Raw genomic sequence first — 57671 nt, forward strand, 5'->3', positions numbered from 1 at the left:
CCGGCCCGGCGACCGGCTCGCGGGGCGCCGCGCGGTCCGCGACCCGCAGGTCGTGGGAGGCGTCGGGCAGGCGGGCGATGGCGGCGCTGTTGATCGCCAGCACGGTCGCGGTGCCCCACGGCAGCCAGCGCACGACCTCGGTCGAGCCGAACGCCAGCGCGATGCCGCCCAGGAGAGCGCCGATCGTGAAGCCGAGGTTGATCGCGGAGTAGATGTGCGCCTGGGTCTGCACCCGCTCGGCAGGTGGCAGCACGTCGAGGGTGTAGGCGCGGTTGGCACTCTCGCCGGCAGCGCCCACGACCTCGAACACGACGGCGAAGACGACGTAGGTGAGGAAGCTGTCGACCCACGGCATGGTCACGAACGCGACGGCGAGGAGCGCTTCGGCCAGCCACCACACCCGCTTCGGCCCGGCCAGGTCGACGAGGCGGCCGGCCGGGTAGGCGCCGATGCTCCGCGCAACGAGGGCGATCGTGATCGCGAGCCCGACGCTGCCCGGCGAGATGCCGACCACCTTGAGCAGGAAGACGGCGCTGACGGTGTCGAACGCGCCCTGGCCGGTGCGGCTCAGCAGCGACTGGAGGGCGAGTCGCCGGGACATCGGCGTGGGTGGGACGAGCTCGGCGAGCACACGCGGGAGGCGGGGCCGGGACGAGCGCCGAGACGAGGTGGAGGGCATCGGAGGCATCCGACCACGGCGGGCTACGGTGAGTCACGTGGATAACGCCGGCCCCAGCGCGATCGAGGTCGTCGCGCGGGTCGCGGACTGGCTGGCGGCTCCGGGCGAGCCCGCGCCGTGGGTCGTGGAGACGTCGGGCTCGACCGGAGCGCCGAAGCAGGTGCTGCTCTCGCGGCGCGCCGTGCTGGCGTCGGCGGAGCGGTCGGCGCGCCGGCTCGGCGGTGCGGGCCGGTGGCTGCTGGCGCTGCCGCCGTCGTACGTCGCCGGGCTCAACGTCGTCGTGCGCTCCCTCGTCGCGGGGCGGCCGCCGGTGGTGGTCGGGGACCGGCCGTTCGCCGAGGCGGTGGAGGAGGCGGAGCCCGGCGCGTTCGCCTCGCTCGTGCCGACCCAGCTCGCCCGGCTCCTGGGATCGGCCGCGGACGCCGCCGCGCTCGCGACGCTGCACACGGTCCTGCTCGGTGGGGGGCCGATCGACCAGCGGCTGCGCCGGAGGGCGGCCGAGGCCGGGGTCCGCGTCGTCGCGACCTACGGATCGGCCGAGACCTGCGGCGGCTGCGTCTACGACGGCGTGCCGCTCGACGGGGTCGGCCTCGCGCTGGGGGAGCGGGGCCGCGTCCGGATCGCCGGTCCCACCCTCGCGGACGGCTACGGGGATCCGCTGCTCACGGCCGAGAGCTTCGTCGACGGGTGGTTCCTCACCTCCGACGCCGGGCGGATCGACGAGGACGGGCGCCTGCAGCTGCTCGGTCGTCTCGACGACGTGGTCGTCACCGGCGGCGTCAACGTCCCCGCCCCGGCCGTCGCCGCCCGCCTCCGCGAGCACCCGTCGGTCGGGGCCGCCGAGGTGCTCGGCGTCCCCGACGAGGAGTGGGGCAACCGCCTCGTCGCCTTCATCACCCCGAGTGGGGCCTCGGGTTCGCCGAGTGGGGCCTCGGGTTCGCCGAGTGGGGCCTCCGGTTCGCCGAGTGGGGCCTTGGTCGCCGAGCTCCGCGACTGGGTGAGCGCCGAGCGTCCTCGGTCGTGGGCGCCGAGGCAGGTCGTGCTCGTGGACGAGATCCCCCTGCTGGCCAACGGCAAGACCGACCGACTCGCTCTCAAGGCCCTACTCGATCACGCGCAAGGCCCCACTCGGCGCGGGGGAGGCCCGATTCGGCGATGAGAGTCTTCTCGATCCCGATGCGGACGCGGTTCCGGGGGATCACCGTGCGCGAGGGGGTGCTCCTCCGTGGACCGGCGGGGTGGGGCGAGTGGAGCCCGTTCCTCGACTACGACTCGCCCGCGGAGGTGGCGCCGTGGCTGGCGGCGGCGCGCGAGGCGGCCGACCTGGGCTGGCCCACGCCGCTGCGCGACAGCGTCCCCGTCAACGTGACCGTCCCCGTGGTCGCGCCCGAGCGGGCGCACGCGATCGTGCTCGCCGGGGGCTGCCGGACCGCCAAGGTCAAGGTCGGCGAGTCGTCCCTGGCCGAGGACGCGGCCCGGCTCGAGGCGGTCCGCGACGCGCTCGGCCCGGGCGGGCGGATCCGGATCGACGTCAACGGGCTGTGGGACGTCGACACGGCGGTCGCCGCGATCAAGGAGCTGGACCGAGCGGCCGGAGGACTGGAGTACGTCGAGCAGCCGGTCGCCGCGGTCGAGGACCTCGCCGCCGTACGACGTCGCGTGGACGTGCCGATCGCGGCGGACGAGTCGATCCGCCGAGCCGAGGATCCCCTGCGGGTGAAGGCCCTGGAGGCGGCGGACGTCGCGGTGCTCAAGGTGCAGCCGCTCGGGGGCGTGCGGGCGTGCCTGCGGATCGCCGAGCGGATCGGGCTGCCGGCGGTGGTGTCCAGCGCTCTGGAGACCAGCATCGGCATCGCGGCGGGCGTCGCACTGGCGGCGGCCCTGCCGGAGCTGCCCTACGCGTGCGGGCTGGCGACGGTGCAGCTCCTCGCCGACGACATCGCCGCCGCCTCGCTGGTGCCCGTCGACGGTGCCCTCCCCGTGATCCGGCCGGCACCCGACGAGCTCGCGCTGGAGCGCCTCGCCGCCACTCCCGAGCGCACCGGGTATTGGGAATCCCGGCTGCGCTCGGTGCAGGATCGGCCTCTGTGAACGCGTCGACCGAGCTCGCCCGTGCCGCGGTCGCCGCCCTCATCGAGGCCGGCGTCCGCGAGGTCGTGCTGGCGCCCGGATCGCGCAACGCCCCCCTGGCGCTGGCCGCCTACGACGCCGAGCGCGCGGGCGCCCTCCGGCTGCACGTCCGGATCGACGAGCGCAGCGCGGGCTTCCTGGCGCTGGGGCTCACGAAGGCGGGCCGCCGCGCGGCGGTGGTGTGCACCAGCGGCACGGCCGCGGCCAACCTGCACCCCGCGATGCTCGAGGCGGCTCATGCCGGGCTCCGGCTGGTGGCCGTCACCGCCGACCGGCCGGCACGGCTGTGGGGCACCAGCGCCAACCAGGCCACCGATCAGGTCGGTCTCTTCACTCCGCTCACGCCGACGCACGACGTCAGCGCGCCGGGTGACCACGACCTGCGGGAGGCCGCCAGGACGACCGGCGGCCCGCTGCACTGGAACCTCCGGTTCGACGAGCCGCTGCTGCCCGACGCCCCCGAGGAGCGCTGGGTGCCGGACCTTGGCCCCCACTCGGCTGAGGGGAGGCCCCACTCGGCTGAGGGGAGGCCCCACTCGGTGGTCATCGACGCCGGCCCGTCGGCCCCGCGGACCGTCGTCGTCGCGGGCGACGACGCCGGACCGCAGGCCCGACGGCTCGCCGAGAGGGCCGGCTGGCCGCTGCTCGCGGAGCCCTCGAGCGGATCGCGCACCGGCGACAACGCCCTCCGGTCCTACCGCCTGCTGCTCGCCGACGACGGCCCCCTCCGCGACGAGATCGAGCGCGTCGTCGTCTTCGGCCGGCCCACGCTCTCCCGCCCCGTGAGCCGCCTCCTCGCCGATCCCAAGGTGGAGGTCTGGGCCGCGACGACCGCCGGTCGATGGGGTGAGCGGCCCTTCACCGTCGCCCGCGCCTTCGACCCGGCCGACACCGCCCTGCGCCCCGATCGCGAGGGCTCGACCGACGAGGACGCCACGCGATGGCTGACGACCTGGCGCGAGGCGGACGCGTCGGTGTCGCGCCAGCTCGACCGCCTGGTCGCGACCGAGCCGGGCCTCACCGCCCACGAGGTCGCCGCCGTCGTTGCCGCCGCCCTCCCGGCGGGCGGCCAGCTGGTCGTCGGGGCCTCCAACCCGATCCGCGACCTCGACGTGATGCACCGCCCGACCGGGGTCGGCGAGCGCCGCAAGATCATCGCCAACCGCGGCCTGTCGGGGATCGACGGCGTCGTGTCGACCGCCGTCGGCGCCGCCATCGCCCGCGCGCACGGACCGACCATCGCCCTGCTGGGCGACCTGACCTTCCTCCACGACGCCAACGGCCTCGTCATCGGGCCCGGCGAGCCGCGCCCCGAGCAGCTCACGCTGGTCGTCGTCAACGACGACGGCGGCTCGATCTTCGCGAGCCTCGAGCAGGGCGCCACGGCCTACGCGGACCGGTTCGAGCGGCTCTTCGCGACGCCCCACCACGTGAGCATCGAGCAGCTGTGTGCGGCCACGCGCACGCCGTACCTGCGAGCGGAGAGCCGGGTCGAGCTCGAGCACGCCCTCGCCAGCGCCGGCGGCGGCATCGAGGTGATCGAGGCCGTCGTCGACCGCGCCGGCCGTCGCGTCCTCGACGCCCGCATCCGGGACCTGCGGCCATGAGCACGACGACGAGCCCCGCGCAGCGGCTCCTCCTCGGCGTCGGAGGCATGGTCATCGTCCTCATCGCCGCGATCCTCATCGCGACGCGCATCCCCGCGGACTCGGTCGGACGCGACGACGCGCCGACCATCACCGTCGGCGACCTCACCGCCGCACGCGTCAGGATCCGCGTCAACGGCGTGCGCAGCGCGGCGGTCACGCCGCTGCACCCCGGCGACCTGATCACCCTGCACGCCCGGATCACCAACGCCGGCAAGGCATCGCTGTGGACCCGCACCGCGCTCGACTTCGCCGGCACCGATCCCGAGCTGGCCGAGCACCTCTACGTCTACGACGGCGTCGTGCCGACCGGGATGGCGCTCACGGCGGCGATCGACCTGACCGACCCGATCACCTTCCCCGGGTACGTCGGAACCGCGGCCGACACCGGCCTCGCCAACCAGCCGTTCGTCCTCGACGGCACCGAGCAGGCCGAGACGGCCGGGATCGGCGAGTATCCCCTCGCCGTCGCGATCTACCTCGACCCGTCGACGCCCCAGGAGCTGCTGGGGCGTGCGCTCACCCTCGTCGCGACGGTCGAGTCGGCGGGCTACCGCGACAACGCCGACGGTCCCGACGAGGGCGACTGGACGGACGGCCCGTCGGTCTCGCTGGGCTGATCCCGAGGCTGATCCCGGGGCTCGGCCGCGTCGCGCACCAGCCACATCGCGCCCGTGACGGCCGCCAGCCCGGCCCAGCTCCACTGCGGCTGGGCGGCAAGGGTGTCGAAGACCGGCGTGAAGACCGGCGTGGTCTGCCGCCAGATGGCCTGGACCCAGTCCGCGACGGCCAGGAGCGCGAGCCCGCACACCACCCAGACCAGCAGGCGGTAGTCCCGGCTCGCGCTGGCCACGTAGAGCAGCGGCGCGACGGCCACGATCGCGACGAGCTGCGCCGCCTCGATCCCGAGGTCGAAGCCCAGCACCGCCCGCAGCGTGTCGTCCAGACCGAGGTGCATCTCGAGGATCGTGGTCGCGAACGCGCTGCCGTGGACCAGGCCGAAGGCCGCCGCGATGAGCGCCTCGCCGCGATCGACCAGGGGCCGTACGGCGTGGACCGCGGCGACCGCGATCGACAGCGCCACCAGCGTCTCCACCGGCCGCTCGGGCACCGAGAGCACCTTGAGCGAGATCAGCAGCAGGGTGAGCGAGTGGCCGACGGTGAAGGCGGTCGCCACGATCAGCACGTTGCCGGCGGTCGCGAGGGCGCCGCGGACGCCGCGCCGCCCGCGCCGGCGTACCCGCCTCGGGACCGGGATCAGGAGCATCGTGAGGAAGAGCAGGTGGTCGTAGCCGGTCGCGATGTGGGTCATGCCGAGGCCGATCATGTGGCCGAGGTCGACGCTGCTCCTCTCCGCGTACGCCGACGGCCGCATCGCCACGTCCAGCGTCGGGTCCTGCGCCATGATCACGCCCACCAGATGGGTGGTGCCTGCCACGACGGCGGAGACGACGATCTTGTGACTCGGGACCGCACCCGTGAGCAGCGTCCAGGTCAGCGAGACCGTGCTCGGGTCGGTGGCGGCGGCGGTGAGCGTGACGTCGATCGACGGGTAGCCGTTGAGCGTGCCCAGCGCCACCTGCCTCACCTCGAGGGTCGTCGGCGCCCCGTCGGCCAGCAGCGTCGCGCCGTCGAGCACCCCGGCCGTCACGTCGTCGGCGATGCCGGCGACTCCGGCCGTCGTCGCGTTGACGCTCTCGCCGGTGCCGAGCTCGTACTCGCTGACCGGGATCTGCGCGGCGAGGGTCACCTCGGTCGCCGAGCTGCTCACCGTCACGGTGGTCCACGGGGCGGGATGCGCCTCGGCCCGCGACGGTGCCAGCAGGGAGGCGAGCGCCAGCGCGACGACGGCGACCGGCAGGCGCGCGAGGAGGGGCATGCGCCCATCGTGTGGCCTCGGCGGCGGGCGGATCCACCCTCACACCATTCCCTCAGGAAAGCCTCAGAGCACTGACCGTCACGCGCCGCCGATTCCGGGACACGATGAGCGCCATGAGCAGAGCCCTGAAGCGCATGACGCCCCTTCTCGTGGCCGGGCTGCTGGCGACCGGCGTGGCGGTCGCCAGCTCCGAGGCCGACGACACCACCGCCACCTCCAGCGGCGGGCAAGAGGTCACGAACGCGGTGGTGGTCGCGGCCAACGCGTTCCTCGACTCGTTGAGCAGCTCGCAGAAGTCGGCGGTGCAGTACGGCTACAGCGCGACCCGGACGATCTCGGGCACGACCTACCCGGCGAAGTACATCTGGTCCAACCTGCCCGTCGACACCAGCGGCAGCAGCACGAGTGCCACCGCGCGCAACGGGCTCAGCCTCTCCTCGCTCACCTCCGCGCAGCAGGCGCTGGCACTCAAGGTGATCGAGGCCGAGCTGAGCGACCAGGGCTACGCGAAGGAGGAGGCGCTCCGGCTCGCCGACGACAACCTCAAGAGCAACGGCGGCGGCTCGGCCTACGGCTCGGGGCTCTACTACATCTCCTTCTTCGGCACGCCGTCGACGACCGACGAGTTCTTCGTGCAGTTCAGCGGACACCACATGGCGATCAACGCCGACTTCCACGGCGACACGATCGCGATCAGCCCGGAGTTCGTCGGGGTGGAGCCGCAGACCTTCACCTCCGGCTCCACGACCTACACCCCGCTCGCCGGGGAGCGGGACGCCGTCTTCGCGGTGCTCGACAGCCTCAGCAGCACGCAGAAGACCAGCGCCAAGCTGTCGGGCTCGTTCTCCGACGTGGTGATGGGGCCGAGGACCGAGAGCAACTCCTTCCCGACGGCCAACGGCAGCCTCCTGGTCGGCAGCCTGAGCAGCACCCAGCAGGCGCTGGTCACCGCGGCGATCAAGGCCTGGGTGGGCGACTTCGCGGATGAGGCGGCGGACGACTACCTGAGCGCCTACACCAGCTCCTCGGCGTACGCGCAGACCTACATCAGCTGGGCCAACAACATGGACACCACGCTCTCGGCCGGCACCAAGGCGACCACGGGCAGTGCCTACTTCCGCATCTCCGGTCCCCGGGTGTGGATCGAGTACATCCACCAGTCCGGCGTCGTCTACCAGAGCCAGATGCACATCCACTCGGTCTTCCGCGACAAGTCGTGGGACTACAAGGCGGGCACGGCGGCGAGCACGAGTACGACGACCGCGACCGCGACGGGCTCCGCCACGGCTACGGCGTCCGCGACGACCGCGACCTCCAGCGCCGCGGCCACGACGAGCGCGGCTGGGACGACGAGCGCGGCTGCGACGACCAGTGCCGCGGCGACGACCAGCGCCGCGGCGACCACGACGGCGACCACGACGGCGACCGCGACGGCGACCACGACGGCGACCACGACGGCGAAGCAGGCCAGCGCCATCGCGCTCAAGGTCACCAAGAAGAGGATCAAGCGCGGCAAGCGCGAGGTGGTCAGGATCCGGCTCGCGCCGGGCGCGGCGTCGGGCGTGGTCAAGATCCTCGTGGACGGCGCGGTGGCGCGCTACGTGAGCGTGCCGGCGGGCAGGGCGGGCACCTGGATCTCGGTGACGCTCCCGCGCAAGGGCAAGGGCACCCACGTCGTCCGCGCGGTCTTCATGGGCTCCTCGACCTACGCGGCCTCCACCTCCGTGCGCCGCACCTTCAAGGTCACCTGAGGACGGAGCCGGGCCGACCCCACGCCGTCTCAGGGTCGTCTCACCACCCCTCGCTAGGCTGCTCGGCATGCGGATCACGAAGTTCGGCCACGCCTGCGTGCGCCTCGAGGTCGTGACGCCGGCCGGCACCTCGGTCGTCGTGATCGACCCGGGCATGTTCACCTCCCCCGAGGCGCTCGAGGGGGCCGACGCCGTACTCGTCACGCACGAGCACCCCGATCACTACACCCCGGAGCTGCTCGCGTCGACCGACGCCCCGATCTTCACGATCGACGCTGTCGCAACGAAGGTCCGCGGCGAGGCCCCCGAGGTCGCCGAGCGGATCACCCTGGTCGCGCCGGGCGAGGCGTTCACCGCTGCCGGGGTCGCCGTCACCACGGTCGGAGAGCTGCACGCGGTGATCCACCCCGAGTTCCCGCGGTTCCACAACTCCGGCTACCTGCTGACCGAGGAGGGCGGCGCGACCGCCTTCCACCCGGGCGACGCCCTCACCGCCCCCGACGGGATCGTCCCCGACGTGCTCTTCGCCCCCGTCTCCGCGCCGTGGGCCAAGGCGAGCGAGCTGATCGACTTCGCCCGCTCCGTGGGCGCGCCGCACAGCGTCGCCATCCACGACCGGATCTACTCCGACGCCGGCTCGGCGATTTTCGACAACCAGATCAAGCAGCTCCTCGCGGAGCACCAGACCTACACCCGGCTCGCCGACGGCGCCGACCTCTGACCACGTACTGAGGGGACACCCATGACCATCTACGCCGTCACCTACGTCTACCACCCCTCCGAGGACGACGCCCGGGCACAGCTGCGCCCCGAGCACCGCGAGTGGCTCGCCGCGCAGGAGGGCCTGCTGCTCTCCGGCCCGACCGACGACGGCGCCCTGCTCATCTGGGAGGGCGCGTCTGTGGCCGAGGTCGAGGAGAGCCTCGACGGCGACCCGTTCTGGGCCGAGGACCTCGTCGCCGAGCGGGCCGTCGTCGAGTGGAAGCCGGTCACCGGCCCCTGGCGCGAGCCCCTCGGCCTCGACTGAGACGCCCTCGGTACGCTGACGGTGTGCCGCCCACCCTGATCGCGACCTCGGTTCCGATCGGGCTGGACGAGGCCGAGGATCTCATCGCCCAGCTGCCGGAGGACGGGCCGCTCTCCTGGGTGCGGCGCGGCGAGGGGCTGGTCGGCTGGGGCGTGGCCGCGCAGGTGCGTACGTCGGGCCCGACCCGCTTCGCCGACGCCGCGAAGTGGTGGGCCGAGCTGGTTGCCCAGTCCCAGGTCGACGACCGCGTCAACGAGCCCGGATCCGGTCTGGTCTCCTTCGGCTCCTTCGCCTTCGCCGACATCGGCACGGACGCCGAGTCGATCCTGACCGTCCCCGAGGTGGTCATCGGCCGGCGTGGCGGGCAGGCGTGGAGGACGAGGGTGAGGAGGAGCGGGTCGGGCGGAGACCTTGCCCCGGCCGTTGGCTCGCTGCACGACAGCGGCGAAGCCGCGGGCGTGCAGCGAGGGCAGGCGCAGGGAAGGCCGGGGCAAGGTCTCCGCCCGAGCCGCGGCAGCCTCACCGAGGGCCCCGGCTCACTGACCCCCGAGGCATGGAGGCACGCCGTCGCGGAGGCCACCCGGCGGATCAACGACGGCGAATTGGAGAAGGTCGTCCTCGCCCGCGACGTGACCGCGGTCGCCGGCCCGGACGATGCGCCGCTCGACGTACGCACTCCGCTGGCGCACCTCGCCGAGCACTACCCGATGTGCTGGACCTTCCACGTCGACGGGCTCTTCGGCGCCACCCCCGAGCTGCTGGTCCGCCGCGAGCGCGGCCTGGTGACCAGCCGCGTCCTCGCCGGCACGCTCAGCCCGGCCCAGGGCGAGGCCGCCGAGCTGTCGAGCTCCTCGAAGGACCGCGAGGAGCACGAGTACGCCGTCCGGTCGGTGGCCGACGCGCTCGAGCCCCACTGCTCGAGCATGAACGTCCCGGAGGCGCCGTACGTCCTCCACCTGCCCAACGTCATGCACCTCGCCACCGACGTCACCGGTGTGGTGCGCGATGGGATCACCAGCCTCGAGCTGGCCGCCGCCCTGCACCCGAGCGCGGCGGTCGGAGGCACGCCCCGAGCGGCGGCGGTCGCGCTGATCGCCGAGCTGGAGGGCATGGACCGCGGCCGCTACGCCGCGCCGGTCGGCTGGATGGACGCCGGCGGCGACGGGGAGTGGGGGATCGCGCTGCGCTCAGCCCAGATCGACCCGGGCGACCCTCGCCGCGTGCGGCTCTTCGCCGGCTGCGGCGTCGTAGGCTCCTCCGACCCGGCGGCCGAGCTCGCCGAGTCCGACGCCAAGCTCGTCCCGGTGCGATCGGCGCTCGGACTCTGAGGTAGCGTCGGCCAGCGTGAAGAGCCCTCGCGTGGTCCTGCCCGGCGTCGTCGCCGGCGTCCTGCTGCTGGCGGTCGCGGTCGCGTTCGCCGTCTTCCTGCCGAAGGCGCACGGCGAGACCACGCTGGTGCTGCCCGACAAGCTGCCCGGCGGCTACGTCGCCGCCGACCTCCGCGCGGCCTACGAGGGCATCGACGGCGCCACCGACGAGGACAAGGCGACCTACGCGACCGCGCAGGTGAACGCGAGGAAGTACTCCGCGAAGGCCTTCAAGGCGGCCGGCGTCGAGGGCGTCGCCCGCAACTACCTCACCAAGGACGGCTCGGAGTTCATCGCCGTCCAGCTCATCCGGGCCGACGGCGGGGCGCTCTCGCCCTACCTCTTCACCGACCCCGCCACCGCCTCGTCGGGCACCTCGCTCGACCACTACGTCAAGGCCGGCCACGCCCTCTGCATCGAGACCGGCACCGCCGACGGGTCGGGCAACGTGCAGCAGTCGGTCATCGAGTGCCAGCGCAGCGAGGACGGCCTCACCCTCCAGGTCACCACGCAGTCCAGTGCCGACGACGTGGCCAAGGCGGTCGGCAAGATCGTCGACTCGGTGTGGGACGAAGTCGCCTGAGCCGACCTCGCGACCGACACCCGCTGACATGGCCCGCGCCGACCTGGACAAGCAGCCCACCGACGTCCGCCGCATGTTCGACGCCGTCGCGCGTCGCTACGACCTGACCAACGACGTCCTCTCCCTCGGCCAGGACCGCCGCTGGCGCGGCGCCGTGGTCGAGGCCGTCGCTCCGTTGCCCGGCGAGCTGATCCTCGACCTCGCGGCCGGCACCGGGACCAGCTCCCAGCCCTTCGCGGACGCCGGGGCCGTCGTCGTACCCGCCGACTTCTCCCTCGGCATGCTCGCCGTCGGCAAGAAGGCCAAGCCCGCGCTGCCCTTCACCGCCGGGGACGGCACCAGACTGCCGTTCCGCGACGCGACCTTCGACGCCGTCACGATCAGCTTCGGGCTGCGCAACATCGTCGACCCCGCCGCCGGCCTCGCCGAGCTGCGCCGGGTGACCAGGCCGGGCGGGCGGATCGTGGTGTGCGAGTTCAGCCACCCGACCAACCGCCGCTTCCGCACGGTCTACATGGAGTACCTCATGAAGGCCCTCCCGCGGGTCGCGCGCGCGGTCTCCTCCTCACCCGACGCCTACGTCTACCTCGCCGAGTCGATCCGCGCGTGGCCCGACCAGGAGGGCCTGGCCCGCCTCCTCCGTACGGCGGGGTGGGCCCACCCGCAGTGGCGCAACCTCTCCGGCGGCATCGTCGCCCTCCACCGCGCCACCGCCTGAGGTCTGGCGCCCGGCCCCGGCTTGTGGATGAGCGGCCGCAAGGCCCGGCCGTCGGTGCTTGGGTGGGGAGGTGCCGCCGCGCTCCCGCATCCCCAAGGGAGCTCATGTCTTTGTCGATGAGACGAAGGCGCGTGAGTTCATCATGGTCGCCACCTGGGTAGGCCCGAACGAGCTGGTGAGGGCGCGACGAGCATTGCGCGCGCTCGTCCCGGGCGGTCGAGCGCGCTTGCACTTCAAGAAGCTGAGCGATTCGCAACGGCTCACAGCACTGGGAGCCATCCGAAGCCTGGGCATCACCGTGACGGTGAGTCGGGCATCCGGCCGGGACGAGGCGGCCAAGCGCGCGGAGGCGCTGAGGGCGGTTCTTGCCGCCGCCGATCGTCACGTGGCGGCCCGTGTGGTGCTTGAGACAGACGAGCCGATGGTCTGGCGCGACCTGACGCTTGCCCACGAGGTCAATTGTCCGTGTCCTGTCGTGCACCATCGAAGCGTGGAAGAGCCACTTCTGTGGGTGAGCGACGCTGTGGCGTGGTGCCTCCAGCGAGGAGGGGCATGGCCTGGACGAGTGGACGATCTTGTGGTCGCGGAATGACGCAAGCCCGGCCAAACGTCCAAGAGGGACGGCTTCCGGGCTCGCGCGCTCAGTCTGCGCCAGTTCGGTACGCCTTTCAACCAGCAATCCACTGCCGTTCTGCTCGGCGCGTCGAGAGATCCTCTTTACTCACGCTGGTGACGCGGATCACAAACGGGTGTAGAACTGAGGCAGGACGTGTTTGTGATCTGAATCACAAACTCACAATCCCTCTGAGGGAGGCCGAGGATGCATCCGTACGTGCCGATCCTGGTGCTCGTGGCGCTGGCGACGGCTTTCGCCGTGGGCTCGGTGATCATGAGTTCGCTCGTGGGTCCGAGGCGGCGCAACCGGGCGAAGCTCGATGCCTACGAGTGCGGCATCGACCCGACGCCGCAGCCGCTCGGCGGCGGTCGCTTCCCGGTGAAGTACTACGTGATCGCGATGCTCTTCATCCTCTTCGACGTCGAGATCATCTTCCTCGTCCCGTGGGCCGTGCACTTCGACGCGATGGGCACCTTCGGCCTGGTCGAGATGGTGCTGTTCGTGGGGACGGTCTTCGTCGCGTACGCCTATGTGTGGCGCCGCGGCGGCCTGGAGTGGGACTGAGGCGGCCGGCATGGGACTCGAGGAGAAGCTCCCCAGCGGGGTGCTGCTGACGACCGTCGAGGGGCTCGCCGGCTACATGCGCAAGGCCAGCTTCTGGCCGGCGACGTTCGGCCTGGCGTGCTGCGCGATCGAGATGATGACCAGCGGCGGCCCGAAGTACGACCTCGCCCGCTTCGGCATGGAGGTCTTCCGTGCCAGCCCGCGCCAGGCCGACCTGATGATCGTCGCCGGCCGGGTCAGCCAGAAGATGGCGCCGGTCCTGCGCCAGATCTACGACCAGATGCCCGAGCCGAAGTGGGTGCTCGCGATGGGCGTCTGCGCCTCGTCGGGAGGGATGTTCAACAACTACGCGATCGTCCAGGGCGTCGACCACGTCGTGCCCGTCGACATGTACCTCCCCGGCTGCCCGCCACGCCCCGAGATGCTCATCGACGCGATCCTCAAGCTGCACGAGAAGGTCCAGCACGCCAAGCTCGGCGCGCACCGCGAGGCGGAGATCGAGGAGCTCGAGACCACCCAGCGCCGGATGCTCCCGCTGATCGAGGAGCGAGGCCTCCTCCGATGAGCGACACCGCCACCACGACGGTCGAGTCGCTCGCCGTCGACATCGAGGCCCTGGACGCCATCGCCGTACGCCGGGAGGACCTGCCTCAGATCGCGCTGGCGCTCCGCGACCGTTGGGCGTTCGAGCTCTGCCTCGGCGTGACCGGCGTGCACTATCCCGACGACCCCGGCAACGAGCTGCACGCGGTCTATCACCTGCTCTCCATCAGCCGGAACCACCGGCTCCGCGTCGAGACCAGCGCGCCCGACGCGGACCCGCACCTGCCGAGCCTCGTCGGCGTGTGGCCGACGCTCGACTGGCACGAGCGCGAGGCGTGGGACATGTTCGGCCTCGTCTTCGACGGCCACCCGGCGCTGACCCGGATCCTCATGCCGGACGACTGGCCGGGCCACCCCCAGCGCAAGGACTACCCGCTCGGTGGGGTCGCCGTCGACTACAAGGGCGCGACCATCCCGCCGCCCGACGAGCGGCGGCACGAGAGGTGATAACGCCATGACCACCGATCAGCAGCACGCCCACCACCGCGAGCAGGTCTTCACCGTCACCGGCCAGGACTGGGACGAGCTCGTCGACGCGATCGACCACGGGGACGAGGAGGGATCGGAGCGGCTCGTCGTCAACATGGGCCCGCAGCACCCCTCCACCCACGGCGTGCTGCGACTCATCCTCGAGCTCGAGGGTGAGACGGTCACCCAGGCCCGCTGCGGCATCGGCTACCTCCACACCGGCATCGAGAAGTCGATGGAGTACCGCACGTGGACGCAGGGCGTCACGTTCTGCACGCGGATGGACTACCTCTCGCCGATCTTCAACGAGACGGCGTACTGCCTCTCGGTCGAGCGGCTGCTCGGCATCGAGGACCAGATCCCGGAGCGCGCGAGCGTCATCCGGGTCCTCATGATGGAGCTCAACCGGATCTCCTCGCACCTCGTCTGCATCGCCACCGGCGGCATGGAGATCGGCGCGCTGACCGTGATGACGATCGGCTTCCGCGAGCGCGAGCTGGTGCTCGACCTCTTCGAGCTCATCACCGGCCTGCGGATGAACCACGCCTACGTCCGCCCCGGCGGCGTCGCCCAGGACCTCCCGCCGGGCGCGCTCGACGAGGTCCGCGGGTTCGTCGCCCTCATGCGCAAGCGCCTCCCGGAGTACGCCGACCTCTGCAACGCCAACCCGATCTTCCGGTCCCGCCTGGTGGACGTCGGCGTGCTCAACCGGGCGGGCTGTCTCGCGCTGGGCATCACCGGCCCGGTGCTCCGCTCGACCGGCCTCGACTGGGACCTGCGCAAGAGCCAGCCCTACTGCGGCTACGAGACCTACGACTTCGACGTCTGCACGTGGCCGGGCGAGGGGGAGGGCGCCGAGGCCGAGGGCGACTCCTATGGCCGCTTCCGCATCCGCCTCGACGAGATGTGGCAGAGCCTGCGGATCGTGGAGCAGTGCGTCGAGCGGCTCGCCGTCTCCGAAGGCGAGCCGGTCATGGTGGCCGACAAGAAGATCGCCTGGCCCGCGCAGCTCGCCATCGGCGGCGACGGGATGGGCAACTCGTTGGACCACATCCGGCACATCATGGGGGAGTCGATGGAGGCGCTGATCCACCACTTCAAGCTGGTGACCGAGGGCTTCCGGGTGCCGCCCGGCCAGGCCTACGTGGCGATCGAGGGGCCGCGTGGCGAGCTCGGCGCGCACGTCGTGTCGACGGGCGACACCCGTCCCTACCGCGTGCACTTCCGCGACCCCAGCTTCACCAACCTGCAGGCGACCAGCGTGATGAGCGAGGGCGGTCAGGTGGCCGACGTGATCGTCGCGATCGCCTCCATCGACCCCGTGATGGGAGGGGTGGACAGGTGAGCGCAGCGAACAATCAGCGGAGCATCGACACGACCACGTACGACGAGCTCAGAGCGATCACGAGGCGCTACCCGGTCGCGCGCAGCGGCCTGCTGCCGATGCTCCACCTCGTCCAGTCGGTGGAGGGCTGCGTCACGCCGGAGGGGATCGGGGCGTGCGCCGAGGTGCTCGGCATCACGCCGGCCGAGGTCACGGCGGTGGCGACCTTCTACTCGATGTACGCCGACGAGCCGGTCGGCGACTACCTCGTCGGCGTCTGCACCAACACGCTGTGCGCGGTCATGGGCGGCGACGCGATCTGGGAGCGGCTGACGTCGATGCCCGAGAGCCCGCGGATCACGCTCGAGCGCGTGGAGTGCAACGCGGCCTGCGACTACGCGCCGGTCGTGATGGTCAACTGGGAGTTCATGGACAACCAGACGCCGGCCTCGGCCGAGGCGCTGGTCCAGGACCTCGCGGCCGGCGCGGAGGTGCACTCGACCCGCGGCCCGCGGATCTGCACGTGGCGGGAGGCCGAGCGGGTGCTCGCCGGCTTCGACGACGGGCTGGCCGACGAGGGCCCCGCTGCCGGGCCTGCATCTGTTGCCGGATTGGAGACGCCTCGATGAGCCTGCTGACCCCCGTCCTCACCGCCGACTGGGGCGACGCGACCCCCTGGCGGCTCTCGTCCTACGCCGAGCGCGGGGGCTACTCCGCGCTCGACATGGCCTTCGCGATGACGCCCGCCGAGGTCGTGCAGCTGGTCAAGGACTCCGGCCTGCGCGGTCGCGGGGGAGCGGGCTTCCCGACCGGGACGAAGTGGGGCTTCCTGCCCCAGCTCGACCCCGAGCACCCCAAGGCGCGCTACCTCGTCGTCAACGCCGACGAGTCCGAGCCGGGCACGTGCAAGGACATCCCGATGATGCTGGCGACGCCGCACACGCTCGTCGAGGGGGTCATCCTGTCGTCGTACGCGATCGGGGCGCACCACGCGTTCATCTACGTTCGCGGCGAGGTGCTGCACGTCATCCGGCGGCTGCGCGCGGCCGTGCAGGAGGCGTACGCCGCCGGCCACCTCGGCACGGACATCCACGGCTCCGGCTTCGATCTCGATCTGGTCGTCCACGCCGGCGCCGGCGCCTACATCTGCGGCGAGGAGACGGCGCTGCTCGACTCGCTCGAGGGCTACCGCGGCCAGCCGCGACTGCGGCCGCCGTTCCCCGCCGTCGCCGGCCTGTACGCGTCGCCGACCGTCATCAACAACGCCGAGTCGATCGCGTCGGTGCCCGGCATCGTCCGCCATGGCGCCGACTGGTTCAAGGCGATGGGCACCGAGAAGTCCGCCGGCCACGGCATCTTCAGCCTGTCCGGCCACGTCACCCGGCCGGGCCAGTACGAGGCCGGGCTCGGCATCACGCTGCGGCAGCTCTTGGAGCTGGCCGGCGGCGTGCGCGAGGGGCACGAGCTGAAGTTCTGGACGCCCGGTGGCTCGTCCACGCCGATCCTCACCGCCGAGCATCTGGACGTGCCGCTGGACTTCGAGTCCGTCGGCGCGGCCGGGTCGATGCTCGGCACCCGCGCGCTGCAGATCTTCGACGAGACCACCTGCGTCGTGCGGGCGGTTCTGCGGTGGAGCGAGTTCTACAAGCACGAGTCGTGCGGCAAGTGCACGCCCTGTCGGGAGGGCACCTACTGGCTCGTCCAGGTGCTGCGCCGGCTCGAGAGCGGCGAGGGCACCGAGGCCGACCTCGACCTCCTGCTCGACCAGTGCGACAACATCGCCGGCCGCTCCTTCTGCGCCCTCGGCGACGGCGCCACGAGCCCGGTGGTCAGCTCGATCCTGCACTTCCGCGATGAATTTCTTGCCCACCTGGGCGGACCTCACGGGGGCGGCTGCCCCTTCGACCCGGCCAGGTCGACGCTCTTCGCGCAGGAGGTCGTCGCATGACCGCCGAGAAGGGCCTCCCCTCACCCCGAATGGGGCCTCCCCTCAGCCGAATGGGGCCTCCCCTCCCGCCGAATGGGGGCTTGCGATGACCACCGCGCCCGTCACCACCGTGACCCTCACCATCGACGGCCGCCCGGTGACCGTCCCGGAGGGCACCCTGCTCATCCGCGCGGCGGAGCAGTTGGGCATCGAGATCCCGCGCTTCTGCGACCACCCGCTCCTCGCGCCCGCTGGCGCCTGCCGCCAGTGCCTCGTCGACATCAGCGACGCCGGCAACGGCCGAGGATTCCCCAAGCCGCAGGCGTCCTGCACCATCCCGGTTGCCGAGGGGATGGTGGTCGAGACCCACAACCCGGTCGCCGCCAAGGCACAGGCCGGGGTGATGGAGTTCCTCCTGATCAACCACCCGCTCGACTGCCCGGTCTGCGACAAGGGCGGCGAGTGCCCGCTGCAGAACCAGGCGATGAGCGCCGGGGGAGTCGAGTCCCGCTTCGCGGCGTCGGGGGGAGTCAAGCGGACCTTCCCCAAGCCGATCCCGCTCTCACCCAACATCCTCCTCGACCGGGAGCGGTGCGTGCTCTGCCAGCGCTGCACGCGGTTCGCCGCCGAGATCCCCGCCGACCCCGGCATCGCGCTCGTCCAGCGTGGCGCCCAGCAGCAGATCGGCATCGCCGACGGCATCGAGTTCTCGTCGTACTTCTCCGGCAACATCATCCAGATCTGCCCCGTCGGCGCCCTCACCTCGACCGAGTACCGCTTCCGCTCCCGCCCCTTCGACCTCGTCTCCACCCCCGGTGTCGGCGAGCACGACGCCTGCGGCGCGGCGCTGCGCGTCGACCACCGCCGCGGTCGCGTGATGCGTCGCCAGGCGGGGGAGGACTACGACGTCAACGAGGAGTGGCTCTCGGACAAGGACCGGTTCGGCTTCGCCTATCTGCGCGACCGCATCACCACCCCGCTCGTCCGCGACGCCGACACCGGCGAGCTGCGCGAGGCGGCCTGGACCGAGGCGTTCGCCGTCGCCGCGGCCGGTCTCGCGGGACGTTCGGCCGGGCTCCTGCCCGGCGGGCGCCTCACGCTCGAGGACGCGCACGCCTGGGCCGGCTTCGCCCGTACGCTCGGCGCGGCCGGCCGGGTCGACGTCGACTTCCGCGCTCGTCCCCTCGGCGGCGACGAGGCGGTCTTCCTGCAGGAGCACGTCGCCGGCACCGGCCTCGGGGTGACGTACGCCGACCTCTCGGTAGCCCCCGTCGTCGTGCTCGTCGGCCTCGAGCCCGAGGAGGAGGCCGGCACGATCTTCCTCCGGCTCCGCAAGGCCGTCGTCGCCGGCTCGACCCGGGTCGTCGCCATGGCGCCGTTCACCTCGCCGGGCTCGGCGAAGCTCCGCGCCGAGCTCGTCCGCACCGCCCCGGGAGACGAGGCCGCCGTGCTCGCCGCCCTCGACCTCCCCGACGGCGCGATCGTCCTGGCCGGCGAGCGCCTCGCCCAGTCGCCGGGCGCCCTCGCCGCGCTGGTCGCCCTGTCCGGCTCGGCGCAAGCCCCCACTCGGCAGGAGGAAGGCCCCCAGTCGGTTGAGGGGAGGCCCCAGTCGGTTGAGGGGAGGCCCCCGTCGGTGAGGTGGGCGTGGGTGCCTCGCCGGGCGGGGGACCGCGGGGCCGTCGAGGCGGGCCTCCTCCCGGGCGGCGACCACGGCGGTACCCGCGACACCGACGCCATCCTCGCCGCCGCGGCCACCGGCGACCTCGAGGCACTGGTCGTCGGCGGCGTCGAGCTCCGCGACCTGGCCGACCCCGACGCCGCCCGCGCCGCCGTCGAGGCAGCGGGCTTCGTCGTCTCCCTCGAGCAGCGCTTGAGCGAGGTGGGCGAGCTGGCCGACGTCGTCCTCCCTGTGGCACCGGTGACCGAGAAGTCGGGCACCTTCGTCACCTGGGAGGGCCGCGAGCGGTCCTTCCCACAAGCGTTGACCACCCACGCCCTGAGCGACTCGAAGGTCCTCGAAGGCATCGCAGCCGAGCTCGAGCTGGAGGGCGGAAAGGGCACCCGCCCCCAGCTTGGCGCCGCGGGAGAGCCGGCGCCAGCCGGCACTCCCGCGGTGGGCAGGAATGGAGCGCTGGGGGCGGGTGCCCTTTCCGCCCTCCAGCCCCAAGGCCGCTTCTTCCGGCTGGCGACGTGGAAGCTGATGCTCGACCACGGGGTCATGCAGCGGGGGGACAAGGATCTCGCCGCCACCGCACGTACCGCGACGGCGAAGCTCTCGGCGGCGAACGCGGCGACGTTCGGCCCGACGGTCACGATCACCGGCGACCGCGGGGAGATCACGCTCCCGGTGGAGATCGCCGACCTGGCCGACGATGTCGCCTGGGTGCCCGCCAACTCGTTCGGCCGCGGGGTCCTGGCCGACCTCGCCAGCCCGGGCAGCACCGTCCAGGTCGACGCAGCGGAGGTGACGGCATGACGTTCGGCAACGACCCCTGGTGGATCATCGCGATCAAGGTGGTCGCGGTCTTCGGCATCCTCGTCCTGCTGACCCTCTTCAACATCTGGGCCGAGCGGCGCGTCGTGGCGCGGATGCAGCACCGCATCGGCCCCAACGTCCACGGCCCCTTCGGCCTCCTCCAGAGCCTCGCGGACGGCGTGAAGCTGGCGCTCAAGGAGGACATCATCCCGACGGCCGCGGACAAGGCCGTCTACCTCATCGCCCCGGTTCTCGTGGCCGTGCCGGCGTTCGTCACCTTCAGCGTGATCCCGCTCGGCCCGGAGGTCACGCTCTTCGGCCAGCGCACCGCGCTCCAGCTCACCGACCTGCCGATGGCCGTCCTCTTCGTGATGGCGATCGCGTCGATCGGCATCTACGGCATCGTCCTCGGTGGCTGGGCCAGCGGGTCGACGTACTCCCTCCTCGGCGGGCTGCGCAGCAGTGCCCAGATGATCTCCTACGAGGTCGCCATGGGCCTCTCCCTCGTCGCCGTCTTCCTGTACGCCGGCAGCCTCTCCACCAGCGAGATCGTGACCGCCCAGGACAAGGTGTGGTTCGGGCTCCTGTTGCTGCCGAGCTTCCTCATCTACTCCGTCTCGATGGTCGGCGAGACCAACCGGGCCCCGTTCGACCTGCCCGAGGCCGAGGGGGAGCTCGTCGGCGGCTTCCACACCGAGTACTCCAGCCTGAAGTTCGCGCTCTTCTTCCTCGCCGAGTACATCAACATGGCGACCGTCTCCGCGCTGGCGACGACGCTCTTCCTCGGCGGCTGGCGGGCGCCGCTCTGGATCGACCAGCTGTGGGACGGCTTCAACCACGGCGCCTTCCCGGTGCTGTGGTTCTTCGCGAAGGTGATGGGCTTCATCTTCGTCTTCATCTGGCTGCGCGGGTCGCTGCCCCGGCTGCGCTACGACCAGTTCATGGCACTGGGGTGGAAGATCCTCATCCCGGTCAGCCTGGCGTGGGTGCTGCTGGTGGCGGCCGTCCGGGCGATCAGCGACAGCGCCGACATCGACCCCCGGCTCCCGGCCTGCCTCGCCGGTCTCGTCCTGACCGCCGCCGTCTTCGCCGTCGCCCGGGCCCGCACCGGCCCGCTCATGCCCCAGGTCGCCGGCTTCTGGGTCACCTTCCGCACCATGTTCAAGAAGCCGGTCACCGAGCAGTACCCCTTCGTCAAGGAGCCCACGGCCCCCCGGTTCCACGGCCGCCACCAGCTCAACCGGCACCCGGACGGGCTGGAGAAGTGCGTCGGCTGCGAGCTGTGCGCGTGGGCCTGCCCGGCCGACGCGATCTACGTCGAGGGCGCGCAGAACGACGACACCCCCGACGCCGACGGCAACAGCCAGCGCTTCAGCCCGGGCGAGCGCTACGGCCGCGTCTACCAGATCAACTACCTGCGCTGCATCCTCTGCGGCCTGTGCATCGAGGCCTGCCCGACCCGCGCGCTCACGATGACCAACGAGTACGAGCTGGCCGACGACAACCGCCGCGACCTGATCTACACCAAGGACGACCTCCTCGCCCCCCTCCGCGAGGGGATGGTCGCGCCGCCGCACGCGATGCGCGAGGGCGAGACGGCCTACGACTACTACGCCCCCGAGGGGATCGTGCGATGAACCACCCCCTGCGATCCTCCTCCGCCGCGCTCCGGACGCTCGCGCGAAGGGGAGGGACCCTGCGATGAGCGGCGCCGCGTTCTGGACACTGGCCCCCGTCATGGTGCTCGCAGCGGCCGGCATCCTCGTCGTCCGCAAGGCCGTGCACGCGGCGCTGCTGCTCGCGGTCGTGATGATCTGCATCGCCGTGCAGTACGCCGCCCTCGACGCGGCCTTCCTCTTCGCGGTGCAGATCGTCGTCTACACCGGCGCGATCCTCATGCTCTTCCTCTTCGTCGTCATGCTCGTCGGCGCCGACGCGAACGAATCCGTCGCCGAGACGATCAGGGGCCAGCGCGCGCTCGCCGTCGTCGCCTCGGTCGGGCTCGGCGCCCTGCTCGTGACCGGTGTCGCGCAGGGCGTCCTCGCCGCCGACCACGGCCTCGCCGAGGCGAACAGCGGTGGCAACATCGGCGCGGTCGCCGACCTCATCTTCAGCCGCTACGTCCTCGCCTTCGAGGTCACCAGCGCCCTGCTCATCACCGCGGCCCTCGGCGCGATGGTGCTCGCCCACCAGGAGCGACTGGCCCCCCGGCGTACGCAGCGCGACCTCGCCGCCCAGCGCGTCCGGGACTGGCAGGAGAGCGGTCTCCACCTCGGCCCGCTCGCCCCTCCCGGCACCCTCGCGACCAGCAACGGCGTCGAGACCCCCGCGCTGCTCCCCGACGGCTCCCACCTCGAGACGGCGAAGGAGCTGAAGTGACGCGCTGGATGGCCATGCTCAGCCCCTTCCTCCGGGCCTCGCTCGCTGGCGCTCGCTCGTTTCCTCAGGAGGGGATCGCATGACCGCGCAGTACGCCGTCCTGTCGGCCATCCTCTTCAGCATCGGCGCCCTCGGCGTGCTCATCCGGCGTGACGCCATCGTGGTGTTCATGTGCGTCGAGCTCATGCTCAACGCCGCCAACCTCGCCTTCGTCGCCTTCAGCCACCAGCACGGCTCGCTCGACGGGCAGGTGATGGCCTTCTTCGTGATGGTGGTCGCCGCCGCCGAGGTGGTCGTCGGGCTGGCGATCATCATGACCATCTCCCGCACCCGCCGCTCGATCGACGTCGACGGCCCGAGCCTCCTGAGGTCGTGAGGCCCGCCATGGAGACTCCGTTCTTGGAAAGCGTGCTCTGGCTCGTCATCGCCCTCCCCGCCCTGGGAGCGGCGATCCTCCTGATCGGCGGACACCTCACCGACCGCTGGGGCCCGGTCCTCGCGACCCTGCTTCCCGCCGGGTCGTTCGCGATCAGCGTCGCGCTGCTCGTCCGCGCCCTCGGGCAGCCGGAGGACGACCGCGCACTCACGCAGCACCTGTGGACCTGGATCGACACCGGTCACCTGAGGATCGGCGCCGACCTGCGCGTCGATCAGCTCACCATCCTCTTCCTGCTGCTCATCACCGGCGTCGGCACGCTCATCCACGTCTACTCGCTGGGGTACATGGCGCACGACCCGCGCAAGCGGCGGTTCTTCGCCTACCTCAACCTCTTCGTCGCCGCGATGCTCACGCTGGTGATGGCCGCGAACTACCTCGTGCTGTTCGTCGGCTGGGAGGGGGTCGGGCTGGCGTCGTACCTCCTCATCGGCTTCTGGCAGCACAAGCCCTCGGCCGCCGCGGCCGCCAAGAAGGCCTTCGTCGTCAACCGGGTCGGCGACCTGGGGCTGACCGCGGCGATCGCGCTGTTCCTCGCCTGGTTCGGCACGGTCGACATCGCCTCGCTGGCGCAGGTCCACCTCACAGAGCGGCACGCCACGATCCTCGGCCTGCTCCTCCTGGTCGGCGCCTGCGGCAAGTCGGCCCAGGTGCCGCTGCACACCTGGCTGCTCGACGCGATGGAGGGCCCCACGCCCGTCAGCGCGCTCATCCACGCCGCGACGATGGTGACCGCGGGCGTCTACCTCGTCGTCCGCTCCGGCTTCGTCTTCGACGAGGCACCGGTCGCCCAGACCGCCGTGGTCACGGTCGCCATCGTCAGCGTGCTCTGGGGTGCGATCATCGGGACGGCGAAGGACGACATCAAGAAGGCGCTCGCCGGCTCCACGATGAGCCAGATCGGCTACATGATGCTCGGCGCCGGCCTCGGCCCCGCCGGCTACGCGTTCGCGATCTTCCACCTGCTCATGCACGGCTTCTTCAAGGCCGCGATGTTCCTCGGCGCCGGCTCGGTGATGCACGCGATGGACGACGACGTGAACATGCGCCACTACGGCGCACTGCGGAAGGCCATGCCGATCACCTTCGGCACCTTCGCGATCGGCTACCTCTCGATCATCGGGTTCCCCGGGTTCTCCGGCTTCTGGAGCAAGGACAAGCTGATCGAGGCCGCCTTCGCCGAGCGGCCGGTGGTCGGGGTGCTGGCGCTGCTCGGCGCCGGCGTCACCGGGTTCTACATGACGCGCATCATGCTGATGACGTTCGTCGGCGCGAAGCGCTGGCCGAGGAAGGTCCACCCGCACGAGGCGCCCGCGTCCATGACCATCCCGCTGGTGGTGCTCGCGGCGCTCTCGGCCGCCGGTGGTCTCCTCCTCGCGGGCGGCTGGATCACCGACTGGCTCGCCCCGGTCGTCGGCGAGCATCCCGAGCACGAGGGCGGCATGCCTGCGTGGGTGGTCTCCGTGCTGACCGTGGCCGTGGTCGCCGTCGGCGTCGCCACCGCCTGGCGGCTCTTCGGCCGGCGCGCCGTCCCGAAACAGGCGCCCCGCGCCGCGTGGCCGGTCGTCGCCGCCCGGCACGAGCTCTACGGCGACGCCATCGCCGACGCGCTGGTGGCGCGCCCGGCGCTGGCCCTCGCGCGCGGCAGCGTGGTCGCCGACCGGGTGCTCGTGGACGGCGCGATCGAGGGCTCCGGCGTCTCGGTCAGCGGGCTCGCCGAGGCGCTCCGCCTGGCCCAGAGCGGGTTCGTCCGCTCCTACGCCCTCGGGGTCGTCGGCGGTGGCGCGCTGCTCGCCCTCGCCATGCTGGTGGTGAGCTGATGACCGTGGCTCCCAGTCCGGCCGCCCACTGCGCGGCGCCCGGCACGCGCGCTGGCCGCGTTGCCACTCGTCACGATGCCTCCGGCATCGCTCCTCGCTCCGCCTCGCCATCGCACGCGCCGGACGCCGCTCGCACCGGCGCCAGACTGGGAGCCACGGTCCGATGACCCTCACCCTCCTCATCCTGCTCCCGCTCGTCGGCGCCTTCGCGACCGCGGTCACGCCGTCGGGCGGCACGCTGCCGCAGCGCGTGGCGGCCGTCTTCGGGCTCGCCACGCTGGCCTTCAGCGTCGCGGTCGCCGTGCAGTTCGACGCGCACGGCGGGCCGCAGTTCACCGAGGACGTCGACTGGATGAAGCCGCTCGGCGCGCACTACGCGCTGAGCCTCGACGGGCTCGGCCTTCTCATGGTCCTGCTGACGACCGTCATCGTTCCGCTCGTGATCGCCGCCTCCTGGCGCGACACCAGCCGCTCGGCGTACTTCGCCTGGACGCTGGCCCTGGAGGCCCTCGCCCTGGCGGTCTTCCTCGCCGACGACCTGCTGCTCTTCTACGTCGCCTTCGAGGCCACCCTCATCCCGGCCTACTTCCTCGTGGGCGGCTGGGGCCGCTCCGGACGCGCGCGGGCGGCGCTGCGGTTCCTGCTCTTCCAGCTCGGCGGTGGCCTCGTCCTGCTCGCCGGCGTGATCGGGCTGTGGGTCGCGAGCGCCGACGCCGGCACGCCCTCCCTGCTCCTCGGCGACCTGCGGCAGCTCGACCTCGGGACGACCGCCGGTCGCTGGATCTTCGTCGCGTTCTTCGTGGCCTTCGCGGTCAAGGCGCCGCTCTTCCCGCTGCACACCTGGCTCGCCGACACGACCGAGCAGGCCACCCCCCCGACGAGCACGCTCCTGGTCTGCATCCTCGACAAGATCGGCACCTTCGGGATGCTGCGCTTCTGTCTCGGCCTGCTGCCGGAGGCGAGCCGGTGGGCCACGCCGGTCGTGGTCGCGCTGGCCCTCGTCTCGATCCTGTACGGCGCCTTCCTCGCGATCGGGCAGGACGACTTGCTCCGCCTGATCGGCCTGACGTCGCTCTCGCACTTCGGCTTCATCACCCTGGGCATCTTCGTCATCAGCCAGGACGGCGGGTCGGCCGCCATCCTCTACATGGTCAACCACGGCCTCGCCACGGGCGCGCTCTTCCTGGCGGCCGGCTTCCTGCTCAAGCGCCACGGCACGGTCTCGATCCGCGAGCTGCGCGGCCTCGAGCAGCGCACCCCGGTCCTCGCCGGCCTCTTCCTCGTCGCCGGACTCGCCACCCTCGGCCTGCCGGGTCTCGCGCAGTTCGTCTCCGAGGTGCTCGTCATCGTCGCGGCCTTCGAGTTCCACTGGTGGGTCGGCGCGATCGCCCTGCCGGGCATGGTCCTGGCCGCCGTCTACGTGCTCTGGGCCTACCAGCGGATCTTCACCGGTCCGGCCGCCACCCCGGCCCCCGCCCCGAAATCCCCCACGGGACGGGACGTTCCGGCCCCTGGAGTCGCGGCGGGAGGGCCGAAAGGCCCCGGCGGTCGTGACCTGACCCGGCGCGAACTCGCGGTGCTGGCCCCGCTCGCCGCCGCGCTGGTGGTGCTCGGGTTCGTGCCGGGGCCGATGTTCCACGTCGCCAACCCGACGGTCACCACGATCGTCCAGGCCGGGGAGGGTCGCTGATGTTTCCGTCCCCGTCGGTCGAGTACGGCCAGCTCTGGCCCCTCCTCCTCGTCTTCGGCGCCGCTTGCGCCGGCGTCCTGGTCGAGGCGTTCGTGCCACGGGCGCGGCGCTTCGGCGTCCAGGCCGGGCTCGCGCTCGGAGCGGTGGTCGCCGCGCTGGGGGGCACCATCTCGGTCGCGGCGGGCCTGCCCGCGCTCCCCGGAGGGGCCGACGCCCACGGCCTGATCGCCACCGGCGGAGCACTGGCGCTCGACGGCCCGGCGCTCTACCTCCAGGCGCTCGTCCTCGTCTGCGCCCTCGGGGGCGTGCTGCTCTTCGCCGAGCGGCGTCTCGGCGGTGGCGTGACCGCATTCGCCGGCCAGGCCGCGGCCCTGCCGGGGAGCGGCGCCGAGCGCCGGGGCGCCGACCTCGAGCACACCGAGATCTTCCCGCTGCTGCTCTTCGCGGTCGGCGGGATGATGCTCTTCCCCGCCGCCAACGACCTGCTGCTCCTCTTCGTCGCGCTCGAGGTGCTGAGCCTGCCGCTCTACCTCCTCACCGGCCTCGCCCGCCGTCGTCGGCTCCTCTCCCAGGAGGCGGCGATGAAGTACTTCCTCCTCGGCGCGCTCTCCTCGGCCTTCCTCCTGTACGGCGCCGCCCTCGTCTACGGCGCCACCGGCGCCATGCGCTTCGCCGACATTCGCGTGGCTCCGGCCGCCAATGACGACGCAACCCTATTGCGCGTCGGGATCGCCCTCATGGCCGTCGGGCTGCTCTTCAAGGTCGGCGCGGTGCCATTCCAGGCGTGGACGCCCGACGTCTACCAGGGCGGCCCCACCCCGCTCGTCGCCTTCATGTCGGCCGGCACCAAGATCGCCGCGTTCGGCGCCCTGCTGCGGCTCTTCTACGTCGCCTTCGGCAACGAGGTGTCGGACTGGCGGCCGCTGATGTGGGCGGTCGCGATCGCGACCATGCTCGTCGGCGCCGTCGTCGCGCTGGTGCAGACCGACGTGAAGCGCATGCTCGGGTACTCCGCCATCACCCACGCGGGGTTCGTGCTCACCGGCATGATCGGCCTCCAGGCCACCCCGACGAACGGCTCGCTGAGCAGCACCCAGAGCGTGCTGTTCTACCTGACGGCGTACGCGGTCGCGGTGGTGGGCTCCTTCGCGCTCGCGAGCCTCGTGCGCGACGCCGGCGGCGAGGCAGGAGGATTCGTCGCGTGGACGGGACTCGGCCGGCGGTCGCCGCTCCTCGGCGGGCTGCTGGCGGTCTTCATGCTCTCGCTCGCGGGCATCCCCCCGACCGCCGGGTTCATCGCCAAGTGGAACGTCATCGCCTCGGCCGCCGGCGCCGACGCGTGGCTCGTCGTGGGCGTCGCGCTGCTGGCCAGCTTCATCGCGATCGTCTCCTACGTCCGCCTGCTGCTGATGGTCTTCTTCCGCGACCCCACGCCCGCCACCGCGGCCGTCGCGACCCCGTCGGTGCTCACCAGCGGCGTCATCGCCGCCTGCGCGCTCGCCACCCTCCTCCTCGGCCTCGTCCCCGGCCCTCTGCTCGACCTCGTCGCCCGCACCGGCACCTTCATCGGCTAGCCGAATAGGGCCTCCCCTCACGCCGAGTGGGGCCTCCCCTCACGCCGAGTGGGGCCTTGCGTGGCCATCGGTCTCCCGATCCACAGAGCGACGCCGACACGGTTGCTCGGCCGTTGGAGGCGCACGAGCATGGACCTGTGCTCGAGGCGCGTGCGAAACTGGGATCAGGAGGTGTGCCATGTCTCTCGGTCTTCCGGCGGGGCCTGGTCCGTGGACCGTCGACGACATCCCCGACGACGGTCACCGCTACGAGCTCGTGGACGGGATGCTGATCGTGGTCCCCTCGGCGGAGCCGCGGCACCACGGCGTCATCACCCAGCTCACCCGGCTGGTCGGCGGCGCCGTTGGCTGGTCCCGGGTTCAGGGCCAGGCGGGCGTCACGTTCAGGCCGGGGGACTATCGCGAGCCCGACCTCCTCGTGCTTCGCGACGGCTTCGACGTGTGGAACACGAAACGCGTCGCCGGCTCCGATGCCGTGCTCCTCGTCGAGGTCGTCTCGCCCAGCACCGTGCGCAACGACAAGGTGTTCAAGCTCAACCAGTACGCGGCGGAGGGCATCGGCCACTACTGGATCGTCGAGACCACTCCGGCCCTCACGCTCACGGCGTACGTCCTGCCCGAGGGCGCCGAGACCTACGTCGAGGCCGGCCGTTGGGTCGAGCCCGCCACCGTCGAGATCGAGGAGCCCTTCGCGTTTCGCTTCGACCTGAGCGACCTGCGCGGCGCGTAAGCCCCCACTCGGCGTGAGGGGAGGCCCCACTCGGCGACTAGGGTTGGAGGATGCGGGTGACGGCCTCGAGGACGCCGTCCAGGGGCGCGCCGTAGACCTCGTTGTGGAAGATGTGCCCTTCGATGGCGGCGAAGGCCATCGCGGCCAGGGTGCGCGCGTCGAGGTCGGTGCGGACCAGGCCGCGCTCGGCCATCACCTCGATCATGGCGCCGAGCTCGTCGATGAAGTAGGCATACAGGTCGGCGAGCTTCACCCTCGCCTGGGGGTCGGCGCGGATCGCCTGGCCGAAGTCGCCCAGGGCGAGCGTCCAGTCGCCGCGCATCGCCGTCTCCGAGCCCATCCCGCCAAGGGCGTCGAGGACGGCCTCCATGGTCGTGGTGGCCTGCGAGCGGCGGGCGATGTCGGCGAAGGCGCCGCGGGTGGCGGCGTGCTCGGTCAGCAGCGTGAGGAAGAATTCCTCCTTGCTGGCGAAGTGGTAGTGGAACGCCCCGATGGTCAGCTCGCTGCCGGCGACGATGTCGCGGATCGAGGTGGACGAGAAGCCCTTGACCGGCATCTTCTCCAGGCCGAGCTGGATCAGCCGCGCGCGAGTCGCCTCACGCTTCAGCTCGTGTTTGGACTTCGCGTCCGGATCCCGAGGCATGCCCCGATGGTAGGTGACGTTCGTCTCGTTCGAGCGGTTGCAGCACGCTGGCACGCGGTGGGGAGGAGACCACCCGTCGTCGTGCTCGAGGTCAGGCCGTAGGGTGCTGGGTCCGTGTCGAGGAGTCGGCCTCCGAGCGCGGCCGTGGCACCCCGATGAGCGGTTGGATCCAGGTCTGCGAGTGCCGCTCCAGGTGGGGGCATGCCTCGCCGTACTTCCTCCGGCACGCGATCCGACGCTTCCTCCGGCGCCACCAGCGCATGGTCGCTCTCCCTCTGTCGCTCCTCCCGAGAGCCGATACCCGCAGTATGACATATCGATCGATATGTCACTTGGTCCTGCGCTGCGGCACTGCATCAGTGAGCGCGCGGGTCTCCCCTCCAGCGGGAGGTGAGGGCGACGAGGTTGTCGACGCGGTAGTGATTCATCGCGTCCTGGATCCGGCGGCGGACGGTGCGGACCGAGACCTCGAGTGCGCGGGCGGCGACCTCGGGGGTCGCGCCGTTCTCCATCAGCCGCAGGACGGCGTCCCAGGCGGCGCGACCGGCGTCGGAGCGGGCGGTGTCGAGGGGGAGCGCGGCCTCCCAGAGCCCTTCGAAGATCACCCGCGCCATCCCGGCGACAGCGGGGCTGTGGATCGCCATCACCGAGGTGGGCCAGGTCTCGCCCCAGTGGAAGGGGAGTGCCACCACGTCGTCGTCGGTGATGAAGAACCAGCCCGGCGTCTCGGGGAGCATCCGGAACTCCACGCCCGCCGCCGTCTCCTGGCCGATGCGCTCCTGGGCGCCGGGGTCGCGGGCGTCCGCGATCGAGCCGACCACCCGGGCCGAGGCGCCGTCGGCGGCCAGTGCCTGGTGCCAGACCGCCTGCATCGCCGGGTCGGCCACGTGCAGTGGCGACCCGTCGGGCAGGACGGCGTCGGTCCGCTTGGGCGGGGTGTGCGCGTGCAGGACATGCCAGAAGTCGACGACGGCGTCGGGGCCGTGGAAGACGTCGATGCGGATCGGGCTCTTCTCGACGGGCGCGCCCATCCGCCACTCCCGGGCGAGCGTGGGCAGTCTCACGTAGAGCTCGGTCAGCTCGGCGAGCCGCTGGTCGACCTCGGCGCGGAGCCCGGCGGCCAGGCGCGCCCCGTCGGCGAGCAGGGCCTGCTCGGGGCTCGCATATCTGATCGTGTCGCCCTGGACGGTGAGATAGCCGGCCTGTGCCAGCGCGCCGAGTGCCTCCCGCAGGCGCTCCGGCTCCTGCCGGGTCAGCGCGGCCAGCTCGGTGACGCTCCCGGCCCGAGACCGCAGTCCGGCCGCGAGGACGTCCCACCGGTCGCTCGGCGTCTCGTCCCTCCCCACGCGGTCACGCTAAGGCGTCCGGGTGAACCGCCGATGGAGGCCGCGCCGCCTCGCGCCGAGTTATACGTGACCCGTGTCACAGAGAATCTCGTGTCCACTTTCGGACAACGACGCCCCGGGACAGGCGGAATACCTATCTTCCGATACGCATTCGTCGCGTGAGGGCGCGGCGATGGTGCCGCTCGGGCCGGCCATGCGTGATCAGACGCGATCAGACGAGACGAGAGGGGACGCCCGTGCGGTCCGTACGTCGTCTCCTGCTCGCCCTCACGGTGCTGGTCGGCCTCTCCCTTGCGATCGTGCCGGTCTCCTCCGCGACGGCGGAGACGACGCCGCTGGAGGTGACTGCGAAGAACCTCGGCGACGCGATCCTGATCTCCTGGCCGAAGGTGAGCGGAGTCGCCTGCGACACCTTCTCGGGCCAAGCCAGCGGCGGCCACGACGGCGACCTCCGCCTCTACGGCTACCTGGGCTCGGATCTGACCTACGACCCGGGCGTGGCGACGTCCAGTCTCCGGACGATGGGCTACCGGCCGGCGACGTACACCTCCAATGGCTTCGTCAACGTCGGCTTCCCCGACCTCTACGACAGCACCCACTGCGCCTACGCGGCCTCCTTCGGCGATACCTGCGGCTGCCAGGTGGCCCTTCAGGTCACCTATGCCGGCCGCACCTCCGACGTCGTCTCGGTCTGGCAGGGCGCCTGGAACGAGGTGGTGGACCTCAAGGCCACCCAGACCGCGAAGACGGTCGCGCTCACCTGGCGGCCTGCCAGCGGTGCCGCCGGGATGCCTCCCGGTTACGAGATCTTCCGCTCCGCCTCCTCTGATTCGGTCGGCACCGGAGTCGGCTACGTGGTCGCGTCCACCTCGACGACGCCGACGTACGTCGACACGAGCACCACCGCCGGCACGCACTACTACTACCGGGTGCTCGCGGTGAGCCGGCAGGACCTGGAGCAGGTCAAGCAGTACAAGACCTACCCGACGCCGGTGCAGATGTACTACGGGTGGGGCTATCACACCCTCAACGGCAAGTACCCCAACGCACCCAAGGTGCCCCCGCCGGCGGACTCCGACGGCGACGGTTACGTCGACGAGTCGCCCTACTCCGAGCCGCTCGACGTCCTGCCCCACGGCGTGATCGCACCCACCGGCGTGAGCACCAAGCTCACCGGCGCGACCGAGCTCACCGTCACCTGGAAGGCCGCCGACACCGGGATCGCCACCGCCTACGCGGCACCGTCGGCCGACGCCACCAGCACGACCACGCCGTTCAGTTTCTACAAGGTCGTGCGGACCCAGGTCGACTGCACCTCCGGCAACTCCACCGGCGCCACCGTCACCAACTACACCTACAAGCTCACCCAGACCAGCGTCCGGCTCTCCAGCACGTCGGCGGCGAAGATCCTCACCTCGGTCTCCACCAATCCCGACGTGACGACGTACGTCGACGCCTCGGTGGTGGCCGGGGACTGCTACCGCTACACCGTGGCGGCGGTGGCCGGCTGGAGTGGCTCCTACGACACGGGCGCGCCCCGGCAGACCTTCGCCGCCTCCGATGCGTCGGAGATCGCGGTGGTCGGGCCCGGCTCCCCCACCGGCCTCATCGCGACCCCCGGCCCGGCCGCGGTCACGCTCGCCTGGACCGCCCCGATCTCGGCGAAGCCGATCACCTCCTACACCGTCTACCGCAGCACCACCGGGGCGCTGGGCTCCCCGATGGGCAACCCGGTCGACACGTCGTTCGTCGACGACCGGGCCGAGCCCGGAGTGACCTACCACTACCGGGTGGTGGCGCATTCGGCCGCCGGCACCGGCGAGCCCTCGGAACCGGTGGACGGCACCGCCGCCGAGGGCGGCGCGGGCCCGGTCACGGCAGCGGGCGCGGTCGGCGGCAACGGCAAGGCCCTGGTCAGATGGGTTGCCGCCGCAGACGCGGCCGCGGGCCAGATCTACCTGGTCTACCGCTCCGAGAAGGCGGGTGAGCGGGGGGTTCTGATCGCCGCCTCGGACCCCGGCGCCACCAGCTACCTCGACACCGGACTGACCAACGGGACGCAGTACTTCTACACCGTCATCGCGCTCGGCTCCGGTGCCCAGGCCGCCCCGACGACCGATGTCCCGGCCCCGGAGGAGACGAGCAGCGCGAGCGGCCTGCTCGGCCTCTACTACCGCAGCAGCACCGACCTGACCGGGGTGACCTACAGCCGGTACGACGCAGGCGTGAACCAGAGCACCCGCGTCACCGGCGACTGCACCTCGACCGTGTGGAGCGTGCCGAAGACCTGTGCCGAGAAGTTCAGCGTCCGCTGGGTCGGGGAAGTCGTCGCTCCCGCCGACGGCGACTACGTCCTCCGGACCTCGGCCGACGACGGGGTCCGGCTCAGCATCGACGGCGTCCGGATGATCGACAACTGGCAGCTGCAAGGAGAGACCTCGAAGACGACCAGCGCCCTGACCTGGACGGCCGGCAGCGTCCACCAGGTCGAGATGGACTACTACGAGGGCGGCGGCAGCGAGGTGGCGCGGCTCTCGTGGGCGGTCAACGGGGCGTCGTACGCCGTCGTGCCGGCCTCTGCGGTCGCGGCCGGTGTCGACCTCGAGAGTGCCAGCGACCAGGTGCTGGCCAACCCCACCGAGATGGACGGCCTCGGCGGGCAGATCAACCTGATCGACCAGGCATACCCTGGCTCGACGGCCCACCTCCAGCTTGCCGTCGCCAACCTCACCACCCAGAAGCTGAGCGGGCCGATCAACGCCAGCGTGGTGGTGCCCTACGGCGCGGATGGGGTCAGTGCCGGCGGGGACGACGTCAACGGGAACGCGTCGGGATGGACCTGCCAGAAGGACACCATCGCCACCTCGACCGTCCTGACCTGCTCCAACCCCGCGTCGCTCGGGCCGCTCGCGGCACCGCTGGTGCTGCCGATCAACATCGCGCTGCCCGAGACCGCCGCCCTCGGCACCCAGTACGTCGACTACGGCGTCTCCTGGTGGGGCGACGGGTCGGCCACCGCTGCCGGGAGCACACAGCCCTATGCCTTCACCGTCTCGCCCTACGGCCGGGCGCACCTGACCACCACGCTCAGTGGTGCCAAGGAGCTCAGCGCCGACGACAGCACCCCGACGAAGGTCGCCGTCTCGCTGACCAACGACGGCACTGCCGACACCCGCTCCACTCCGCTCGTCGCACTCGCCCTGCCCTCCGACGTCCACCTCGGCACCGTGGGCGAGGGGTGGACCTGCGGGACCGCGGCGCCCGGCACCGAGCCGATGCTCACCTCTACTGCCGGGACCGCGTTACCCACGGTGGTCAGCGGTGCCGGTGGGATGCCCGACCCGACCACGCTCTGCACGCCCGCCGACGGCACCCTCGACGGCGGGGTGCTCCGCTCGGGCGAGAGCGCCCCGACGCTCACCCTCGCCCTGACCGCCGATCCGACCCTCTACTACGACGGCAAGGGCACCCGGCAGCTCTGGGCCGAGGCATCGGCGGAAGACGCCTTCGGCGTGGTCGCCAGCCAGACGGCGTACGGGGTGCAGACGAAGGTCCGGGACGCGCCCGTGCTCGCGGTGCGGCTGGGCAAGGTGGACGCAGGCAGCGAGGCGGGGAGCAGCATCTACCGGTTCGCGGTCGCCAACACTGGCGGAGACACCGGGGACGCGCGGATCAGCGTCACCCAGACGCTTCCTCCCGGCGTGCGGGTGAACGTGCAGCCGGGCAACGCGGCAGGCTGGACCTGCACCGACCCGGCCGACGGCACGACGGCGACCTGCACCACCGACGACCCGATCGGCGTCGACGGCGGTGCGACCATCGCCGGCCCGGTGCTCATCACCACGCTCCCGGACGGCATGGACGCCGCGGTCACGTGGCCCGACACGGCCTTCGCCGCCGCGACCGCTCCCGGTGGCACCGGCGACGGCGTCACCGGTGCGTCGGCTGCCCTCGACATCCCGATCGTCGCGCCGGCGACCCACGCCGCCGCCCCGTCCACCACCCTCACCCTCGCCTCGACGCCGGTCTTCGGGTCGATGAGCTCCTCGCTCACCCTGACCCTGCGCGGCGACTCCACCGTCGCGGCCGACGGCCCGTTGGTCTTCGCCGCGGTTGTGCCCGCCGGGATCACCCTGGCTTCGGCCCCCACCTCGACCGCCAGCGGCGTCACCTGCGCGATCCGCGCCGGCCCCTACCCGGGCGGTGCGAGTCAGGCACTGCTCTGCAAGGCGAGCGGGACGCTCGCCGCCGCCTCGTCGCGCAAGGTCACCATCGCGTACACCGCCGCCCCGGCGATCGTCGGCACGCTCACCTTCACCGCCGGCCGACTCGACGCGACGACCCTCGACGAGGGCGAGGCCGTGCTGAAAGCCGACGGCACCGCGATCCTGCACGGCGCCGACGTGGTCATCACCCAGGGCGCCAGTTTCGGTGCCGACGCCGGCGCCGATCAGCAGGTCTCCTCGACCACCCCCGGCGACTCCGGGCCGACCCCCACGTCGGTGGTCCTCGACGCCTCCGGGTCGGAGGTTGCCGGCCGCGATCTCGGCTACGCCTGGACCCAGATCGGGGGCCCGGACGTCGACTGGGGCACCATCGCCACCACCGCCGCCACGGTGGCCTTCCCGTCGGGCACCCCCACCCCCGACGCGAAGGGGGAGAAGGCCACCTTCACGGTGCCCGACGTGGAGAGCGAGACCACGCTGGTCTTCCGGCTCGCGGTCACCGACGGTCTCCGGGTCGCCACCGACACAACCGTCGTCACGGTCGTGCCCAACAGCATCACCGTGCCCCGGATCACCGACACCGTGGTCACCCTGCCGGACTCCGGCTCGCCCTCGACCGCGGTCGACGCCTCGACCCTGGCGCCGGACCCGGGGAGCACGGTCCGGATCAGCTACAAGATCACTGACGCGACGCCGTCGACCACGGTGACGCCGACGGTGACCTGGCCCGGCGAGATCGACCTCGCCTTCACCCCGGTGCCCTCGGCCACGGTCTGCTCCGCGAGTGACTGCACGCTGTCGTACGACGTCACCTGGCCCGACGGGGTCGGACAGCTCGTCGTCCAGGCACTCGCCACCGATGGGCGTACGGCCAGCGACGGCACGCCGCTCAGCAGCGGCTCCACCCTCGTGCTCGGTCCCGACGACCCGCCCGTGAGCGTCACCCTGACCGGGCCGGACGGCCTGGTCGCGCCCGGCGAGGCGGCCACCGCCACCGCCCAGGTGGCGCGCGCCCAGGCCGGGGCCACCACGCTGACCTGGAGCCAGGTCTCCGGACCCGCCGTCACGCTCCCCGACACCGACGGCTCGGAGTTGGCCGACGACGACACTGCGACGACCACCTTCACGGTCCCCTCCGAGGCCGGTCCCGGCGACCTGATCGTGCTCCAAGCCACCGTCGCCCGTGGCACCGGCTCCACCCGGAGCACCGCCACCGCAACGGTCTCGCTCGGCGTCGGTGCGGCTGAGACCTCGGACGACTCTGCGACCTCGGACGACTCTGCGAGCGCGGCGGGGGCCATCCGGTCCGACTCGTCGTCGCCGTCCGTCTCCGTCTCGGCGACGACGGGTACCGATGCAGGCGACGACAGCACCAGTGCGAGCACGAGTGCGAGCGCCAGCACCGGTGCTGCGACCGACACCGCGAGCGAGGCTGGGTCGAGCGATTCTGCTGCCTCCACCGACTCGTCTGCGACCTCGGCCGTCGCCTCCTCCGCCACGTCATCGAGCAACTCGTCGAGCACCTCCTCCGCCAGCGCGGTGGCCTCCTCGTCGATCACCGCTGGCGCCCGCGCGGTCGCGGCCTCCGCAGCCGCGGCCGCAGCAGAGACCACGAGCACCCCGTCTCGCTCAGCGGCCCCAGCTTCCTCCGACTCGTCTACCTCCACCGAGTCGGCCACCGAGTCGGCGACCGCCTCCGAGGCGGCTTCCGCGACCGACTCCGGCGAGGTGAGTTCCTCGGCGACGACCGGCGAGAGCGAGGCGACCGACGAGTCGACGGCGAGCGCCACCGACGGCACCACGGATAGCACCACGGGGAGTGTGCCCGACGCGTGCGATCGGATCCCCGGCGGTCTGGCCGGGAGCGTGCTCGGACTGATCTGGGACCAGCTCCACGGTCTCCTCGACGACCAGTTGGAGGAGCACCGCGAGGAGCACGTCGTGGTCACCGTCGGCGACCTCACGCTCGACCTCGGCGAGGCCGGATCCCTGGTCGACTCGTTCACCGAGATCTGCACCAAGGGCGAGCTCCAGTTCACCGGTGCCGCGATCACGTACGGCGACACCGGACTGACCAACGTCAGCGGCACGATCAGCGCCTCCAAGATCACCGTCACCAGCGGGACCCTCACCTTCCCCGACGACTGGGATCTCGCCGACGTCACCCTCCAGACCTACTCCGTCGATCTCGACACCCACGAGGTGACCTACGCCGCCAGCGCCCTGATGTACGGCCACGCCAAGGTCACGGTCAGCGGTGCCTTCGCCGACCTGGACAACTGGAGCCTCGGGATCACCGGCACCGTGATCGACGAGTGGACCCTGACCGACGGCCTCACCCTGAAGCCGAACGACTCCACCATCGCCGGCACCATCACGATGAAGAAGGGCGTCGAGACCTACTCCCTCAACGCCCGGGTCGCCGGCTCCTGGGTCGAGGGACCGATGACGATGACCGACGTCCAGGTAGCCATCGAGCAGCGGGCGAGCGACGACGACTCCGCCCTTCCCGCCACCTGCGACGCGCTCGACCTCGCCCGCGCCGACTACTACATGATCATCTCCGGCGCGGTCACGCTCGACCTCGGCAGCACGGACCTTCCCGTCTCCGCCTCGGCCTGCGTCGTCCCGGGCGAGGGCTGGACCGCGAGGACCGACACGGCCGTCTCCGGACTGGGCATCGACGGCGTCTCCTTCAACGGCGCCTCGCTCTTCGCCCTGCACAAGGACGCGAAGGCAAGTACGTCGACGACGACCGCCGACGGCCGGGCCGAGACGAACGTCTTCCGGGTGTCCGGGTCGGGCTCGGCGTACGGCGTCACCGGAGCGGCCACGGTCGTCTACTACCAGCCGGAGGCGGGGACCAATGCCGTGGTCGCCGAGGTCTCCACCGATCTCTCCGGCCTCGGCCTCCCGATCAGCGGGCAAGGCGCGATCGTCTACGCCTCCCGGGACATCGCCGACATCAGCAAGGTGCCCGGGCTGGACGCCGACCTCGTCAGTGGCGGCCCCTCCGCGGAGGCCACCGAATGCGGTGGCACGGCATCGAGCCAGCCTGAGGACGGCCTCGCGGTCTCGGCCGGCTTCACCGCGGTGACGAGCTATCGCGTCCCCGAGTCGGTCTGCAGCGTGCTGGACGGCGACCTGAACCTCGACGTCCCGGCCAACATCAACGTCAAGGTGAGCCTCAGCGATCCCGGCCAGATCACCGCCGACCTCGTGCTCGCCCACCCGGCGGCCATCCTCGAGGCGAGCGGCACCACCCTCTCGCTCTGCGCCCTCCACCTGACGATCACGCCCGACGCCTCCTTCGGACTCTCCGGCGACGGCCAGCTCGCGCTGCCCAACCCGGACGGCGGAGGCGGCAGCGTGGACTGCGGTGCCACGACCCTCCCTGCGGGGACGGTCGCGATCACGGCCGGTGTCGCGGTGCAGGTCAAGCCGACCAAGGCGATCACCATCGGGATCGAGACCACCAGTGCGTGGAGCGACGCCTTCGGCCAGTCCGGCCTGGACGTCAGCCACATCGCGGTCCAGGCGGGCATCGTCTTCGGCGACAAGCCGACCGTGAGCCTCGGCCTGGCCGCCAAGGTCACCGCCCTGCCGCAGTCGTGGCGTGACACCGTCGGGCTGGTCAACCGGCCCGACGGCTCGATGCCGCCGATCAGCTTCGGCCTCAACATCTCCCGCTCCGAGCCGATCTTCGCGATCAGCATCGGCGAGCCCGGCACCGGGCCGGCGATCAAACCGCTGACCGCCATCTCCTCCTCCCTCGCCGACGCACTGATCGTCGACTACGCCAGCGTCGTGATCGCACCACGCGGCGGCACGATCGGCTCCTTCACCTACGACCGCGGTTATCACATGGCCTTCAACGGCACGGTGCTCGGCGTCGCTCTCGCGATCCGCTCCGACATGGACCTCGAGGCCGGCACGATCAGCGCCAGCACCGACATCGGGGCCTTCTCGGTCGGCGGGGTGTCGTTGCGCGACACCCACTACGCCTTCTCCGAGGTCCGCCCCACGAAGGAGAACCCCACCCAGGGGCGCGGCACCTTCGACTTCTCCGGCGGCCTCGTCGCCGGACCGGTCCAGGCCGACGCCGTGATCTCGGTGGTGGCGGAGAAGAACGGCGACACCATCGACATCTCGGCCGACCTCAAGGCCTCGGTCAGCGACCTTGGGCTCGGCTCGGTCGCGTCGCTGGACAACGCGAACCTCTGGGCCCACGTCGATCTCGGTGTCGGGGTCTCGACCCACCTCGACGCCTTCACTCTGGGCATGTCGGCCAACGCCACCGTCCTCGGCACCCGGCTCGCCTTCTACGGCGACGTGGACTTCGACGACGGCGGTCTCAACGCCGCCGACCTCGTCGTCGCCTCCTCGCCGATCGACCTCGGCGCCGCCACCATCACCGGCGACGGCTGCTCGGCCGAGGTGATCGCACAGATCCCCGCGGGCGGCACGATCCCGACCTTCCCGAAGACGGGACCCTGCTTCGCGCTCGGCATCCACCCAGGCTCGGAGGATCCCTATCTGATCTCGGTCAACGCCGCCGTCACCACCCCGCTGGGGCTCGGCATGAAGATCGACGCCAAGATCGACGGCTCCGGCCTCGCGATCCACGAGGCCGACGTCACCCTGGCCGACAACCTCACGGTCGCGCTGCACGACTCCCGGATCTACTTCGGTCCGAAGGTCGCAGCCGGCAAGGTGACCGCCCCCGACGCCGACGGCAAGGACGTCGTGGTCAACGACGGCGACTTCACCCTCAACGGCCGGGTGGCGGTCAGCCTGCTCGGCGCCTTCGACGCCGACCTCACCGTCTCGGTCGGCAGCATCGGCGGCAGTGGCTGGGCGAACGGTGTCGCCTCGCTCGGTCTGCTCACCAGTTCCTCGTCGCCGGTCCACGCCGGCGTACTCCTCTCCGGAAGCTTCGCCCGCTCCACGACCACTGGCTACCACTGGTGTCTCTCGGGTGAGGCGAACCTCTCGGTCGGCGGCTTCGCCCTGACCAAGGGTGGGTTCGTGATCGGCCAGGGGCTGCGCAACGGCGATTGCCCGAGCGCCAACGGCGACGGCACCTTCGGCACTCCTCATGTCCACACCGCCTCGGCGAAGGCCGCCGCCACCGCGCTGGACACCCCAGGGACGGCGGCGTGCCCGTCGCTGCTGGAGGTCGACTTCCCGATCGACTCCCCGATCACGCTCTGCGAGGGCGGCAGCGTGTTCGCGGTCGGCGCCAAGCTCGACGTCGGGCCGATCCACGGGTCCGCGTCGGGGCAGATCGTCAACAGCGGCGGCAGGGTCGGCTTCACCTTCACCGGCACTGCCGGATTCCAGGTGATGGAGGTCGGTGTCAGCGCCTCCCTGACCCTCACCAACCAGACCGCGAAGGGGCCGAGCGTGATCGCCGGCACCGTCAAGGTCGATGCGAGCGTCACCTCCGCGATCGGCTTCCACGCCACCGCGACCTTCGACACCGCCGGTGCCTTCTGCCTCGACGGGAAGGTCGCTCTCCCTGCGGTCGACGCCAAGGCGACCTTCTGCACCGCCGGTACGGCGACGCCGGGCATCGAGGCCCACATCCATCTGGTCGACAGCTACGGCGTGGACGTCCACTTCCAGAGCGCCTCGAAGTGGAGCGCGGCGATCAGTGTCGCGCTCGGCCCGATCGGAATCGACTTCATCGGCTGCGGTTGGATCTTCGGCTGCTGGGGCGGCGCCTTCGAGATCAAGGGCCTGCTCCTCCTCGGAGTCTCCAGCGAGGCCACCACCGTCACCCTGCCGAGCTTCGGCAAGCTCGACCTCGGCAAGGGCGTCACGGTCAAGGGGCAGGGCTCGCTGAGCGGGAAGATCTGCCTCTACCACTGCTTCTCGGCCTCCGTCGGTGCCGACTTCTCGATCAATCCGACCCGGTTCTGTGGCAGCGTCTCCGGTGTCGGCGGCTGCCTCCAGGTCTCACCCTTCAGGATCTACGCGCTATGACGACTCCGCTTCCCGCCGTACGACGTCTCCTGGATCGCACGCGCGCACGACTGCCTCGTAGCCGCTGGGCTCGGGGGGCGGTCCTCGCCGGACTGGTGGTCGCGGTCGCCGGCGTCGCGACCGGGACCGCGATCGGTCTCTCCGGCAGCACGTCGGTACCGACCAACGACGGCTGGCAGGCGGCCACGAAGTGCGTCGCCACCGCCGCCGTCACCAACGCCGCCGGGTCGACGGTCGTCCTCGACACGAAGGCCTCGATGACCACCGGGACGCGGGTGAAGTCGCCCAACGGGACCTTCGAGCTGGTGCTGGAACCCGACGGCAACCTGGTGCTCTACGACAACCAGACCCGCGCTCACGTCTGGGAGTCACACACCACCACCGGGACGACCCTGCTGATGCAGAGCGACGGCAACCTCGTGCTCTACGACAGCGCCGGGAAGGCGCCCTGGGCGACCGGCTCCAACTCCCCGACCGCCAACAAGTTCCTGCTCCGCAACGACGGCACCCTCCAGGTGGTCGACCCGACCGGGAAGGCGCTCTGGTCGAGTGCCACCGTCGTGGCCGGGGCGGCCGGCTGTCTCGACCCGACGGCGACCTTCTTCACCGGCACCACGGCCGGCGCCAGCGTCCAGCTCAACGAGCCCGCGGCCTCGGGCGCAGTCGCCGGCCAGGGCGCGGGCACGGTCTGGTTCTCCTGGTACGCCGCACAGAGCGGCACCACCTACGTCCTGCCGCAGGGCGAGACGTTCCAGAGCGTCGGGGCCTACGTCGACGACACCTCCGACGGCTCCTGGTCGTTCCCACTCAAGGCGGTCAGCGGGCTCCAACGCGGCTCGACCATCTTCGGCCTACGGTTCACCGCGGTCGCCGGGACGCACTACTACTTCCAGGTCTATGACAAGCGGCCGTTGGACGAGTCGATCGCTCACGAGTTCGAGTTCCAGCTCTGGCAGCCCTCACCCGGCGGCCCCGACAACGACGACCTCGCCACCGCCCGGTCCCTCGACGAGCCGATCAACTCCGCAGCCGGAGCGCAGGCGTCGCTGACCGGCACGACCGTGAACGCGACCACCGAGAGCGACGAATCCTCGATCGGCTCGGGGGCTCGCAGCCTCTGGTACTCCTGGACCTCACCCGATGACGGCGTCACCCTCAAAGTCGTCGCCCCGACGAGCGCGGGGGCCCTGACGGCGTACGTCGTCAAGGACGCGAGCAAGGCGATCACGGTCACCAACCTCACCCAGCTCAGCGATCTCTCCTCGGCCAGCGGGCAACTGTGGGTGAAGACGACGGCCGGGCAGACCGTCTACGTCCGGCTCGGCACCGACACCGGCGCCACCTTCACGTTGGGGGCGAGCGACGACCCCTGGTCCGACCCGGGAGCACCGCGGCCGACCGTCGTCCCCAGTTGCGCTCAGCCGTCGACCTCGTGGGCCACCGAGGCCGTCACGCTGCACTGCACGGTCACCGACGACGCCGCCGACCTGGTCGGGCTTACGCTCGACGACAAGGGGGAGTATGGCTTCGACCTCACCGCCGACGTCCCCGACGGCACCGCCTCGGCCACCGCCGCGACCACCTCCCGTACGGTTTGCGACACGCTCGGCAACTGCACCACCGTCGGCCCGCTCGGTCCGGTGAAGATCGACCACAGTCCGCCGGTGATCACCTGCGATCCGGCCCCCGGCGGCTGGTCGGCCGGCGCCGTCACCCTCGGCTGCGCGGTGAAGGACGACGGCTCAGGTGTGACGGCCGCCGACGCTGCCTTCACCCTCGCCGCCGCGTTGCCTTCGGGCACGAGCCAGAGCGATGCGGTCGCCTACACCGGTCCGGCGAAGGTCTGCGACCAGGCCGGCAACTGCACCTCGGTCGACATCCCGGCGGACGCGAAGATCGACCAGGTCCCGCCGACGGTCGACTGCGGGAAGGTGCCGACCGGCTGGAGCAACGCCAACCCGACCATCTCCTGCACGGCCACCGACACCGGCAGCGGCCTGGCCGACCAGGCGAAGGCCGAGCTGACCCTCACCACCGGCGTCGACTCCGGCGCGTACGACGCCTCGGCGACCACCGTCGCCGACACGGTCTGCGACGCGGTCGGGAACTGTGCCGACGTACCGAGCTACACCCTGAAGGTCGACCGGGTGCCGCCGACCGTCTCCTGCGACACCCCGGCTCCCGGGTCGTGGACGAAGGGCCGATCGCTGACGTACGACTGCACCGCCCACGACCTCGGCTCCGGCCTGGCCGCGGCCACCGACGTGAGCTTCACCGTCACCACCGGTGACCTGATCTCCGCCGGTTCGCAGTCGGACGGGGTCAGCGTCGCCACGTCGCGCTCGGTCTGTGACGTCGCCGGCAACTGCGCCGACGTGCCCTCCCTGATCGGGGTCGGCCTCGACGACCAGGTGCCGGAGGTCACCTGCAACGCCGTCCCGACGACCTGGCAGCGGAGCGCGGCGACGGTCACCTGCACGGCGGTGGACGACGGCGGCTCGGGTCTCGCGTCGGCCGCCGACGCGAGCTTCACCCTGACCAGCTCCGCCGCCGGCGTCTTCGCCGCGCACGACCCGGTCTGCGACGCAGTCGGCAACTGCGCCACCGTGCCCACGCCCGCGGCGGTCGAGGTCGACGAGACCGCGCCGGTGGTCACCTGCGACACCTCGTCCGGGGACTCCTTCGACCATGAGGTGCTCGTCTCCTGTACGGCGACCGACGACGACTCCGGCCTGGCCGACCCCGACACGGCGAGCTTCACACTGCTCACCGCCGTCGGCGACGGGAACGCCGACGACGCCGCCGTCACCGAGACCCGCCAGGTCTGCGACGTGGCCGGCAACTGCACCACGGCCGGCCCGGTCGGACCCTTCCGGATCGACCGCACCGGGACTGTGAGCGAGGCCGCTCCGGTGGTCGAGGTTCCGGACTCGCTCACCGTCGTCGCAGCCGCCGACACCAGCGAGACCGGGGGGATCGAGGTCCCCTTCGACCTCCCCACCGCCGACTCCGAGATCGGCGCCCAGGTCGGCTGCAGCCCCGACCCGGACGGCATCCTGCTGGTCGGCGAGACCGAGGTGCAGTGCTCCGCCCGCGACACCGCCGACCAGGTGACCGACGCCTCGTTCCCGGTGACCGTGGTCGCCGACGTCGACCTGGCCTACACCGACTCGATCCCCATCGGCAGCGAGATCCCGATCGCCGCGGAGGACTTCGCCGGCGACGTCACCGTCGAGTTCGACGGCACGGAGGTCGGGGACCTCAGCGCGGCGTCGGCAGGTCTCGGCGTACGCCATTCCGCGCGGGCCTCCGTCTCGGTCGCGTCGTCGAGGGCCGGGTTCGCCGCGCCGAACGGGACCACACTCGGCCGCCACCTCGTGGTGATCCGGGGCACCGGCACCGACGGCAACCCGCGCCTCCAGGTGGCTCCGGTCACGATCGTCGCCGCCCCCCTGACCAAGGCGTCCTCGACCGGCCCCGGGTCGACGGACAGTTCCTCGACCGCCTCGTCCACGACATCCTCCTCGACGTCGAAGGGCTCCAAGACCCGGCACTCGAAGGTCGGCGGGAGCGCCGGCGGTACCACCTCCTTCCGGCTCTTCGGCAGCGGCTGGAGCACCGAGGCGGCCGCCGAGCCCTCGCCGTCGGCGTCCGCGAGCACCGGGACGACGACCTTCCAGGGCACCGCGCCGCCCTCGCGCCCGGCCGCGAGCTCCGGTGGAGCGCTCCGCTGGTGGCTCCTCGGCCTGGGCGGTCTCGGGCTCCTCGCCGGTGCCGGAGTCGCCGGAGTGCTGCTCCGGCGCCGCCGCCACCCCCTCGCCGAATAGGGCCTCCCCTCACGCCGAGTGGGGCCTCCGGTCGTGCTGAGTGGGGCCTCCGGCCTGCCCGCGCCCGCACTCGACGTGGCGGGGCCCTCGACGGGAGGCAGAGCCCCACTCGACGGGAGGCGAGGCCCCACTCGACGGGAGGCGAAGCCCCACTCGGCGTGAGGGAAGGCCCCATTCGGCGGGCTGTGCGAGGATTCCCGACGTGAGCAGCTCACTCGCCCTCCCGGTCACCGACCCCGAGCTCGAGGCGCGCCTGCGAGCCCGGCTGGCGCTCGTCGAGAAGGCGCTGTCGGGCCACGTGCAGAGCCGCGCGGCCTTCATCACCGAGGCCGCCTCCCACCTGCTCGACGCCGGCGGCAAGCGCTTCCGGCCGCTGCTCGTCCTGCTCGCGGCGGAGACCGGCGACCGGGCCGACTCCGACGACGTGCTCACCGCGGCGTGCGTGGTCGAGCTGACCCACCTGGCCAGCCTCTACCACGACGACGTCATGGACGAGGCGCTCGTGCGCCGCGGCGAGGACAGCGCCAACGCCCGCTGGGACAACCACGTCGCGATCCTCACCGGCGACTTCCTCTTCGCCCGCTCCTCCGAGCTGACCGCCGAGCTCGGGCCGCAGGCGGTCGCGATCCAGGCGCAGACCTTCGCCCGGCTCGTCGAGGGCCAGATCATGGAGACCCGCGCGCCCGCGCCGGGGGAGGACCCGGTCGAGCACCACCTCGACGTCATCGCCGGCAAGACCGGCATCCTCATCGCCACCTCGGCCCGCTACGGCGCGCTCTTCGGCGGCGCGAGCACCGAGGTGGAGCAGGCGCTGACGGCGTACGGCGACATCGTCGGCGCCGCCTTCCAGATCTCCGACGACATCCTCGACATCGCCTCCGACGGCGCGGTGTCGGGCAAGACGCCCGGCACCGACCTCAAGGAGGGCGTGCCGACGCTGCCGGTGCTCCTCGCCCGCAGGCACGCCCGCCCCGAGGACGCCCGCCTGATCGAGCTGCTCGACTCCGACCTCGCCGCCAGCGACGACGACCTCGACGAGGCGCTCCGCCTGCTCCGCGCCCACCCCGCGATGGACGAGGCCCGCGCCTACGTCCTCGCCGAGGCCGCGAAGGCCAAGGCCCACCTCGTCGCCCTCCCCGAGGGCCCCGTCCGCGACGCCCTCGAGGCGTTCGCCGACGTCGTCGCCACCAGAACGGCCTGACCCTCCTCGAATCCCACCCTCCCGGGACGCTCCGGCCCCACGCGCCGTCCGCCAGGGCCGAAACGTCCCACCGCGAATGGGAGCTCGGTGGCGGGTGGCCGATAGCCTCACCCGGTGAGCGAGCACCGGCGCGGGATCCTGGCCGGACTGGCGGCGTACCTCATGTGGGGGCTCTTCCCGCTCTACTGGCCGCTGCTGGAGAGGGCCGGGGCGTTCGAGATCCTCGCCCACCGGCTGATCTGGTCGGCGGTCCTCATGACCGCCCTCGTCCTGGCGACCGGACGTCGCCGCCAGTTCGCGGCTCTGCTCCGCACCCCGCGCAAGGTCGGCCTCCTCGCCGCCGCGACACTGGCGGTCAGCGTCAACTGGGGCCTCTACATCTGGGCGGTCAACGCCGGCTACGTCGTCGAGACGAGCCTCGGCTACTTCATCAACCCGCTGATCAGCGTCGCGCTCGGCGTGGTGGTCCTCCGCGAGCGGCTGCGCCGGCTGCAGTGGACCGCCATCGCGATCGGCGCGGTCGCCGTCGTCGTACTCACCCTCACCTACGGCCGCCCGCCGTGGATCGCCCTCACCCTGGCGTGCAGCTTCGGCACCTACGGCCTGATCAAGAAGCTCGCGGGCGTGCCCGCGGTGGAGGCGCTTGCGCTGGAGACCGCGATCGCCACCCCCCTCGCCCTCGTGTACGTCGTCGCGCTGGTCGTGCGCGGCGAGAGCCACTTCGCCACCGGGCATCTGGCCGTCTTCTTCGTGCTCGCCGGCGTGGTCACGGCCCTGCCGCTGCTCTGCTTCGGCGAGGCGGCCAACCGGATCCCGCTCAGCCTGCTGGGCCTGATGCAGTACCTCGCGCCGGTGCTCCAGTTCGCCCTCGGAGTGCTCTACTTCCATGAGGACATGCCTGCCGGCCGATGGGCGGGGTTCGTGCTCGTCTGGGTGGCGTTGATGCTGTTCACGGCCGACGGCCTCCGTCAGCGACGCGCTCGCCCACTATCTGGACTCGTCACGGAAAGCTTTTAAACTGGACTAGTCTGCTCGACTATGAACATCAAGTTGGGTGCACTTGTTGTGTCGGCCGTCATGGCTCTCGCCGCGTGCGGCGGAGGCAGCTCGTCGACCACCACGATCAACGTCAACGGCTTCTCGATCCTCGAGCAGGCCAACACCGCCGTCTTCAAGGCCTTCGAGGAGACCGACGAGGGCAAGGACGTCGAGTTCAAGACGTCGTACGGCGCCTCCGGCGACCAGTCGCGCGGCGTGGAGTCCGGCAACAAGGCCGACGTCGTCCACTACTCGCTGGAGACCGACGTGACCCGCCTGGTCAAGGACGGCCTCGTGGCGGAGGACTGGAACACCGGCGCCACGAAGGGCATCGTGACCAGCAGCGTCGTCGTGCTGACCGTTCGCAAGGGCAACCCCAAGGACATCCAGGGCTGGGACGACCTGATCAAGCCGGGCGTCCAGATCATCACGCCCAACCCGGGCTCGTCCGGCTCGGCCCGCTGGAACATCCTCGCCGCGTGGGCGCACATCGCCGGCAACGGCGGGACCGAGGACGAGGCCAAGGCCTTCGTGACCAAGCTGCTCGACAACACCATCGCCCTGCCCGGCTCCGGTCGCGAGGCGACCACGGCCTTCACCTCCGGCTCGGGCGACGTCCTCATCTCCTACGAGAACGAGGCCATCCTCGCGAAGGCCTCCGGCGCCGACGTCGACTACGTCGTGCCCGACGACACCCTCAAGATCGAGAACCCCGGCGCGGTGACCAAGACCGCCCCGCAGGCCGCCAAGGACTTCCTCGCGTTCCAGGAGAGCGAGGCCGGCCAGAAGCTCTACGCGCAGTCCGGCTTCCGCCCCGTCATCGACGGCGTGGACGTCGGCGAGGTCGAGGGCGCCAACGACCCGTCCGACCCGTTCCCGGCGCCGACCAAGCTCTACACCATCAACGACGACATCTTCGGTGGCTGGAGCACGGCGGCCGACAAGTTCTTCGGTGACGGCACGGAGGGCAAGCCGCTGGGTATCATCACCGCGATCCAGCAGGCCACCGGAACCGAAGCGGAGGAGTAAGACCTTGGCACGCCCACTCAGCGCCGGTGCGGGCCTGAGTCTCGGTGTCGCTGTCCTCTGGTTCAGCCTCCTGGTCCTGCTGCCGCTGGCGGCGATCGTCGCCACCGCTGCCGAGGGCGGGGTCTCGAACTACCTCCACGTCATCTCCGAGTCGCAGACCTGGGCGGCGGTCCGGCTGACCGTCGTCCAGGCCGTGATCGTCACCGTCGCCAACGTCGTGTTCGGCACGATCATCGCGTGGGTGCTCGTGCGCGACCGGTTCTGGGGGCGCAGTGCGCTCGGGGTCGTGATCGACGTGCCGTTCGCGCTGCCGACCGTCGTCGCTGGCCTGGTCCTCCTCAGCCTCTACGGCCCGGAGAGCCCGGTCGGCGTCCACGCGGCGTTCACGTCCCTGGCCGTCACGCTCGCCTTCGCGTTCGTGACGCTGCCGTTCATCGTGCGCACGGTGCAGCCCGTGCTCGAGGAGCTCGACGCCGACGTCGAGGAGGCGGCCGCCTCCCTCGGTGCCAGCCGGGCGACCATCCTGCGGCGGATCATCCTGCCCTCGCTCGTCCCGGCCATCGCCGCGGGCGCGGCGCTCTCCTTCGCCCGCGCCATCTCGGAGTACGGCTCGCTCGTCCTCCTCTCCGGCAACAAGCCCTTCGAGACGGAGGTGGTGTCGGTGCGGGTGCTGAGCTTCATCGAGAACGGCTCCAACGCCTCGGCCGCGTCGATCGCGTCGCTGATGCTGGTGGTCGCGCTCGTCGTCATCGTCGCCCTCGACATCGTCCAGCGACGGGTGGCCCGCCGTGGCTAGGACCACCACCAGCGGCGTCGTCCGCCTTCCCCGCCCGATCACCTGGCTGCTGCGCCTGATCGCCATCGGGTACGTCGTCATGCTGGTCGTCTGGCCGGTGGGCATGCTCGTCAAGGAGACCTTCGCCGACGGCCTCGACGCGCTCAACGCCGTCTTCACCGACGACACCGTGGTCAGCGCCCTCGAGCTCACGCTCTGGGTGGCCCTCGTCGCCGTGGCGATCAACCTCGTCTTCGGCGTCACCATCTCGATCCTGCTGGTGCGCTTCGACTTCCCGGGCAAGCGTGCGCTGTCCGCCCTGGTGGACCTGCCGCTGTCGGTCTCGCCCGTGGTCGTCGGCCTCGCCCTGCTGCTGGTCTACAACAGCCGCACCGGCTGGCTCGGCCAGCCCCTCGACGCGGCCGGCATCCAGCTGATGTACCACTCGCCCGCGCTGGTCCTCGCCACCTGCTTCGTGGCGCTCCCGCTCGTCATCCGCGAGGTCGTGCCGGTGCTCCACGAGATCGGGGACGACCAGGAGCAGGCCGCGCGCTCGCTCGGCGCCAACGCCGCCCAGACGTTCTGGCGGATCACCCTGCCGAGCATCCGCTGGGCCGTCGTCTACGGCGTCGTGCTCTCCCTCGCCCGCTCGGTCGGCGAGTTCGGCGCGGTCAAGGTGGTCTCGGGCAACATCACCGGCGAGACCCAGACCGCCACGCTCGCCGTGGAGGCGAAGTACCAGGGATTCGCCCAGCCGACGGCGTACGCCATCGCGTTCCTGCTCGTCCTCGTGAGCGTCGCCTGCCTCGTCGTGGTGGCGCTGCTCCGGAACCGCTCTGAAAAGGCCCACTGACATGTCCATCGACGTCCGCAACCTCACCAAGCAGTACGGCGACTTCTACGCCCTCGACGACGTGTCCGTCTCGATCCCGACCGGCCAGCTCACTGCGCTCCTCGGCCCGTCCGGCGGCGGCAAGTCGACCCTCCTGCGGATCATCGCCGGTCTCGACACGGCCGACTCCGGCACGGTCTCGATCGAGGGCCGCGACGCCACCAGCCTGCCGCCGCAGAAGCGCAACGTGGGCTTCGTCTTCCAGCACTACGCGGTGTTCAAGCACCTGACGGTGGCCAAGAACGTCGCGTTCGGGCTCGAGATCCGCAAGCGGCCCAAGGACGAGATCAAGCGCCGGGTCGAGGAGCTGCTCGAGCTCGTCCACCTCTCGCAGTTCGCCACCCGGCTGCCCGCCCAGCTCTCCGGCGGTCAGCGCCAGCGCATGGCGCTGGCGCGGGCGCTCGCCGTCGAGCCGACCGTGCTGCTCCTCGACGAGCCGTTCGGCGCCCTCGACGCCAAGGTCCGCAAGGAGCTGCGCGACTGGCTCCGCCGGCTGCACGACGAGGTCCACGTGACCACGGTGTTCGTGACCCACGACCAGGAGGAGGCCCTCGAGGTCGCCGACGAGATCGTCGTGATCAACAACGGCCGGGTCGAGCAGATCGGGTCGCCCGACGACCTCTACGACGCGCCGGCCAACGACTTCGTCATGGGCTTCCTCGGCGAGGTCACCAAGCTCGGCGGCCAGCTGCTGCGCCCGCACGACATCGACGTGTCCACCACGCCGGGCACCGGCGCCGAGGGCACCGTCACCCGCGTGCTCCGGGTCGGCTTCGAGGTCCGGGTCACCGTGCTGACCGTCGCCGGCGAGGAGGTCCTCGTCGAGCTCACCCGCACCCACGCCCGCAGCCTCGGCGTCGAGGAGGGCGCGACCGTCTGGCTCGCCCCCGCTCCCGGCGCCACCACCGTCTGACCGACCACCCCCACCCCACTCCCCGCCGAGTGGGGCCTTCCCTCACGCCGAATGGGGCCTTCCCTCACGCCGAGTGGGGCCTGAGGGCGGGCCGAGTGGGGCCTTTCCTCGTGACGAATGGGGGCTTGCGCGCGTCGGCCGCCGAACCGTGGCACGGAAGCCCCCACTCGGCGCATCCCGAAGCCCCACTCGGCGTGACGGGAGCCCCCATTCGGCCCGTCCTCAGGCCCCACTCGGCGTGCGTCGGATCAGTGCGGCTGCCAGGCCTCTTCGTTGGCGGTCCGGTCGGTGACGGTCGAAGGGAGAGTCCGCTCGGCGAGCTGCTCGATCGTGACGTACTCCAGCACCTCGCGCAGGGAGTCGCGGGCGGCGACCCAGACCTGCTGCAGCCCCTCGGCGTTCGCGTTGTAGGTGACCGACTCCGGCCGCAGGCCGTAGACGGAGACCAGCGGCCCGTCGACCGCCCGGATCACGTCGGCGACGGTCACCGAGGAGGCCGGCCGGGCCATCCGCCAGCCACCGGACGGGCCGCGCTGGGAGAGCACGATGTCGGCCTTGCGCAGGTCGGCGAGGATCGCCTGGAGGAAGCCGTGGGGGATCTCCTGGAGACGCCCCAGCTCCTCGGCGCTGACCGCCTTCCCGTCCTCGCGGACGACCATCTCGATGAGCGCCCGCAGGGCGTAGTCGGACTTGGCGGAGACGCGCATGGGTGAAGTTTGTCAGATTGTCGCGCGACTTCGTTCGAGAAGCCGCAGGTCAGGTGTCGCGCCGGCGCCTGCCCGGCGACTCGACGAGGGTGTCGGAGGGGCCGGCCAGGTGAGGCTGCGCGCGCAGCCGAGCGTCCGGTAGTGTTGACATGTCATCAGCTCTCGACGGATGGGGCAGGGTGTGTCTCAGCAGGGGTCACTGGTCTTCGACGCGCTCGCCGATCCGACGCGCCGCGAGATACTCCTCGCGCTCTCGGCCGGGGAGCTGGCCGTGGGGGACATCGCCGATCGCATCGAGGGGCTGGGACGTACGACGGTCTCCAGTCACCTGAGGGTGCTGCGTCTCGCCGGCCTGGTCAGCGAGCGCCGGGAGGGCCGATTCCGGTTCTACTCGATCGATCCCGCGCCCGCCTCCCATGTGGTCGGCTTCGTCGCGCAGGTCTACCGGGACGCGCTCGGCGATCTCCGCGATGGGCTGCCGGCCGCGGAGGCGCCCGCTGCCGGCTCCTCGCGCCGCCGCAGCAGCGCCGGCTGAGACCGGGCGGCAGCACTCTCGTGGGTGAGATCGTGGTCGCGGACCGGGTCTCGCTTCCGCGCGCGCCGCACGAGGCCTTCGAGCTGATCGCCGCCGGCGGGCTGCCCGGTTGGCGGCTCCCGTCGGGAAGCGCGCTTCGCCCCGGGGTGCCGCTCTCCATCCCGATCACCCTGCCCGACGCCCTCGGTGGTCAGCGGATCGAGATCCTCGGCCGGGTCGTCGCCGTCGAGGACGGCCGCCGGATCGTGATCCGCCACGAGGTTCCGTGGAAGGGCCGGGTGATCGCCGCCGTGCGGGGCGAGGGCCCGAGCCGGTCGACGGTCAGCGTCGCTGCGACCCTGGACGAGGAGATCCTCGCCTGGGCCGGCCGGATGACGGCGCCGCCGGACGAGCCGACCGGCCTGGCGCATCGCCTCGGCCTGCTCTACAGCGGCAGCGGCCCGGCCAACGTCTTCTCGGTGACCACCCGCAGTGCCGCCCAGCTCGGCGTCGAGCACGTCAATGCCGACGGCGGCGTGCTCGGCCGGCCGCTGGAGCTGGTCACCGGCGACGACGGCACCCATCCCGGACTCGGAGCGGCCGAGCTGGTCCGGCTCGCCCATGCTGGCTGCACGGTGGTGCTCGCCAGCGTCACCTCGGAGGTCTTCCAGGCTCTGCGCCCGGTTGCCCGCCGCTACGGACTGCTCGCGATCCACACGCCACTCAACGAGGGCGGCACCGAGGGCCCCGAGGTCTTCCGGCTGGGGGAGCGTCCCGCCGCCCAGGCGGCTGCGGCGATCCCGGCGCTGATGAGCGTCTCGGGTGGCTCGCGCTTCTACCTCGCGGGCAACGACTACTCCTGGTCCCGCGGGGCGCATCGCGCCGTACGACGGGTGATCGAGCGCTGCGGCGGCACCATCGCTGGCGGCTCCTACGCCCCGCTCGGCACCACCGACCACTCCGCCATGGTGGAGGCGATCCGCGCCAGCGGCGCCGACCTCGTCGTCTCCTCCCTGGTCGGTGCGGACGAGGTCAGCTTCGAGCAGCAGATGTACGCCGCCGGCATGCGCGCCCGGGTGCAGAGCCTCGCGCTCGTGCTGGACGAGTCGACCCACGAGTTCATCGGACCGGAGGCGAGCGAGGGGCTGTGGGCCGCCTTCTCCTACTTCGAGAGCCTCGACACCCGGGCCAACCGCGACTTCGTCGGGGCCTACCGGAGTCGATTCGGCGCCGGCGCGGCCCCGGTCTCGAGCCTGACCGAGGGCGTCTACGAGGCGGTCCATCTGGTCGGCCGCGCGGCGGCGGCCGGCGGAGCGTGGGATCCGCGTGTGATCGGGGCCGGGCTGCGGAGCGGCGTCACCTTCGACGGTCCGCGCGGTCCGGTCACCACCACCGCGACCGGGCTGAGACAGCCGATGTCGGTCGCGGTCTCGCAGGCGGGACGGCTGCTGCCGGCCGGCAGCTCGGCGCGACGCTGACCTGCGCGTGACTCAGGCCCGCGCCCGCCGTACCGGAGCGTCGGGATGCTCGAACGGTCGGCTCAGGTGGGGCCGGAGAGCACGGGGCATCGGTGCCAGCCCGGGCCCACCGGCCGCGACCCAGGCGGCGATCAGGGCGCTGACGTCGGGGTGGTCGACCTGGGCGAGCCAGACCGGTCGCGCCCCGGTCCGTCGGGCCTCGGGACGAGGAGAGACGACCACGACGTTGGCGTCGCCGCAGACCCAGAGGCAGCCCGTGACGCGGACCTTCCCGTCGGCGCCGAGCCGCTTGCCCAGGTCGGTGAGCAGGGCGTCGTGGTCGATGCCCGGACGCAGCTCGGCGTTGCCGCAACAGCACCCGCGGCAGACGCTGACGACGCATGTCGCCGTGTCTGCCGCGGGGCCGTTCATCGGCTCGGGCTGCCCGTGGCTCAGGCGGGGACCTGCGCCGGACGGACCGACGCCGACCGGGCGGGGGCGGATCGCCGTACGGTGAGGACGCCGTGGGTGAGGCTCAGCACGGCCCACATCGCCCCCAGCTGGGCCAGAGACGCGACCCGGAACTGCCAGATCAGGTCGGCCGGAACGTCCGACGGGATCTCGGTGCCCGTGCGGGGCAGCAGGGCCAGCGCGATCAGCCCGGCGGCGACGACCGCGATCCCGGCCGTCCAGCGTACGTCGGCGCCCTTGCCGCGTTCGCCGAGCAGACGATCGATCGCGAAGACCGCGGCGATCACCGCGACCGTCAGCACGATCACCAGCAGGTAGTCGATCGTGCGCCGGCCGACCGTGTCGGGGTCGCCCACCGCCGGCGGGTTGGCCGGCATCAGCAGAGCCGGCACGAGCGCGAACGAGGCGAACCCGAGCAGGCCGAGCATCAGGGATCGACCCACCTCCGAGTGTCCGGGCAGCCGGTGCCGACTGCGGGCGAAGGCGACGGCGAAGGCCAGCCCGAGCAGGGCTCCGACGATCACGACCGTGATCGCGCCACCGATCTGCTGCTGCAGCCGGCTGACGATCTCGCCGGCTGCCTCGTGCGAGTGCTCGTGGACGTGGCCGGTGGTCGCCGACTCGCGCGCCTCCTCGATGCCGATCGACCGGTTGATCAGCGGTTCGACGGTCGTCACCAGGACGGCGACGGCCGCCACCCCGCCGAGCGCGCCGGCACCTGCGCCGTTCAGGAGGCGTCGCCCCCAGCTGGTCTCGGCCACGGCGGTCAGTGGCAGGGCACGCCGAGCGCGTGCCGACCGTCGTGGGTGACCTCGTGCAGCCAGTGCGCGGCGCCGGCCGAGAGGAGGGTGCCGTTCTCCTGCACGAGCAGGTAGACGGTGAAGAGCGACAGCGCGAGCACGGCCCAGGCCCAGAGCGGGACGGAGCCGACGGCGGTCGGGGTGAGCGTGGTGGGTGAGGACATGTGAGGCTCCTTCGAAGGGTCGTCGCGTCAGGCGCGAGCAGGGTCGATCGCGATCGGCTCGAGGTGAGCCTCATGATGGTTGCGATTGGCGGGGGTGGCGAGGACGTCCCTCGTCCGGGCGTCCAGGCCGGCGGCGTCGAGCATGCCGGCGTTCCCGAGGACGGTCTCCAGGGCGGTCACCCAGTGCTCGTAGTAGGACCACGAGGGGTCGTCGAGCGTCGAACTGGTCGCCTCCCACTCCTTGATCGAGTCGATCAGAGCACCCTGGAAGCTGGGCCAGTGGTACTCACCGGCGTTGTGGGCCGCGATGGCGATCGCGAAGGCCCGGATCTCCCAGGGCTGCTCGAAGGAGAGCTGGTCGGGACGCCCGCCCGGCAGGCCGCAGACCAGCTGCTCCACGACACGGCGCTGGTCGGCCGCGGGCAGGTCGAGGATCAGCGCGTCGATGCTCACGACGCCGCCTTCACGGGGCCGACGCCGATCATCGAGTCGCGGGTGACCAGCTCGGTGAGCTGCTCCTCGGACCAGCCCTCGGTCCCTACCGGGCGCTGCGGGAGCACCCAGTAGCGCATCTCCGAGCTCGAGTCCCAGACCCGCACCTCGACGTCGTCGCCGACGGTGAAGCCGAAGGTCTCGCTGAGCACCTTCCGGGGCTCGCGGGTGATCGCCGCGCGGTACTGCGGGTCCTTGTACCAGTTCGGTGGCAGACCGAGCACCGGCCACGGGTAGCACGAGCACAGCGTGCACACGATGATGTTGTGCACGGTGTCGGTGTTCTCCAGGACGACCATGTCCTCGCCCTGGAGGCCGCTGATGCCGAGCTCCTTGCAGGCCTCGGTGGCGTCCTCGATCAGGCGCGCCCGGAACTCCGGGTCGGTCCACGCCTTGACCACGACCTTCGCGCCGAGCTGCGGCCCGACCTCGGTCTCGTAGATCTCGACCAGGCGGTCGATGGCCTGGGCGGTCATGACGCCCTGCTCGATGAGGAGCGACTCCAGCGCCTTGACGCGGGCGGCGATCTCCTCCTGGCTGCGGGTGGTGGTGCTCATGCGGATGCTCCTTCGGTGACGAGTTCGATGTAGGGGTCCCAGACGTCGACGTAGACGGCGCCGTTGGGCTCGGCGTGGTCGGCGCCCCACAGCTCCGCGTTGGTGAACCGGACCGTGTAGACGTGCTCGGGGTTCTCGCCGAGACCGTTGCCGGCCGTGTCGGGGTAGATGAACGAGCCGTGGTGGTGGGTGATCTCGCCGACCGCGCCACGGATGTAGCGGGCGCGGCGGGTGTGGCCCCGGGGGGCGGAACGGTCCACCCGTACGACGTCGCCGACCGCGAACCGGGCGACCTTCTCGGTCTCCCGCTTGGCCGAGGCGCCCGCCGGGACGACCGCCTCGACGAAGGCGAGCAGCTCGGGGTCGTCGGCGTGCTCGGGGAGCGGGGCGTCGGGGTTCTCCAGGTAGTGCCGGGTACGGCGGTCCAGCTCGGCCATGTCGAGCTTGCCCAGCGTCTCGCCGAAGTGCTCGACGGTGTGGACCCAGTGCTCGTAGTAGGGCGACTTCAGGTAGACGGCCGGATCGATCAGCTCGATGCCGTGGCGGAACTGGTCCACGCCGAAGAAGCCCGCCCGGAAGCACATGGCGAACATCGGGAAGACGGCCTTCTCCCACTCGGCGCGGAAGACGGGCTCGTCGTCGGGTACGACGACCGGCCCCAGTCCGTCGGTGCCGGCGAGGTCGAACACTCCGTTCATGCGTTGCTCCTCACAGAGGTCGGCAGCGGGAAGCCCCCGACTGCGGTTTCGAGTGCCTGCGCGACGCGCAGGACGGTGGTGTCGTCGAACATCGAGCCGACGATCATGAGGCCGACGGGAAGCCCGTCGGCCAGGCCGGCCGGCACCGAGCAGGCCGGGTGCCCGGTCACGTCGAACGGGCAGGTGTTGGCGACCATCTCCAGTGCCCGGCCCAGGACGTCGGCGACCAGGGCGTCCGCGTCGGGGATGACGCTGGCCCGGATCGGGAGGGTGGGCATGACGAGCACGTCGTAGGAGCCCAGCGCCTCGTCGTACGCCTCGCGGAGCGAGGTCTCGAGGGCTCGCGCCATCGCGTAGTGCTTGCCGTAGGCGGTCTGGAGGGCGTACGTGCCGCCGAGGGCGACGAGCTTGACGGTCTCGGAGAAGGCGCTCGGGTCCTCGCGCCACTGCCTGCCGTAGTGGGCGATCAGCTCGGGGTCGTAGTAGCCCTTCCAGTTCATGCCGTAGCCGTTGCCCTCCACCATCTGCCAGGTCGCGCCCTCGACGGAGATGACGTCCCAGATCGCGGCACCGTGCCGGTGCCAGGGGATCGAGACCTCCTCGGCGACCAGGCCCGCGGCCTCGAGCGTGGCGACGGCGGCCCGGACGCACGCGTCCACCTCGGGCTCGGAGTTGGCCAGGCCGAAGCCCTCGGTGACCACGCCGATCCGCAGGCCGGTGGCCGGCTCCTGGAGGGCGGCGAGGTAGTCGATCGGCGCGATCGCGCTGGGCTGGCGGGGGTCGAGACCGTCGGTGCCGGCGAGGACGGTGAGCATCAGTGCCGCATCGGCGACCGTGCGGGTGATCGGGCCGAGGTGGTCGATCGACTGCTCGATCGGGAAGCCGCCGGTGTAGGGGACCAGGCCGAAGGTCGGCTTGTGGCCGACGGTGCCGCAGAAGGCCGAGGGGATCCGGATCGAGCCGCCCTGGTCGCCGCCGACGGCGATGTCGACCTCGCCGGAGGCGACCAGGGCGGCGCTCCCGCTCGAGGAGCCGCCGGCCGACCGCGTCTGGTCCCACGGGTTGCGGACGGGGCCGGTCTTGGCCGTGTGCGAGCCTCCGGAGAAGCAGAGGTCCTCGCAGACCGACTTGCCGGCGATGGTCGCCCCGGCGGCGAGCAGACGCGAGACCACGGTGGCGTCGGTGTCGGGGGTGTAGCCCTCGACGGTGGTCGAGCCGTTCATCATCGGGACGCCGGCGACGGCGACGTTGTCCTTGATCGCGGCCCGCAGGCCGGTCAGCGGCCCGTCGGAGGCGCCCGCGATCTCGGCCCGGACGTACCAGGCGTTGAACGGGTTCTCGGTCGCCTCGGGACGGGTCCAGTCGCGCTGGGGGGCGACCGGCGCGATCTCGGCGTAGAGCTCCTCGACGACGTTCCACGACTGGAGCAGCCCGGAGGCGGCGCCGTGGTAGACCTCGAGGTCGGAGGGGCTGATGTCGAGCCGGGCGGCCTCGGCGAGGCGGCCGATGGCCTCGAGGTCGGGCTGGTCGAGCGGCATGGGTTGTC

General features: G+C 71.7%; 46 protein-coding genes and 2 pseudogenes. 36 read left to right on the forward strand and 12 right to left on the reverse strand.

Annotated features, from left to right (window positions below; translation table 11 throughout):
- On the reverse strand, positions 1-679 hold a 679-nt coding region (locus QM572_RS09610), incomplete at its 3' end, for an MFS transporter (RefSeq protein ID WP_415092459.1).
- 37 nt (positions 680-716) lie between these two features.
- Between QM572_RS09610 and QM572_RS09615 the strand changes: the two genes are divergently transcribed.
- Genes QM572_RS09615 through QM572_RS09630 form a run of 4 tightly spaced genes read left to right on the forward strand, consistent with a single transcriptional unit; the run spans position 717 to position 5075 of the window.
- On the forward strand, positions 717-1838 hold the full coding sequence (locus QM572_RS09615; protein WP_415092461.1) for an AMP-binding protein: 1122 nt from the start codon (positions 717-719) through the stop codon (positions 1836-1838).
- The gene (locus QM572_RS09620; protein WP_415092463.1) at positions 1835-2770 is read left to right on the forward strand and encodes an o-succinylbenzoate synthase; all 936 of its coding nucleotides are present in this window, start codon (positions 1835-1837) and stop codon (positions 2768-2770) included. Before QM572_RS09615 ends, QM572_RS09620 begins: the two co-directional genes overlap by 4 nt.
- The gene (gene menD / locus QM572_RS09625; protein ID WP_415092465.1) at positions 2767-4416 is read left to right on the forward strand and encodes a 2-succinyl-5-enolpyruvyl-6-hydroxy-3-cyclohexene-1-carboxylic-acid synthase; all 1650 of its coding nucleotides are present in this window, start codon (positions 2767-2769) and stop codon (positions 4414-4416) included. The genes QM572_RS09620 and menD overlap by 4 nt, the downstream gene beginning before the upstream one ends.
- Positions 4413-5075, forward strand: coding sequence for a hypothetical protein (locus tag QM572_RS09630; protein ID WP_415092467.1), 663 nt, complete (start codon positions 4413-4415; stop codon positions 5073-5075). Before menD ends, QM572_RS09630 begins: the two co-directional genes overlap by 4 nt.
- On the opposite strand, the gene QM572_RS09635 is transcribed toward QM572_RS09630, so the two are convergent.
- Positions 5006-6334, reverse strand: a complete 1329-nt coding sequence (locus QM572_RS09635; protein WP_415092469.1) for a HupE/UreJ family protein — start codon at positions 6332-6334, stop codon at positions 5006-5008. The genes QM572_RS09630 and QM572_RS09635 overlap by 70 nt on opposite strands.
- Positions 6335-6447: 113 nt before the next feature.
- Here QM572_RS09635 and QM572_RS09640 point away from each other — a divergent pair, with 113 nt between their 5' ends.
- The 22 genes and pseudogenes from QM572_RS09640 to QM572_RS09745 all read left to right on the forward strand — a co-directional run bounded on the left by QM572_RS09640 (position 6448) and on the right by QM572_RS09745 (position 28387).
- Positions 6448-8085 carry a DUF3500 domain-containing protein gene (locus QM572_RS09640; RefSeq protein WP_415092471.1) on the forward strand — a complete coding sequence of 546 codons (1638 nt, stop codon included), beginning with the start codon at positions 6448-6450 and terminating at the stop codon, positions 8083-8085.
- 67 nt (positions 8086-8152) lie between these two features.
- The gene (locus tag QM572_RS09645; RefSeq protein WP_415092473.1) at positions 8153-8806 is read left to right on the forward strand and encodes an MBL fold metallo-hydrolase; all 654 of its coding nucleotides are present in this window, start codon (positions 8153-8155) and stop codon (positions 8804-8806) included.
- Positions 8807-8827: 21 nt separating this feature from the next.
- The gene (locus QM572_RS09650; protein ID WP_415092475.1) at positions 8828-9112 is read left to right on the forward strand and encodes a YciI family protein; all 285 of its coding nucleotides are present in this window, start codon (positions 8828-8830) and stop codon (positions 9110-9112) included.
- Positions 9113-9135: 23 nt separating this feature from the next.
- The gene (locus QM572_RS09655) at positions 9136-10440 is read left to right on the forward strand and encodes an isochorismate synthase (RefSeq protein ID WP_415092477.1); all 1305 of its coding nucleotides are present in this window, start codon (positions 9136-9138) and stop codon (positions 10438-10440) included.
- A gap of 16 nt (positions 10441-10456) precedes the next feature.
- On the forward strand, positions 10457-11062 hold the full coding sequence (locus tag QM572_RS09660) for a hypothetical protein (protein ID WP_415092479.1): 606 nt from the start codon (positions 10457-10459) through the stop codon (positions 11060-11062).
- Positions 11063-11090: 28 nt separating this feature from the next.
- Positions 11091-11780, forward strand: a complete 690-nt coding sequence (locus tag QM572_RS09665; RefSeq protein WP_415092481.1) for a demethylmenaquinone methyltransferase — start codon at positions 11091-11093, stop codon at positions 11778-11780.
- 70 nt (positions 11781-11850) lie between these two features.
- A complete protein-coding gene (locus QM572_RS09670; protein WP_415092483.1) occupies positions 11851-12372 on the forward strand; it encodes a hypothetical protein in 522 nt (173 codons plus the stop codon).
- Positions 12373-12600: 228 nt separating this feature from the next.
- Positions 12601-12960, forward strand: a complete 360-nt coding sequence (locus tag QM572_RS09675; protein ID WP_415092485.1) for an NADH-quinone oxidoreductase subunit A — start codon at positions 12601-12603, stop codon at positions 12958-12960.
- A gap of 10 nt (positions 12961-12970) precedes the next feature.
- The gene (locus QM572_RS09680; protein ID WP_415092487.1) at positions 12971-13525 is read left to right on the forward strand and encodes a NuoB/complex I 20 kDa subunit family protein; all 555 of its coding nucleotides are present in this window, start codon (positions 12971-12973) and stop codon (positions 13523-13525) included.
- Between the two features lie 65 nt (positions 13526-13590).
- A pseudogene (locus tag QM572_RS09685) lies at positions 13591-14010 on the forward strand (NADH-quinone oxidoreductase subunit C); the annotation flags it as partial.
- A 7-nt stretch (positions 14011-14017) separates the two neighbouring features.
- Positions 14018-15376: an NADH-quinone oxidoreductase subunit D gene (locus QM572_RS09690; RefSeq protein ID WP_415092489.1), complete on the forward strand. Its 1359-nt coding sequence runs from the start codon at positions 14018-14020 to the stop codon at positions 15374-15376.
- Positions 15373-15984 carry an NAD(P)H-dependent oxidoreductase subunit E gene (locus QM572_RS09695; protein WP_415092491.1) on the forward strand — a complete coding sequence of 204 codons (612 nt, stop codon included), beginning with the start codon at positions 15373-15375 and terminating at the stop codon, positions 15982-15984. Before QM572_RS09690 ends, QM572_RS09695 begins: the two co-directional genes overlap by 4 nt.
- Positions 15981-17303, forward strand: a complete 1323-nt coding sequence (gene nuoF, locus QM572_RS09700; protein ID WP_415092493.1) for an NADH-quinone oxidoreductase subunit NuoF — start codon at positions 15981-15983, stop codon at positions 17301-17303. Before QM572_RS09695 ends, nuoF begins: the two co-directional genes overlap by 4 nt.
- Before the next feature lie 85 nt (positions 17304-17388).
- The gene (gene nuoG / locus QM572_RS09705) at positions 17389-19758 is read left to right on the forward strand and encodes an NADH-quinone oxidoreductase subunit NuoG (protein WP_415092495.1); all 2370 of its coding nucleotides are present in this window, start codon (positions 17389-17391) and stop codon (positions 19756-19758) included.
- Positions 19755-20798 (forward strand): annotated as a pseudogene (gene nuoH / locus QM572_RS09710) (NADH-quinone oxidoreductase subunit NuoH); the annotation flags it as partial. The gene nuoG and the pseudogene nuoH, both read left to right, overlap by 4 nt.
- Before the next feature lie 78 nt (positions 20799-20876).
- Entirely contained in the window at positions 20877-21395 is a 519-nt protein-coding gene (nuoI, locus tag QM572_RS09715; protein ID WP_415092557.1) for an NADH-quinone oxidoreductase subunit NuoI, read from the forward strand.
- A 64-nt stretch (positions 21396-21459) separates the two neighbouring features.
- The gene (locus QM572_RS09720) at positions 21460-22137 is read left to right on the forward strand and encodes an NADH-quinone oxidoreductase subunit J (RefSeq protein ID WP_415092497.1); all 678 of its coding nucleotides are present in this window, start codon (positions 21460-21462) and stop codon (positions 22135-22137) included.
- Between the two features lie 79 nt (positions 22138-22216).
- Positions 22217-22513 (forward strand): NADH-quinone oxidoreductase subunit NuoK, encoded by a 297-nt coding sequence (gene nuoK / locus QM572_RS09725; protein WP_415092499.1) that lies wholly within the window; start codon positions 22217-22219, stop codon positions 22511-22513.
- 8 nt (positions 22514-22521) lie between these two features.
- Complete coding sequence (nuoL, locus tag QM572_RS09730; protein WP_415092501.1) at positions 22522-24393, forward strand: NADH-quinone oxidoreductase subunit L; 1872 nt, start codon at positions 22522-22524, stop codon at positions 24391-24393.
- Between the two features lie 163 nt (positions 24394-24556).
- Positions 24557-26083, forward strand: coding sequence for a complex I subunit 4 family protein (locus QM572_RS09735; protein WP_415092503.1), 1527 nt, complete (start codon positions 24557-24559; stop codon positions 26081-26083).
- Positions 26083-27657, forward strand: a complete 1575-nt coding sequence (gene nuoN, locus QM572_RS09740; RefSeq protein WP_415092505.1) for an NADH-quinone oxidoreductase subunit NuoN — start codon at positions 26083-26085, stop codon at positions 27655-27657. Before QM572_RS09735 ends, nuoN begins: the two co-directional genes overlap by 1 nt.
- A 178-nt stretch (positions 27658-27835) precedes the next feature.
- Positions 27836-28387, forward strand: a complete 552-nt coding sequence (locus tag QM572_RS09745) for a Uma2 family endonuclease (protein WP_415092507.1) — start codon at positions 27836-27838, stop codon at positions 28385-28387.
- Positions 28388-28424: 37 nt separating this feature from the next.
- On the opposite strand, the gene QM572_RS09750 is transcribed toward QM572_RS09745, so the two are convergent.
- Together QM572_RS09750 and QM572_RS09755 are read right to left on the reverse strand one after the other, a co-directional pair.
- Positions 28425-29030 (reverse strand): TetR/AcrR family transcriptional regulator, encoded by a 606-nt coding sequence (locus QM572_RS09750; RefSeq protein ID WP_415092509.1) that lies wholly within the window; start codon positions 29028-29030, stop codon positions 28425-28427.
- A gap of 356 nt (positions 29031-29386) precedes the next feature.
- The gene (locus QM572_RS09755) at positions 29387-30376 is read right to left on the reverse strand and encodes a hypothetical protein (RefSeq protein WP_415092511.1); all 990 of its coding nucleotides are present in this window, start codon (positions 30374-30376) and stop codon (positions 29387-29389) included.
- A 236-nt stretch (positions 30377-30612) separates the two neighbouring features.
- Between QM572_RS09755 and QM572_RS09760 the strand changes: the two genes are divergently transcribed.
- The 8 genes from QM572_RS09760 to QM572_RS09795 all read left to right on the forward strand — a co-directional run bounded on the left by QM572_RS09760 (position 30613) and on the right by QM572_RS09795 (position 50265).
- Positions 30613-40590: a PA14 domain-containing protein gene (locus QM572_RS09760; protein ID WP_415092513.1), complete on the forward strand. Its 9978-nt coding sequence runs from the start codon at positions 30613-30615 to the stop codon at positions 40588-40590.
- Positions 40587-44417, forward strand: coding sequence for a hypothetical protein (locus tag QM572_RS09765; protein WP_415092515.1), 3831 nt, complete (start codon positions 40587-40589; stop codon positions 44415-44417). The genes QM572_RS09760 and QM572_RS09765 overlap by 4 nt, the downstream gene beginning before the upstream one ends.
- Before the next feature lie 193 nt (positions 44418-44610).
- The gene (locus QM572_RS09770) at positions 44611-45618 is read left to right on the forward strand and encodes a polyprenyl synthetase family protein (protein WP_415092559.1); all 1008 of its coding nucleotides are present in this window, start codon (positions 44611-44613) and stop codon (positions 45616-45618) included.
- A 114-nt stretch (positions 45619-45732) separates the two neighbouring features.
- Entirely contained in the window at positions 45733-46635 is a 903-nt protein-coding gene (gene rarD, locus QM572_RS09775) for an EamA family transporter RarD (protein ID WP_415092517.1), read from the forward strand.
- Between the two features lie 60 nt (positions 46636-46695).
- Positions 46696-47685, forward strand: a complete 990-nt coding sequence (locus tag QM572_RS09780) for a sulfate ABC transporter substrate-binding protein (RefSeq protein WP_415092519.1) — start codon at positions 46696-46698, stop codon at positions 47683-47685.
- 4 nt (positions 47686-47689) lie between these two features.
- A complete protein-coding gene (gene cysT, locus QM572_RS09785) occupies positions 47690-48481 on the forward strand; it encodes a sulfate ABC transporter permease subunit CysT (RefSeq protein WP_415092521.1) in 792 nt (263 codons plus the stop codon).
- Positions 48474-49313 carry a sulfate ABC transporter permease gene (locus tag QM572_RS09790; protein ID WP_415092523.1) on the forward strand — a complete coding sequence of 280 codons (840 nt, stop codon included), beginning with the start codon at positions 48474-48476 and terminating at the stop codon, positions 49311-49313. Before cysT ends, QM572_RS09790 begins: the two co-directional genes overlap by 8 nt.
- Position 49314: 1 nt before the next feature.
- Positions 49315-50265 carry a sulfate/molybdate ABC transporter ATP-binding protein gene (locus QM572_RS09795; RefSeq protein WP_415092525.1) on the forward strand — a complete coding sequence of 317 codons (951 nt, stop codon included), beginning with the start codon at positions 49315-49317 and terminating at the stop codon, positions 50263-50265.
- A 248-nt stretch (positions 50266-50513) separates the two neighbouring features.
- On the opposite strand, the gene QM572_RS09800 is transcribed toward QM572_RS09795, so the two are convergent.
- Complete coding sequence (locus QM572_RS09800; protein WP_415092527.1) at positions 50514-50972, reverse strand: RrF2 family transcriptional regulator; 459 nt, start codon at positions 50970-50972, stop codon at positions 50514-50516.
- A gap of 181 nt (positions 50973-51153) precedes the next feature.
- Here QM572_RS09800 and QM572_RS09805 point away from each other — a divergent pair, with 181 nt between their 5' ends.
- Both QM572_RS09805 and QM572_RS09810 read left to right on the forward strand, forming a co-directional pair.
- Entirely contained in the window at positions 51154-51507 is a 354-nt protein-coding gene (locus QM572_RS09805) for an ArsR/SmtB family transcription factor (protein ID WP_415092529.1), read from the forward strand.
- Positions 51508-51527: 20 nt separating this feature from the next.
- On the forward strand, positions 51528-52964 hold the full coding sequence (locus QM572_RS09810) for an ABC transporter substrate-binding protein (RefSeq protein WP_415092531.1): 1437 nt from the start codon (positions 51528-51530) through the stop codon (positions 52962-52964).
- A 12-nt stretch (positions 52965-52976) separates the two neighbouring features.
- Here QM572_RS09810 and QM572_RS09815 read toward each other — a convergent pair whose 3' ends face one another.
- The 7 genes from QM572_RS09815 to QM572_RS09845 are packed head-to-tail and all read right to left on the reverse strand — an operon-like array spanning position 52977 to position 57663.
- On the reverse strand, positions 52977-53375 hold the full coding sequence (locus QM572_RS09815; protein WP_415092533.1) for a (2Fe-2S) ferredoxin domain-containing protein: 399 nt from the start codon (positions 53373-53375) through the stop codon (positions 52977-52979).
- A 20-nt stretch (positions 53376-53395) separates the two neighbouring features.
- Positions 53396-54175, reverse strand: coding sequence for a CbtA family protein (locus QM572_RS09820; protein WP_415092535.1), 780 nt, complete (start codon positions 54173-54175; stop codon positions 53396-53398).
- 5 nt (positions 54176-54180) lie between these two features.
- Complete coding sequence (locus QM572_RS09825) at positions 54181-54378, reverse strand: CbtB domain-containing protein (RefSeq protein ID WP_415092537.1); 198 nt, start codon at positions 54376-54378, stop codon at positions 54181-54183.
- A gap of 27 nt (positions 54379-54405) precedes the next feature.
- On the reverse strand, positions 54406-54831 hold the full coding sequence (locus QM572_RS09830) for a nitrile hydratase accessory protein (protein ID WP_415092539.1): 426 nt from the start codon (positions 54829-54831) through the stop codon (positions 54406-54408).
- The gene (nthA, locus tag QM572_RS09835; protein ID WP_415092541.1) at positions 54828-55427 is read right to left on the reverse strand and encodes a nitrile hydratase subunit alpha; all 600 of its coding nucleotides are present in this window, start codon (positions 55425-55427) and stop codon (positions 54828-54830) included. The genes QM572_RS09830 and nthA overlap by 4 nt, the downstream gene beginning before the upstream one ends.
- A complete protein-coding gene (gene nthB / locus QM572_RS09840) occupies positions 55424-56125 on the reverse strand; it encodes a nitrile hydratase subunit beta (RefSeq protein WP_415092543.1) in 702 nt (233 codons plus the stop codon). Before nthB ends, nthA begins: the two co-directional genes overlap by 4 nt.
- Entirely contained in the window at positions 56122-57663 is a 1542-nt protein-coding gene (locus tag QM572_RS09845; RefSeq protein WP_415092545.1) for an amidase, read from the reverse strand. Before QM572_RS09845 ends, nthB begins: the two co-directional genes overlap by 4 nt.
- Between the last annotated feature and the right edge of the window lie 8 nt (positions 57664-57671).

The sequence above is a fragment of the Nocardioides sp. genome (genome assembly GCF_047607365.1).
Taxonomy (GTDB): Bacteria; Actinomycetota; Actinomycetes; order Propionibacteriales; family Nocardioidaceae; genus Nocardioides.

Coding starts and splice junctions, on each gene's coding strand:
- QM572_RS09680 (WP_415092487.1), top strand. CDS start 12,971: ATGGGACTCGAGGAGAAGCTCCCCAGCGGGGTGCTGCTGACGACCGTC.
- QM572_RS09650 (WP_415092475.1), top strand. CDS start 8,828: ATGACCATCTACGCCGTCACCTACGTCTACCACCCCTCCGAGGACGAC.
- QM572_RS09635 (WP_415092469.1), bottom strand. CDS start 6,334: ATGCCCCTCCTCGCGCGCCTGCCGGTCGCCGTCGTCGCGCTGGCGCTC.
- nthA (WP_415092541.1), bottom strand. CDS start 55,427: ATGAGCACCACCACCCGCAGCCAGGAGGAGATCGCCGCCCGCGTCAAG.
- QM572_RS09630 (WP_415092467.1), top strand. CDS start 4,413: ATGAGCACGACGACGAGCCCCGCGCAGCGGCTCCTCCTCGGCGTCGGA.
- QM572_RS09765 (WP_415092515.1), top strand. CDS start 40,587: ATGACGACTCCGCTTCCCGCCGTACGACGTCTCCTGGATCGCACGCGC.
- nuoG (WP_415092495.1), top strand. CDS start 17,389: ATGACCACCGCGCCCGTCACCACCGTGACCCTCACCATCGACGGCCGC.
- QM572_RS09735 (WP_415092503.1), top strand. CDS start 24,557: ATGACCCTCACCCTCCTCATCCTGCTCCCGCTCGTCGGCGCCTTCGCG.
- QM572_RS09675 (WP_415092485.1), top strand. CDS start 12,601: ATGCATCCGTACGTGCCGATCCTGGTGCTCGTGGCGCTGGCGACGGCT.
- QM572_RS09750 (WP_415092509.1), bottom strand. CDS start 29,030: ATGCCTCGGGATCCGGACGCGAAGTCCAAACACGAGCTGAAGCGTGAG.
- QM572_RS09845 (WP_415092545.1), bottom strand. CDS start 57,663: ATGCCGCTCGACCAGCCCGACCTCGAGGCCATCGGCCGCCTCGCCGAG.
- nuoN (WP_415092505.1), top strand. CDS start 26,083: ATGTTTCCGTCCCCGTCGGTCGAGTACGGCCAGCTCTGGCCCCTCCTC.
- QM572_RS09800 (WP_415092527.1), bottom strand. CDS start 50,972: ATGCGCGTCTCCGCCAAGTCCGACTACGCCCTGCGGGCGCTCATCGAG.
- QM572_RS09825 (WP_415092537.1), bottom strand. CDS start 54,378: ATGTCCTCACCCACCACGCTCACCCCGACCGCCGTCGGCTCCGTCCCG.
- QM572_RS09640 (WP_415092471.1), top strand. CDS start 6,448: ATGAGCAGAGCCCTGAAGCGCATGACGCCCCTTCTCGTGGCCGGGCTG.
- QM572_RS09795 (WP_415092525.1), top strand. CDS start 49,315: ATGTCCATCGACGTCCGCAACCTCACCAAGCAGTACGGCGACTTCTAC.
- QM572_RS09620 (WP_415092463.1), top strand. CDS start 1,835: ATGAGAGTCTTCTCGATCCCGATGCGGACGCGGTTCCGGGGGATCACC.
- QM572_RS09645 (WP_415092473.1), top strand. CDS start 8,153: ATGCGGATCACGAAGTTCGGCCACGCCTGCGTGCGCCTCGAGGTCGTG.
- nuoK (WP_415092499.1), top strand. CDS start 22,217: ATGACCGCGCAGTACGCCGTCCTGTCGGCCATCCTCTTCAGCATCGGC.
- QM572_RS09665 (WP_415092481.1), top strand. CDS start 11,091: ATGGCCCGCGCCGACCTGGACAAGCAGCCCACCGACGTCCGCCGCATG.
- QM572_RS09815 (WP_415092533.1), bottom strand. CDS start 53,375: ATGAACGGCCCCGCGGCAGACACGGCGACATGCGTCGTCAGCGTCTGC.
- nthB (WP_415092543.1), bottom strand. CDS start 56,125: ATGAACGGAGTGTTCGACCTCGCCGGCACCGACGGACTGGGGCCGGTC.
- nuoF (WP_415092493.1), top strand. CDS start 15,981: ATGAGCCTGCTGACCCCCGTCCTCACCGCCGACTGGGGCGACGCGACC.
- QM572_RS09690 (WP_415092489.1), top strand. CDS start 14,018: ATGACCACCGATCAGCAGCACGCCCACCACCGCGAGCAGGTCTTCACC.
- nuoI (WP_415092557.1), top strand. CDS start 20,877: ATGCCCCAGGTCGCCGGCTTCTGGGTCACCTTCCGCACCATGTTCAAG.
- nuoL (WP_415092501.1), top strand. CDS start 22,522: ATGGAGACTCCGTTCTTGGAAAGCGTGCTCTGGCTCGTCATCGCCCTC.
- QM572_RS09745 (WP_415092507.1), top strand. CDS start 27,836: ATGTCTCTCGGTCTTCCGGCGGGGCCTGGTCCGTGGACCGTCGACGAC.
- QM572_RS09780 (WP_415092519.1), top strand. CDS start 46,696: ATGGCTCTCGCCGCGTGCGGCGGAGGCAGCTCGTCGACCACCACGATC.
- QM572_RS09720 (WP_415092497.1), top strand. CDS start 21,460: ATGAGCGGCGCCGCGTTCTGGACACTGGCCCCCGTCATGGTGCTCGCA.